Raw genomic sequence first — 57,671 nt, forward strand, 5'->3', positions numbered from 1 at the left:
GTGATGTCCCGGACCGCCTGGCCCTGGCCGGACATCAACACCACGATCGCCCGCCGCAGCCGCACCGGGTCCTTCGCGGTCCTGGTGACCCGCTGAAGCTTCCGGCCTTCCTCCATCGACAACGGCCTGACGAACACGCTCGGACGACGAGCCACAACCACCTCCCGCACTCGACATGCGGGACCAGCCTCGCCGATCAACCCAACCGATCGATTACCGGGTCAACCCTCCGAGACGCACCACTAGCTGGGGTAAGAGGTTGGTGCTCCGTCGCCCGGCCTGGGCATGTCACCCGTCCAGTGAAAGCCTTCAAGGAATTCGGTCGGCACGTGTCCCCTCGCGGCCCTTATTTCGGAGTTCTGGAGTGTCCACCGCACTCGTCCGCCTCCGGAGGGCTCCGTGTCCCGTCCAGATCTCGATAACCCACGCCTGCTGCACACTCCCGCTGAAGCGGCGGCGCTGCTGGCCGTCCGCGAGTCGTGGCTTCGCCGCAAGGCCGGACGCCGGGAGATCCCGTGCACCTTCCTTGGCAAGCACCTGCGCTTCTCCCCTGACGACCTGACCTCGATCGCCCAGGCCGGTGCCCGCCCGGCACGCTCCACGCGACCGCCAGCCAGGCGCCACAGATCCTTTCGGGACTGACGAAAGTTCTTGTGTCACAACGCTTGCATTACTCGGCTACTGGAGCGTTCATCCTCCTGTCACGCCGTGACCATCACACCACCGTCGACGAAAGGGCAGCCCACATGGCTTGGGTGGAGCAGTCGGGAAGCAACCACTGGCGCGTCCGGTTCCGCCGCGACGACGGCACCATCGGGTCCATCCCCGGTTTCAGGAGCGAGAAAGCCGCCCAGGACCACGCCAACGACCTCGAATCCGACCAACGTCGCGGCACCTGGCTCGACCCCACCGGCGGACGCACGACCCTGGAGGAGTGGCTCACCGACTGGTGGGACGCCCTCGACGTCGACACCCGCACCGAGGACAACTACCGCAGCATCGTGCGCAACCACATCCTGCCGCGCTGGGGCGACACCGCCCTGGCCGACATCACCAACCTCAAGGTCCGAGCCTGGGCCAAGCAGCTACGCGCCGGACACCTGTCACCGGTCACCGTCGCCGGGTTCGTCAAGCTGCTCTCCCAGATCCTTACCGACGCCGCCGAGGACAAGCTCATCATCGCCAACCCCATCCGCCCCCGACGACGCGGACGCCGCAACCACACCGCCCGCACCCCCGAGAAGATCTGGGCCCAACCCGCCGAAGTGCTGCGCATCGCCGACCAGGTCGCCGCCTTCTACGGACCGGTCGGAGCCATGCTCGTGATCACCGCGGGCTGGACCGGTGCCCGCTGGGGCGAACTCACCGGGCTCCAACGCCACAACCTCCACCTCTTCGATGACGACACCGGCTTCCTCATCATCGATCCCCAGAACGGCGCCCTGCACGAGTCGGCCGGCGGCAGGCTCTGGCTCGGCCCGCCCAAGACCGACGCCTCCGCCCGCACCATCACCCTCACCCCCTCACTCGTCCGACTCCTGCGGGCACACCTCGACCACCACATCCACCCGCACGTCTTCACCACCCCCGAAGGGGCACTCCAGCGCCGCAGCAACTTCAGCAAACGCGCCCTGCGCCCCGCCGCTGACGGCAACCTCAACCAACCCCGCGCGGTGCTACGCCTCCAGCCGGTCAAGCCCGGCCTCACCTTCCACGGCCTGCGACACAGCCACAAGACCTGGATGATCGCCGACACCATCCCCGAGATCGCCCAATCACTCCGACTCGGCCACATCCTCAAGGATCCGGTCCAGCGCACCTATTCCCACGTCGCTCCCGAAGTCACCAGCCGCCTGCTCCAATGCCTTCAGGACCGCTGGGACAAGGCCTTCGTCGATGTCGGGGACAGCACTTGGCGCAGGATGGCGTAGCCAAGCACGGTCTCCTATTTGCTACGGCGGCGACAACCGCGCCGACGAGCCTGTCACCGTCGACTCCCAAAGCAGCCGTCGACAACGTCCTGATCAACCTTCTGCCCAACCCAGCCACACCACGTGGCCGACGGCCAGAATCGACCAACGGTCCGCGCTGCTTGTCGACGCAATCAGTGGATCATCGACTCGGCCGACCTGCTTCAGAGCTTTACCGGTTGCCGCGACCAGCCCCGAGTGCTGAAGGTGGCCGCCGCGCGATAGGCATGAATACCCGCCGCTGGGTAGTCGATGAGCCGGTCGGGCAGGGCATCAAGAGGGAACCAGCGGACCGCGGAGCACTTGTCTGGTTCGCGGTTGGTCGGTGTCCCGGTCCAGCGGCGGGCTTCGAAGAAGAGGCCGAGGCGGGGTTCGGGGCCTGAGCCGTTGACGTGGAGGGTGTGGACCAGACGCAGGTCGGCAGGGTCGAGGTGGACGCCCACTTCTTCCTCGGCTTCACGGACGGCGGCGTCGAGTACCGACTCCCCCGCGTCGAGCTTGCCGGAGGGTAGGTGCCACAGGCCGTCGAAGATCGGGCTGGTGTCGCGGCGGCGGGTGAGCAGGACCTCGTCGTCGCGGACGAGGAGGACGTGGACATCGATCAGGTGACGGTCGGCCATGGGTCCTCATAAGCTGCTCACGCGGTTTGAGACCCGGCGCAGCTTACGCGGTGTGTGATTCGTCGGGTGGACTGGCTGCCAGTTGCGCAATTCGTTGGGCGATCATGTCGACGACCTGCTCTATTGCGCTTTTCGTCGTGTCGATCGCGAGTATCGGGTAGTCGCGTTGGGTCAGGCGGTGGGTGGTGTCCGCGTACAGCTCGGCTTCCGTCCGGCTGGTGGTGATGCCGGCTTCGAAGCGGCTGTGCGGGCCGCGCTCGTGAATGCGTCGGGCGGTGACTTCCGGGTCGACGGTGAGGATGACGGCGAGGTCGGGGATGTCGGCGGCGGCGTTGAGGTCTTCGATGAAGTCGATCGGGACGCCGTCCATGCGTTGCAGCACGTAGGACGAAGCGACGTAGCGGTCGCACAGCACGATCCTGCCCGCGGCCAGTTTTGGGCGGATCTCGGTGGCGAGGTGGTGGTAACGGTCGGCTGCCACCAGGCAGGCGAGGGCGTATCCGGAGTAGGTGTCGGTGCCGTGGCGGGCGATCTCGCCGAGTTGGTCGTGGGAGGGCTCGGTGGTGGTGTGGACGGTGTAGCCCTGGCTGGTGAGACGGTGGTGCAGGAGCCTGGTGGTGCTGCTCTTGCCTGCGCCACCCAGGCCGTCGATGGTCACGAAGAGACCACGGTGGCCGATCACGCCGCTGCGGCCTTTCGGGCGTGCTGTTCGCGGGTCAGGGCGACGAGCTGGGCGCGGACATGGTCGATAGGTGCCTCAGAGAGTTGAACGTTGACCGAGAAGTTGAACTCGTCGCGTTCCCGCATGGACTCGTCGACTCCGGCGTCGGTGAGGTCGACGGGGCTGTAGTCGAGCAGTTGGTCGGCGGTGTAGCGGCCGGTGGCCAAGAGGCGGTGCCAGTCGGGTGTGCCGGGGTAGGGGCGGTACTCGAAGGCCGAGGCGCGGAACCGCCCCGGCAGTGGGTCGGTGATGTCCCATAGGTCGTGTACCAGGCGGACGGTGGCGGCGATCTCGGTCGGGGTTTCGGTCGGGAAGCCGAGGATGAAGTAGCCCTTGACGTTGATGCCGCGTTCGGTCAGGCGGCGGACGACGGTCTTGGTCATGGCGGGGTCGATGCGCTTGTCGATCAGGGTGAGCATGCGTTCGCTGCCGGATTCGATGCCCAGGGCGACTTCACGCAGGCCGTTGCGCGCGAGAGTGTCCAGGGTCTCGTCGCTCGCGCGGTGCAGGACGTTGATCCGGCCGGTGGCATCCCAAACCGCCCAGTCCCCGACGCCCTCGGTGGTGAACGCACCCATCATGTGGTCGATGACCCGTCGTGCGCCGAGGAACAGGTCGTCGACGAAGCGGAACGCGGTCACACCGACGTCCCGCAGCTGCTGCATCTCGGCGATGATGTTGTGCGGGTCGCGGGTGCGGATGGTGATGTCGGGGTTGGCGGAGACAGCCGCGCCGCAGAACGAGCAGTCGTAGGGGCAGCCACGGGCGCCGACCATGTTGGCCTCCCATCGACCTGCCTCGTGGTGGGGGTCCTGGGTGAGGTAGCGGCGGTCGACGAAGGGCAGCGCGTTGACGTCCGGCGCGAGGTGGTGAGAGCTGCCGGGAACGCCGCCGGTGACCGGGGTCTTCAGGATCGGGTCCAGCCACATGACGCCGGGCAGGTCGGTGCGCGACCGGTGGTCGGCCAGCAGGGCCGCCACCCGGGTCTCGCCTTCACCGAGCACGAGGGCCTCACAGCGGGACATGCGCGGGTCGGTGAGGATGTCGACGGGCATCGCCTTGGCCTGGTGGCCACCCAGCATGAGCTTGATGGCCGGGTCCAGGGCGGCGGCGATGCGGGCGCTGACCTGGTAGGTCGGGGCGAGCAGGTTGAAGCCGACCCACCGCGGAGCGGCCCGGTTGACGATGTCGATCGTGTGGTCGATGCCCAGGCCGTGCGCCTCGGCGTCCAGGACGCCGACGTTGAAGCCCTGCGAGGCGGCGTAGGTGGCCAGGTAGCCCATGCCGAGCACGGGCAGGGTGAAGTCGTTCACGCGAGGCCGCTCGGCGTAGTCACGCAGCGGCGCGTTGACGAACACGGCGTCGAGCGGGTGCTTGAGGTCTGCGCCGGTGACGAGCGCTGTGGGTGGGTCAGATGGCGACGGCTCCTGTTGTGTTGGCATGACGTACTCCCCATGCGAGTGTGAGCAGCGTCCAGGCGGACAGGTCCTTGCCTGCCAACCGTGCCCAGCGGCGGGCGAACTCCGGTTCGGTTTCGGGCCAGGTTCGCCCGGTCGACATGCGGTTCGCCCAGGTGCGCACCGCCAGGTCGGCGTACGGGTACAGCGAGTAGTCGTTGGTGAGATCGGCGACGGTCGCACCCGCGGTCCACGGCCCGATGCGGGGCACGCCCTGCACCTCATCCCGCAACACGGCCGGGTCTAGTTCGGCCCACTTCGCGCCGAACTCGAGCACTGCCTCGGCGGCGGCTTTCAGGGGACGGCGTTTGAAGGCCATCCCCAGGGTGGTGAACTCGTCGTCCGGGAGTGCGAGGACGGCTTCCGGTGTCGGGAACAACCACGCCGGTCCAGAGGACGTAGTGACCGCCTCGCCGTGTGCCCGGCAGAACGCTCGGTAGAGCTTGCGCGCCTGACCCGCTCGGATCACCTGCCGGATGATCGACGTCGCCAGTGCGTCCCAGAGATCCGGATTGCGCCAACGTCCCACCGTGCCGGCTGCGCGTAGCACAGCCACCACGTCATCCGCCCCGGTCAGCCTGGCGGGGTCGACGACGTCGAGCACGGGGGTGTCCCCCTCGCCGGACACAAGATGAGCCTCTGCCCGGCACTCGCCGGTTCTGGTGGGCGTGCAGGTCACCACCCAGGTGGAGCGTCCAGAACGGACGGCGCGGTAGGTGGCGTCACCTGCCGACAGCCAGGACGGATGGTCGGTCATCACCGAGGACACGATCACGGCGAGGCTCCCTACGGTGGGGTTGAGGGTCACCCATGATGCCGATGTGACCTCCCCGGCACATCCACCCCGCCGGCGTGGCGAAGCGGATGCACCGGAATGAACGCTGACGCGTCCTGCTTTGGCAGAAGTTCTGCTCAGACAGTCGACCAGCCTCGGACCTTGCGCCCGTACTCGGTGTCAAGGTGCAGGAGGGCGTCTGCGACACGCCCACCGGAGTCCTTCGCACCTCCACCGAAGTTGAGCACTCCAAAAAGCAAGATCGCTCGCCATCTGCATTACCACAGGTCAACGAGCGAGTCAGCCAGCTACGGCAGCACGCAACTCCCACCGCCGATGCGGGCGATTTCGAAGGCCCGCAGCTCACGGCAGACCACAACAACGCCCCTGACATCCCTACGCCGATCGTGGCTACGACCCACCCGCATCACAGCCGCCGCGGGAGTCGTGCCAATACGAACAGATGCGCATCGGCTGACAACGCCGAGCTGACATTCATCTCGAACTCATGCAGGTGGCCCGCGCACTCATCTGCTACCGCAAGCCGGTAGCCGAACCTTGCGGGGGGTGTCCCTATGTGGTTGTCAAGCCGCAGCCGGGGCGGGCTTGGTCTCGGGGTGCCGGTAGTAGGTCTTGTTGCGGAGCATGGCGAACAGGACGTCGCACCGGCGCCGGGCCAGGCAGATCAGCGCGGCGTTGTGTTTCTTCCCTTCGTCGCGTTTCCGCTGGTAATAGGCCCTGCTGGTGGGGTCGGACAAGGCCGCGAACGCGGCGAGGAAGAACGCCCGCTTGAGCTTGCGGTTGCCGGTGCGGGCCGGGTGTTCACCCTTGATCGAGGAGCCCGAACTGCGGGTGACCGGGGCGATGCCGGCGTAAGCGGCCAGGTGGCCGGAGGACTTGAACGCGGTGGCGTCGCCGATCTCCAACAGGATGCGGGCTGCGGTCCTGACCCCGACGCCGGGCATGGAGGTCAGGACCCCGACAAAAGGGTGCGCATCGAGTATCCCTTCGACCTCGGTGGCGACCTGTTTGCGTTGCTGGAGAACCGTTTTCAGGCTGTCGGCCAGGCGGGGCAGGACGGTGTCGGCCGCCGTTGTGCCCGGCACGACGACGGTCTGCTCGTCCAGCGCGGCCAGGATCGCGGTGACCAGTTTGTCGCCCATGCGGGGCGCGTGCGCGGTGGCGATCGCGGTGAGCTTGCGGCGGCCGGCGGCGCGGATGCCGGTCGGGCCGCCGCAGCGGGACAGGATCTCCAACACCGCCGGGTGACTGATCCTCGGGCCGATCGCGCGTTCCAGGGCGGGGTGGACGCCGGTGAGCAGGCCGCGGATGCGGTTGCCGATCCGGGTGGCCTCACCGGCCAGGTCGTCGTCGAACCCGACCAGCACGTCCAGCTCGGCCAGGGCGTCGTCGCCGACGTCGACCGGGCGCAGTGTGTGCGGCAGCGAGCGGGCGGCGTCGGCGATGACGAACGCGTCGCGGGCATCGGTTTCGCCCGGCCGGGGTAGAGGTCGGCGATGCGGCGCATGGCCAGGCCGGGAAGGTAGGCCACCCGGTGGCCGGCCGCGCGGGCCACCGCGACCGGCAGCGCGCCGATCGTCGCCGGTTGATCGACCACCACCAGCAACGGTCCGTGCGCGGCGAGCTTGTCGAACAGGGCCCGCAGCTTCGGTTCGCTGTTGGGCAATGGCGCGTCGTGAAGCCGCTTGCCCGTCGGGTCCAGGCCGACGGCATGGTGTTCGCCCTTGCCGACGTCCAGGCCGAGGAACACCTGGTAACCGCTGGTCATCCGTCCTGCCGTTCGTTCATCGCGGGCGGTCGCCGGTCGGGCATCGACGGCCGGCACCCACGTTACGACGAGACCTGCCCGGCGGGCGGCCGTGTCCCTATCAGCGGTCCCTCGATGCCACCAGGTCCGGTGACACCACCCCCCGGATCATGCGCTCGACTGGGGGCGTCAGTCATGCCGGACCTGGCGACCACGACTCCTTGATCAGGAGCTACGAAGAAGGTAACGGGGGACGGGGTCGCGACGATCGTAGGACTCGACGACCGCGTCGTGGCCAGCGGCGGACCGGGAGCCATTCACGACGGTGCGAACAACTCGCGGATGTCGTCGGCGTCGAGGGCGGTGCCGAAGACGTCCCCGTCGTCCATGACGCTGGTGAACAGCTCGGCCTTCCTCGCCTTCAGCGCCATCACCTTCTCCTCGATGGTGTCGGTCGCGACGAGGCGGTACACGATGACGTTGCGGGTCTGGCCGATGCGGTGGGTCCGGTCCACGGCCTGCGCCTCGGTCGCCGGGTTCCACCACGGGTCGAGCAGGAAGCAGTAGTCCGCCTCGGTGAGGTTGAGCCCGAACCCACCCGCCTTGAGGCTGATCAGGAAGACCGGCGCGGCGCCTTCCTTGAACCGCTTGAGCACGGCCGCGCGGGCGCGGGTCTTGCCGTCGAGGTAGCAGTACTCGATCCCGGCGGCGTCGAGCCGGGCGCGGACCTTGTCCAGGAAGCCGGTGAACTGGCTGAAGACGAGGGCCCGGTGCCCGCCGTCGACCACGTCGTGGAGCTGCCCGACCAGCGCGTCGATCTTGCCGCACGGCAGCTCGTCGTGCCGGTCGTCGACCAGCCCGGCGTGCAGGCTGAGCCTGCGCAGCAGGGTGATCGACTGCAGGATCGTGAACCTGTTCCGGTCCACGTCGTCGACCAGGCCGAGCACCTTCTGCCGCTCCCGCTGGAGGTGGGTCTGGTAGACCTTGCGGTGCTGCGGGTGCAGGTCCACTTCGAGCACCTGCTCCAGCTTGGCGGGCAGGTCGGCGACGACCTGTTCCTTGGTGCGGCGCTTGACCAGCGGCTTGATGCGCCGTCGCAGCCGTGCCAGCCGGTCGGCGTCCCCGCGCTTCTCGATGGGCAGGCCGTAGTACTCCCGGAACCGGGCCGGGTTCGGGAACAGCCCAGGCGCGGTGATCGACAGCAGCGACCACAGCTCCATGAGGTTGTTCTCCATCGGCGTGCCGGTGATCGCCAGCTTGAAGGGCGCCGGGAGCGCCCGCGCACACTGGTGGAGCTTCGACTGGCGGTTCTTGGCGAACTGGGCCTCGTCCAGCACGAGTCCGGACCACGGCACGGCCGAGTAGGCGTCGAAGTCGATCCGGAACACCGCGTACGAGGTGACCACCACGTCCGCTCCGGCGATGAGCTCGTCCAGCGGCACGCCGCGCCGCCGAGCGGTGTCGGGCACGGCGACGACGTCCAGGCCGGGTGCGAAGCGCGCCGCTTCAGCGGCCCAGTTGGACACGACGCTCGTGGGCGCGACGATGAGGAACGGCGGTCCGCCGGGCCGGGTCGCCTTCGCGTGGCAGATCAGCGCCAGCGACTGCACCGTCTTGCCGAGCCCCATGTCGTCGGCCAGGATGCCGCCGAGCCCGGCTTCCCAGAGGAAGGCGAGCCAGCGGAAGCCGTCGACCTGGTAAGGGCGCAGTCGGGCGTCGAGGGTGGCGGGCACCTGGTAGGCGCGGACGGCCTCGCCGGACAGCAGGCCCTCGACCTGGCGCCGCCACGCCTCCGCTTGGCGTTCGACGACGCCGAGGCCGGCCAGTTCCTCCCACAGGCCGGCCTGGAAGCGGCTGATCCGCAGTTCGCCACCGGAGGCGTCCTGGAGGGTCCGGGCCTCGTCGATCAGCCCGGTGAGCGCGCGGAGTTCGGGCTTGTCGAGGGAGAAGTAGGCGCCGTCGGGGAGCAGCACGTGCGACTCGCCCCGGCTCAGCGCCGAGAAGACCTCGACGAACGGCACCGGCGCGCCCTCGACGCTGATCGTGACACCGAGGTCGAACCAGTCGGTCTCCCCGGCCAGTGCCGTGGTCGACACGCCGATCGACACGGTGTCGCTCGCCTCGCGGTAGTCGACCGGCTCACCGGTGGCCTCGACCTCGACGCCGGGGTGCCCGGCGAGCAGCGGCAGCGTCCCGGTGACGAACCGCACGGTGTCCAGGCCGCTCAGGGCGACCCGGTCGGGGTGCGGGACGACGTGCTCGACCGAGGCCAGCACGGCGCGTTCCGCGTCGAGGTCGCGGTAGCCGTCATCCGACCCGGCCGCGTCCAGCGGCACGCGCAGCCGGGAGTCCCCGACCTCGTAGGCCCATTCCCAGTCGACGCCCACGGCGTGCCCCGCGCCGAACTCGGTGCGCACGACGAGGGTGGGGCCGGAGATGTCCGGAGGTGTGAAGGTGCCGTCGGAGGAGGTCACGGGGGCCAGGCGCCGCAGGCGCGGGTAGATCTCGGCGCGGAACCGGTCGCGGCCGGCCTGGGGGACGGTGAGGTGCTTGTCGTCGATCACCAGTTCTTGCAGCCCTGGTGGGACCGGTGCGGCGAACCGGGCGAGCCGGAAGTGCCGGTAGCGGCTGTCGACCCCGGCCGGTGCGCACGTCGGGTCCGCGTAGACCAGGCCGTGGCCGTCGGAGCCGATGAAGCCGATCGGTTCGATCCCGGACGTGGCGCCGTCCACCTCGATCACCGGGCGGACCCGGTCGGCTTTGCCGGCCCCGGTGACATCGAGGGCGATCCGCGCCACCGCGGGGGCGTCCACGTCACCCCACGACTTGCGTCCGTGGACCAGCCGCAGGCCGGCTTCCCGCGCCTCGTCGAGCAGCGGCCAGAGCTTGGCGGAGTCGAACGAGGTCAGCTGGATGGTCCGGGCGTCGTAGTAGGAGTGGTAGCCGGGGCGGGTGCCGGCCAGGTACAGCCCGTACAGCTCCCGCAGCAGCCGCACGTGGGCGTCGCGGTAGTCCTTGACCTGGTAGGCGTCGAGCTGGTTCCAGCCCAGTCCGCTCGCGACCCACCCGGTCTTGCCCCGCCGCACGATCCGCGCGTTCAGGACGGGCTCTGCCCGGGTGTGCGGCTTGTGCGACGCGAGCGTCAGCTCGACGGCCAGCGGCGCATCCCCGCTGGCGTGCCGGCCCGTCCCGAGTAGGTCCTGGAACGCCTCGTCCCAGGTCGTCTTCGGCTCCTTGCTGCCGGGTGGCCGCCGGGTGGCGGCGATGACCAGCGCCACCACGTGCTTGCAGTTGAACCCCACGGGGCAGGTGCACTCGCCGTGGGCGAAGTCGACGACGCCGTCGTCGACTTCGTCGAAGTATGCGGACACCTCGTAAACGTCGCCCCGGCCGCGCACCGTGCCGTGCAGCGCGGTGTCGATGTCGTTCCACACCACGCCCAGGACGGCGCCCCGCAGCGCGTAGTCGGTTCCCCGGTCGTAGGTGGTCCGGCCGACGGCGTGCTCGACATCGGCCAGATCCACTTGGAGGTAGGTCACGCGCACGCGGTGAACCTAGCAACCGCTCCGGCGGTGCGTGGTCAGGAGTGCCGCGGCACCGCCACTGCCGAAGGTGACGCGGACTGCCGTCGAGTACGTCGAGCAGCACGACGGTTCCTCGGTGAGCGGCAGGACTACCTGGCGTCAAGGCTCAAGGCCCTTACACGAATCGGGTCCAGCGAGCCATCCGCAGTGCGCTCGACCATGCCGATCACGGCATACCGCGGGAACCGTCGATCGCATCGCCGCAGTGGCAGACGACTACGGCTCAACATTCCCGAACCACCAGTTCCTCTGCCGCCCGCAAATCTGGAAGGCATCAACTGTTCTGCTGAATGGCGATCGTGCCGGCTCCCGAGATCGCGTCCATGCATCAGTAAGGACTAACCGGCTGGGACGCCCGTGGCAAGGAACCCGTCACGGGCGTCAATCAGCGCACCTCCACCAGTTGAACTTCTCGGTGGATCGCCGAAGCAGCCTGTTCGCGCTGTCAACGCCGTTGGGCAGCACGGACACGCCGCGCGGTGATGACGACCGCGACGAGGCTGATCGCCATGCCGATCACAGCGAACACCACGATGGCGACAGCCGGTGCGATCGGCAGCTCCACGGTCACCTCACCGCTTCGACAAACAACGGCCGGTGTTGCGTCGAGACGCAACTCGGCCACCGCCCGGGTCGACGCCAGTTGTCCCGCCGCATCGCTCTCGCACCACTGGTAGGTCGATGCGATCTGGGCGAAGCCGAGTGCCGCGATCCCGAGGAAGGTCGCGAAGACCAGTGCGCATGCCACCGCGAGGCCGCGGCCGTTCAGGAGTGGTCGTGTCATGTCAGCGCTGAAGACTACGGTGTTGAACATTGACTGCGGCCACGGCGACCGAAAAGTTCCCAGGGGATCCACCCAGCCGGGTTACTGAGACCTGGAGCACACCGCTGACAACATTTCGTCCGGGGCGACCGCCTGCTCCAGATTTGCTCCAGCCCGACCACCGCAGTCCACAGTGGACCGAAAAGCAAGATCGCCCGCCACCTGCATTACCGCAGGTCAGCGGGCGAATCAGACGAACCATTTACTTGTGGAGCTGAGGGGACTCGAACCCCTGACCCTCACACTGCCAGCGTGGTGTGCGAAATCCCGTTCACCTGCGACAATCGAGAAACCGCTGGTCAGCACCGTTCCGTTCACCGGCGTTATGTGCAGTACAACGCCGTTCAGCGCGCATGGACTCTCCGGATTTCTCCAGGCTGAATTAGCGTGAGGCCGGATCGACGAGGACACCTTCAGCGCGCACCGCTATTTAAGTACTCAGAGGCGCTCCATTACCTTAGCAACGCAGGCATTGACCTCACGAACGATTTGGCCGCCCCAGAACGACAAGACCGTCCAGCCATCAGCCCGCATCGCATCCCTTTTGATCTTGTCCTCGGCTCGTTGCTCGAGAGTGTGGTGGTGCTTCCAGCCATCGCAGAAGACCGCGACCTTGTGTTCAGGCCAGGCGAAGTCGGCAATGGTGACCGGGCGAGGTGCGCCGTCGGTAGATCCCCGGTCACCCCAGGCAAACTGGGCGTGGCCGCGTGGGGCCGCCGCTTCGATGAGGGCCAAGGCCAGGCGACGTTCGATGGGCGAGCGTGGCAGTCCGTGGAACCCGTCGGCAAAGGAGCCGACACGGTGCAAGGTGGCGTCGGGGGCGTTGATGAACTCCCGGAGGAAGTCCGCGGCGACGTGCCGGTCGAGCAGGTGGCCTTCGAGTTGGTTGTTGTAAGAACGCAGGCAGGCGTAGCAGGCACGTTCACAGGTGCAGTCGTCCAGGACGGGGACGAGGGCGGCGGCGACCTCGCTGAACCGTTCTGCGAGTTGCCGAAGATAGCCGGCGCCGCCGGGAACCTCCTCGTACAGAACTGCCAGTCGGAGCAGTGCTTCGGCGCTGTTCGGGTCGGGACGCGGCCAGTCGAAACCTGCGACCTCGTCCTCGCCTGCTTGCAGCACCACGCGGCAGCCAAGATCAAGCGCGGCCCGGATGCTGGCGAGGAACTCCTCAAGCTGACTTGCCTGGATGTCGAGGGCTTCCAGGTCGGGCAGAATCTGCAGGCAGTCGACCCCACGTGCGGTGGACAGCACGGTGAACTCGTAGTGGTGGTTGGTGCAGATCTTGTCGTGCAACTTTGCACGGCTGCGCTGCGATTCGGTGGGCTTGGGACCAGGGATCGAGTCGAAGCACAGTCCGCAGCTGGTGCAGACGATGAACCGCTCGGGTGTGTCGTCTGGTTGCACGCGGCCCCGGTTGAGCACGGTGAGGGCGGCGTTGCGCTCCCACTGGAGCACCAGGCCAGGGCGTTCGAATAGCCAGGTTTCGGCGGTGTTGGGTGCGCCGAGGTGGTGGGTCACCTCGAAGGGTTGCCGGGACCGGTTCTCCTCGTCGGCACCGATCCGCTGACGGCGCGATGCACGCATCGCCCGCATCGGGACGGTGACCAGAGTTACGAGATCCTCGTTGTCGCAAGACAGACAGCTGGCCGAGGTGGAGTCGTTGACGGTGTCGCAGCGCGGGCAGAGGTTAGCCTGTGGTACCGCGCCATGGCCGTCAGCGTTGACGAGGTTGGAGCGCCGGAAGTCGACTTGGTCAACGAACCACTTCGCGCCACGGGCGTAGACGAGCTGGCCGGGGGCGTAGTCCTTGAGGGCATGGATGCTGTCCTGGGACAGTTCCGCGCTCTCACCCTCCATGGACAGGGTGGCCGTGTCGGTGGGGAAGGCATAGGAAGGCAGGAAGCCGACGGTGCTCAGGTAGGACAGCACATAGGCGCGAGTCCGGTCGGTGCGCCGCATCGCAGCGAGGCTGGCGCCGATGGTGTGCAATGCCCTGGTGGAGTCCGTCTTCCCAGGGGTTGCAGCGGCTTGCCGCCATTCTTCCAACAGGGTCTTCTGCTTCAGGCGATAGGGCTCCACGGCCTTGTCGAGGTCCTCGGTCCACCCTGTGACGATCCCGCGCGACCAATCGGCGTCCAGCCACGGCAGATCGTCCGGGGCGAGGCCGTGGCGGAAGGTGGTGCGAATCCGTTCGGCGATACGGTCAACGTCGGCCGCCAACGCGTCCCGCACCGGTTGCAGGTGTTGGAGTTCGCCGGCGTCGTCTTCGGAGACGAACTCGCCCATCCAGGCGGGCAGGTTCTCCCCGCACAACTCCAGGGCCAACGCACGAGCGTGACGGGTGATGACCCGGGCGTTGTCCATCAGGAACGCGGGCGGCCGGATGGCACCACGGATCATCTCGACCGGCCGCCGATAGTAGTAACTGTCGTGGGGCATTCCACCCGCGTAGGTCACGATGAGCGCGACCCGTTCCTCACGACGGCCCGCGCGGCCAGCACGTTGCGCATAGTTGCTGGGCCGCGGGGGCACGTTGCGTAGCACCACCGCGAGGAGTTGACCGAGGTCGACACCCAACTCCAGGGTCATGGTGCACACAAGCAGGTTCAGCTCGCCGTTCTTGAACCGTTCCTCGATGTCCTCGCGCTGCTCCAAGGGCACTTGGCCGGAGTGTTCTTCGGCGGTGACCGCAAGCGGGTCACGTCCTTCGGCTAGTTTCCGTTCGTAGTCATCAGTATTGTCCTTCCAGGGTTCCATCACGCCTTGACAGTTGAAAGTGGCACAGATGTTGCGCGGCGAGGGTTGTGGTTGCACGGCGCGACAGGCCCGGCATTGGTAGATCGTGGTGGCGGGCGGCCGAATTTCCATTTCTTGCGGGGCGAGCTGCCAAAGAGTGACCTGCGAGCGGCCCGTACCGATCCGAGTGCGGGCAAGCAAATGGCGGTGTTCCAGGAAGGCGACGAGTGCCCGAATAGCGCGTTCCTGATCGTCAGTCTTGACCAAGTGAGGGAAGGCGATCCGGACCAGGCGGGCGACGGTGCCTCTCGCGCCGAGGCTGATCGGGCCGGCGCCCTTGACCTTTGTGGTGGTTTCGCCGAGCCCGACCACGTTCTGGCTGGGACGCAGGGTGGCGCCAGCCTCGATGAGGTCGTACTGGGCGGAGGGTTCCATCTTGGCGCGTAGGAGTTCGTGCCCGACGCCGCCACGGGTGCGCACCAAGTCCAGGATGCGCCCCAGCAGCCAGCGCAAGGAACTCGTGTCGCTGCCGACGCTGTCGGCCAGGGAGGACAGGTCTGCCGCTGAAAGCCTGTCCAGGCCGGGGTAGCCGACGGTGATCATGCCGAGGCGTTCCAGAGTCGGTGGGCGGCGCTCGTCGCTGGCCACCTCCCCGAGGATGTCCCACTCGCACACCCGCCGGACCCGGTTGCTGGCGTCGCGACCGGCCGGGTCCTCATACAGGCCGATATCGCGCCCCGCGCGGAAGACGTCCTCGACCAGCCCGTCGAAACTGGCCGACGGCGCCCCATCGGTGTCGCGTGCTCTGACCGCCTGGGTGATCAATCGCCGGACCTGGACCGCGCGGGACCGGCCTCGTATGTAGCCAGCCTGAAAGGCCGTGTCCTGCCGCGAGTCGGCGAACACCAGCAGCCGCCGCAGCATCATGTCGTCGCTCTGTTCAGCCAGGCCCCGGTGCAGGCTGAACGCGGTCGCGGTGATCGCCGAGGCGGTGCGAGCGGTGAACTCCTGCACCGCGCCGACGTTGCGGCCGTAGCCGCACACCGGGCACCGGGTAAGCGGCTTGCCCCGCTCCGGTTCGCAGACCAGCACACTCCTGGTTCGCCCGCCACAACCCAAGCAGGCGGCGCCCGTCGAGCTGGTGCCACAACGCACACACCGCCGCGACGGGTACCACCGGGTGCGCGGTTGCGGCTGCTCGATCGGCTCAAAGGCGGTGCGTCGGGCCACGTAGTAGCTCGGTCGGCTGCCCCGGTTACCGGTTTCCAAGTCGTAGTCCTGGCCGCAGCCCAAGCACACCCCCAGCGGCGTGGTCGCTTGTGCACCACAGCCGTCCACCGGGCAGGTCTCGGCCCCGTCAAGCAGTAGATGCTCTCCCTCGCCCGCGCACCGCATCAGGTGCGGAAGTCCTCGCAGGAACAGGTGGACCTTGGCCTCCAACACCGGTGGGCCCTCCGGGGTGGATGTGCCAGCGCCCAGCAGTAACCAGCCCGCTACCTCGTCGTGCAGATGAGCGGGGTCAGTACCAGCCCGAGCCGGTACCTCCGCCAACTCGGTTACCAGGTCGGCGATAGTGCGGGGCTCCGTCAGCTTGGCCCGCAGCAGGTCCAGCATCAGGCTGTCGTTGGGGTCACCCAGAACCCGGCGCAACGCGGCCGGGTCGGCCCCCTCAGTCAAGGCTGCGGTCAAGGCGGCGGCGTCTGGCGGTGGCCCGATCCGGTCCACCTCGGGTGCGGCGGAAGGGATCGGCGTTTCCTCAACGATGGCTTCGGTGTCGAACGGGGAGCCGAAGAGATTGGAGGCGAACTGGGCGGTGCGGGCGAGGTCGCCTGCGTGGTCACCTCCGGCGCTGACCGTGGCGGACAGGCCCACGCAGACCAGGCCCTCGACGTCGACATGGCCGCGCAGTCGACGCACCAGGCAGGCGATCTCGGTGCCCAATGCGCCCTGGTAGGTGTGTACCTCATCCAAGATCAAGTGCCGCAGCACACCGTCCCCGAATAGCTTACGATCGTCGCGCCGGGTAAGCAGGTACTCGAGCATGGAGTAGTTGGTCAGCAGGATGTCCGGCGGAGCATCCTGCATCGCGTCCCGCACGTTTTGCGGGGTTGCCCCGGTGTAGACCCCATAGCGCAGGCCGAGTTGCTCACAGGCCGCCTTGACACGATCTTCTTGATCGTTGACCAGGGCGTTCATCGGGTACAGCGCGATCGCTTTCACACCGCGGCGATGCCGGTTGGCGAAGGCGTGCGCGACGACCGGGATCAAGAACGCTTCCGTCTTGCCGGAGCCCGTCCCCGTAGCGACCAGCGTGTTTGATCCGGCGTGGATCCGGGTGATCGCGGCGACCTGATGGGCGAACAGCCGCTCCACCCGAGGGAACGCCTCGCAGACCTGCGTTGGCAACCCGATACGGCCTCCCAGCTCGGCCAGCGTCGCGTCGAGCTGGAACCGGGGCTGGACGGAGAGGAACGGGCCGTGCCAGAGCAGCGAGTCCTGGTCCACCATCCGCTCCAAGCGCTCCCGCAGCAGCGGGTCCGCGATTGGATAGGTGGTCCAGGTAAACCGCCGGTAGTCCTCACGCAGCCGGTCGGCGAGCTCCAACGGATCCACGAGCCAGCGTCCTCCAGACGTGTCGGTTGTCAGTCAACGATGACACTGGCCACGCTGCGTGACCATGTTCATGCCATGGATGACATGAAGGCACTCTAACGACCACCACCGACACTCACCCGGTGTTCGACTGCCAGAGCTACTGGGCCAATCGGGCGAATTCCTCTCTGACCAGCTGCTTGTAGTCCTGACTAGGCCGGACCGGGCCGCCATCCCCGCTGGCGCTTTGCTCGAAGTCCGCCAGGACGAACTCCAGTTGCTGACTCGAGAGTCCGTAGAGGCGAGCTACCTGCGCGTCAAGCCCCGCTCTCAGCATGCGCTCCACCTCGCTATCCAACGGGCCGCATTCGGCTCCGAGAACCTCGGCCAACTCATCGAACTCAGGAGTGCGACACACCAAGCGAGCGGACGCATCTACTACAGCTTTGCCCGCTCCATGGTCAAGCGGAATGTCAACGATCGGCATCGTAGCCATAACCGACTTCGTAACATGGCCGCTAACCTTTCGGCGCACAACAAAGTCTAGAGTTAGACTGTTCAGCAAGGCCACAAGGTATACCATTGCTTCTGCGCGCAATACCGTTCGGTACCCGCCGGCCTCATGATCGAACGCAGACCTATAGAAGAATGGAACAGCGTCAAGCAGGGCACACCCCGGAGGCATAACCGTCGCGATCAGTGTTCGCTCATTTCCCGCGCTCGATACATTCCGAAATACCGGTCGGTACTGATCCACTGGAAGTTCGAGCACTCCCACACGAGGCCCGGATTGCCGAAGATGCCGCTCGCCTCGAACACGCCGAAGGTGGCTCACACGTTTGATCTTCGCTCGTTTTCTAGCGCGTTCCACGAGAGCTCTCTCGCCAATTTCACTCTTAAGCCGGTATGCCGGCGAAGCGAAGTTGTGCACATACTGATGCAGGTGCTTCCCCTCGTGGAGCGGAAGACCTTCCGCGTCGACAGAGAAATACTTCGCGTCGTCCCTGATGTGCAACTCTCGCCCCCATTCGATGCGCCAGTCGCCAGCCTTCATCCCTTGCAGCAGCAGCGGACGCTTATCATAAATAGTGGAGAGCAAATCGAGAAGCGAGGAGTTTCGGGTATCCGGAATGGCCAACGTCTCAGGCGCAAGCGCGTCGATCGTATGCCTCGGAATACCAATCGTACGTTCGTCGAGGCGAAGCAGGTGCTCAAGACTGGTAACCCCGCTGGTGAACGGCAAGGTGTCTGTGGGGCCCCCACGGCCAGCGACTAGCAAAAGAAACTGTTCGCGGCTATCAATAGGGAATATCTTCTCTGCGTTGTCACAGAGTACGAACCGGTCGACCGTGCACCGATCCAGCAGTTCCCTGCGATGCTCGACCGTTGCGGCGTCGGCAACTACTCCGGAGTCAATGACCAATCCGAGGCGGCCCCTAGAGGCCAGCAAGGACAACTCACGTTCAAGGAACGTGCGGTAGTAGTTGAATGTAGTTCCATGTGAGTACAACATCCGATAACTGCCGGACCCTCTAATAAACCATTTTACGCCAGCGAGATTGGCATCCACACCTGCTTTGACTTCCAGGACATCAGATCGCGCACTTAGCTCATCTTGTCGCTTCTGCTTCTCGACCTTGCCTCGAAGCAGTGTGTAGCCGGGGTCGAAGCGTCCATAGAACTCGGCAGCCTTGAACGTAATGGCCTCCCAGGGAGGGTTGCCGATCATGGCGTCGAACCCGGCGTCGGAGCGACGACCACCGGAGGAGTTGAAGAAAACTTCGGGAAATTCGATCTCCCAGTGGAAGGGACGCACCTCGTCTCGGATTCGACCGAGTAGCCGTTGGCCGTCTCCATACATGATTTGTCCGGCGATAATGTCTCGACGCCCTTGCCTCCAGCCGGAACTGCTCTGTCGAAGCTCGTCATGGAAGAAGGGCGCGACCCACCAATCACCGAGGGTGCGCAGCCGGAGCCAATCGTCACCTTTGAGTAGCCGAGCGAAGCGTTCCTCTTTATTGCGTACTTGAAGCCGATCATCGGACGGTGTCTCGGCGAGCATCTGGCGTTGCCGCAGGACGTGAATCAGGTCGGGCACTTCGGTGTCGAACAGCATCGGCTGTTCCTCGTCGATCTTCTCGACTCGACGGCCCTTGTCGATAGCTGGTTCGGGGACACCTTCCCAGGTAGCGAGGTCTGCGCCGATGATGGAGTTGCCACAGCGCAGGTGTGCATCGAGGAAGGACAGTGGTTTGCCCGCTGCTGCGGTGGTCAGCCAGAGTGAGACCTTAGCGAGTTCGACGGCCATGGGGTTGAAGTCCACGCCGTAGATGCAGCGTTCCACGATCAGTCGCCGGTAGCGGGCACGTTCGGTGTCATCGAGCTTGTGGTCGATGTCCTCTCCGGTACGGGCCAGGGCTTCGCCGTATGCCTCGGTGAGGAAGTGCACGGCTGGCACGAGGAAAGCCCCGGAGCCCATGGCGGGGTCGCAGACCCGCAGGCTGAGGATCTGCTCCGGAGTCGCGTCCTGAACGAGGGGGCGCAGTGCTTCGCCGACGACGAAGTGGGCGAGTTGGCGTGGGGTGTAGTACGAACCGGAGCCTTTGCGTTGTCCGCTCGCTTCGAACAGGTAGAACGACCCGGTCGGGTACTCCTCGATGACTACCGCTGCAGGAGGGATGGCGTCGGTGGGAACGATCTGCTGGCGGCTCTGCTGGCCGGTGCCGACTCGGACAAGGGCCTTGGGAGTATCGGCGATCTGTGGTTCGAAGGCGAGCAGGCCCTCGTAGATGCTTCCGAGCTGTTCGACGCCGAGTTCGCGGTAGTTGATGCGCCGCCGGCCAACTTGCTGTTTGTTCCTGCCGGTAGTGGGTTGGGTCCAGGACAGAGCACTGATCAACTCGCGAACGTACAGGTCTCCGACGGTCAGCTCGGGGTCGTCGAGGAGAGGGCATTTGTGAGGGTCGAACAGGCCGCCGTTGAAGCCGGCGATCTGGAGTTCTCCTGCGTTGATGCCGTCTCGCAGCAACCCCCACTGCGCCCGCAGCGCCGACCACAGGTAACCGCCGTCAGGTGCCCAGACAGTGGCGGGGTCGGCGACATGATCGCGCAACATGCGCAGTGAGTAGCCGCTGTCGTAGGCGGGGGTGCCGACGGGCAGTAGGCCCCGATCTTCGGAGTAGGCCACGAACAGCAGCCGGTAGGCAATCTTGAGAGCGTCGGCGAACAGTGCCCGTGGAACGGGCGTCGCGACGCCGCGGTGGCGGAGATCCGCTAGTGCCCCGTCGGCGACGGCGCGGATGGCGGTGCGGACGCCGTCGGAGAGGTTTTCGCTGACCGTGTCCGCGGCTTCGGTGCTGGCCTGCTCGGCGCGATCCCACAGGCTTTTGCCCGTGGTGTCCGGGGTGAATGCTTCCGGCCGTAGCAGCGCCCACAACACACGCCACTCGTGGTCGTCCCCCAGCTCCGCGAGCCCAGCGAGGTCGACGGCGAGATAGCTGGCTTCTCCGCCGAGCCCAGGGTCGCGGCGAATGACGCGCAACTCCGCACCGTTGGACAGCAGCACGGCGGGCAAGTCGCCGGTGCGGACCACGGTTTCGGCTTGGCGTTGCGGTCGCAGTTTGCCCGACCGTCGGCCGCTCGGCGAGGTGTCGAGGTGCTGACCTGTCGGAGTGATCAAGACCCAGGCGCGGGGTTCAGCGACGCTCTCGTCGCTTGGGTCGTCGTAGGCGGTGAGGGGTTCATCAAGCGTCTGCGGCAAGGTTGGGAAGCGCCAACCGAAGTAGGCGAGCCAACTCAGCATCTGCCGACGAGTTACGCCCAAAGTGGTGGTTTCGTCGATATCGGCGATCAGTCGCCGCAGCTCGCGCCGGGCAGCCCGGATGCCCTCACCGGCTCCTTCAGTGTCCGTGTATTCGCGTTGCTCCCGCAGGAACAGACCGGGGTCGGCCAAGTAGTAGGTCGACAAGGTGGTGCCGGCTACGGTGATGTTGAGCATCAGCGGACCTCCACCAAGAGGATGCAGCCCACGGGCTCGACGGCGCCGACATCGGCTACTCGATATCCCTCGGCCAGAGACTGTCGTCGCCGGTCGAACTCAGTGTTGATCGCGGTGTGGGCCTCGTCGAGCGTGCGGAAGGTGCTGTGCCCGAGGTCGGTGAACAAGCCGAGTTGGAAGAAGCCGTCACCGATATGGTCGCTGAGCCGGCGTTCTGCTTCGATCAGTTCGGCGGCGTGCCAGCGGTCCAGTTCGTCGGCCAGGCGCTGGGCATCCTGGGCGAGTTGGGCGCGCAGTTGCTCGGTGCGCTCGGCGAGGCGGCGGTTGGCTTCCTGAGCAGCGGTCGCCGCGGCCTCGGTGAACCCTGTCCTGAGCAGTTGATGGGCTACGGCTACCGGGTCGTGTCCGTTAGCCGCAGCGGGCCGCGTCCGGAGTCGCTTTAGGTCTGTGGTGGCGTCCAGGCTGGCAGGGCCGGGGGTACCGTCGGCACCCACGGGCACGAACACCGGGATCAGGGGTTCCTCCAGCAAGCGTCCGTCGGTGGCCGTAATGCGGCCGATATGGGTGAACAGCCACCCCGGTTGGCCGTCGGCGATCGCCCGGACCGCGACGCGATCCTGGGGGTTGTCCTCGTACAGGCGGGCACGGACGCGTTGCAGAACGGCACGGACCAGCGGATGTACCGGTGTGAGGAAGGCCAGCCCTTTGTTCTCCGGGGCCAGAGCGACGGCACGGCTGAACGTCGCCTCGAACGCACCGGAGGGCACCTGTGGATACTGGGACAACAACGGGCCTGGCGTGATCGTGACGCTGTCGCCGTTGCCGTCGACGCGGCCACCATTCTGTTGTACGACCGAGGTGACCAGCGTGCGGAACTCATCGAAGTCGGGCAGCATCCACCTGCCGCGGTCGGTGGCCTCGGTCGCACCGCGCTCGGCGGTGGCCTCGTCCGACAGCCCTCGCAGCAGGGCGAGTGCCCCGCTGCGGGTGAGATAGTCGCGGACCTCGTTGGCGGCCTTCTCCAGCCGGGCTTCCAACTCGTCGGCGGGGATGTCTTCCAAAAGTCCGTCGATCACCTCGCTGCGACCGGCGACCCCGAGGATGTCGCTGGTGGAGCCCAATTGCCTGGCGATCTCAGCGAGCTTTTCGCGCAGCCGCTGCAAGATCTCCTCATCCCGAGTGTCAGCCAGGTACAGGTAGCTGATTTCGACGATCTGCTTCTGACCGAATCGGTCTACACGGCCGTTGCGTTGTTCGAGGCGGTTAGGATTCCATGGCAGCTCGTAGTGGACCACCACATGGCAGGACTCCTGCAGGTTCAGGCCCTCTCCGGCGGCATCGGTGGCCAGCAGAATTGCGCCAGGTGTGGCCGCGAACTCCGCCAGCAGATCTTTGCGTTTGGCTAGCGGCACGGTGCCGTCGATTCGCAGGATCGGCCCAAGACCAAGGCGTTTCTGCAAGTAGTCCAAGGTGTCGCGGTACTCGGTGAACACGATGATCCGCTCGCCTCGCCGGGCCGCACGGAAGCCTTCCATCCAGCCTCGAAGCCGGGTCAGCTTACTGTCATCCCCCGCTGTCAGCGCTTCGACCTGCGCAATCAGCGTCGCCACCAGTCGACGTTCTTCCTGCAGGTCGTCGGCGGGCAGGTGCGCGGCGACCCCCTGGAGCGCGAGTTCTTCGGTCTCGATCAGCTCTTCCTCGGGAAGCGCCAGGTCGCCTCGATAGACCTGCAGCGCGTCCAGCCGTCGATGCCCAACGTGCTCCGCTGGTGTCACACCGAGGCTCTCGGCTCGCCGACGCAGGCTTTGCAGCAGCGCGTGCGGGCTGGACAACGCCCGCTTGCGGAGCACTTCCAACGCGAACGCCTGCACGTAGTAGGAGTTGGTGTCCCGCAGCGCGCGAAGCACGCGCTTGCTGTGGCCGCGCAGCCGCTGGTGGATCTCCTTCTCCCGGGCAGTCGGGTTCACCTCGATCGGCTGCGGTGGGTGTCGCCGACTGATCGGTTGCGGCGGGTTACCACGGGCGACGTCGTCTTTCAGTCGGCGCACCACGTAGGGCTTGACCAACTCCGGCTGCAACTGGCCGTCGTCGCTGGCCAGATGCGGTGAGAGGAGTTGCAACAAGCTGGCGAAGGATTCCTTATAGCCGTTATGCGGGGTCGCCGACAACAAAATCAGCTCCTGGCTGTGATCGGCCAGGACACGGGCCAGGCGGCTGCGGTCAGTCCCACTGGAACGGCCCTCGCCGGCATAAGCACGGGCCACGTGGTGTGCCTCGTCCACAATGACGACGTCGAACGGAGGCGCGGCCTGGATAGCGGCCACGTTGTTCTTCAGGTAGTCGATAGAGGACACGGCCAGCGGCACGGCCGTCCACGGGCTCACCGTCGTGGGGTAGGAACGACGCAGCTCCAGCCACTGCTTGCTGTCGACCTTGGTGAAGTCGAGGTTGAACCGAAACCGCATCTCCTCGACCCACTGCTCTTGCAGACCCGCTGGGCAGGCGATCAGCACCCGGTCCGCACGACCGCGCCGGGCGAGCTCCAGCAACACCAGACCTGCCTCGATGGTCTTGCCCAAACCTACGTCGTCCGCGATCAGCAGCCGAGTCTTGGGCTGGCGCATCGCCGCCAGGACCGGTACCAGCTGATAGGGCTCGACCTCGATCCGGCCGTGCTCCACCGCCACCAGGTCACCACGGCCGTGCGCCATTGTCAGCGCCAACGCGTCATGCAGCTGATTGAGCCGCACCGGGTTGCCCGGCTCGAATCGCAGCGCACGTGAAGGCTCCAGTCGCAGGCTCGGTTCCAGGCTCGGCAGCACCGTCAGGCGGCGTGGCCCCGGCCTGTCGTCGGCCAAACGCAGCTGCAGGAACGTCTGGGCACCCGCGCCGCGAACGGACTCGACCTCCCACCGACGGTCACGCACCAGCACCCGCATCCCGCGCTCGAACACTCACGCACCTCTTATCCAACTTGTGTGGAACCCGGAAGGCTCGAGACAGGCTATCGAGGCACCGGGCCGGGCTCGATGGCAACGGTCAGACCGGGCCGTTGCTTCGCACCGAGGTCGGAGACCGGAGGACAGAATCATCCGACCTCGTCGGAGGTGAGGACAACCTCCTGCCCCTGGGGATCCCGAGGCACCAACCGATCACGCTATGCAGCAGGCCATGCCGCCAGAGTGATGACTTCACCTGACGGCGAGCTCCCGCTCTGCCATCATCGTCTACCGGGCATGAGCGAGGGGAGCGCGGGAGGCATGGCCGAAGACGGCGGCATGTTGGCCGAGACGGGCAGGCGGATCAGCTTCGTGGCCGAGACGGTCGGCAAGGTGGCGGCAGGCGTTGCGGGCGATGTCTGGGCCAACATCACCCAGACACAGTTCAGCATTGACATCGACCAAGCACCGAAGCTGATCACAGCGCTCGAATCGGCAATCGAAGAGCTAATCTCCGCCTACGAGGACTCGGCGGAACTACGCAACATGCAATCACCCGGGAAAGATCCGTACAGCGGTTTCGCGATATTGGCAGCACGTGGATCAGCTGGAGATCAAGAGGGCGGCTACGGCTGGGCCAACAAGGAAGCACAGAAAGCCCTGGCGAACACGATCGAAAACGTCCAAAGGGCGATCGACGAGTACAACCAGACCGAACAGGCCGCTCGCGACGGGCTCAAGTCGTAAAGGATCGAACCGTTGAAGTGCACAACACTGATTTTGCTAGCGACGGTGGCCGTGGCCGGTCTCGCTGCAGGGTGCTCCGACAAGGACCCCGGCCAGGCCACAGCAGAGTCCCCGACGAGCACCGCGACCACGACCACTTCGTCGAGCGAGTCGACATCTGGATCATCCCGCCCTGAACTCGATCTCAGCAAATTCGCCAACAGTCCTTGCGATCTGCTCAAGGCTGATCAGCTCTCACAACTGGGCACCTTCAAGGCTCCCGAGGTAGACGACGGTCCGCTTGGGCCGGGCTGTCGCTGGAAGGCCCAAAAAGTCACCGAAGGGCCCACTTATGCCGTCACACTCTCGACCCAGGGAGACACCCTGGAGTCGATGATGGAAAATGCCAAGGGTGAGCCGGTGTTCAAGGAGACGACAGTTCTTGGTTATCGGGCTTTCAGCTCGGACCAGACCAACGGGAAAGGAACGTGCAGTACGACCGTCGGCACGTCGAGCGAAGATGCCGTGGTCGTGCACGCGACTACTTTGAACGAAAGCTCCCCGGAATACAGCGACACGTGCGCAGCTAGCGAAAAGTTTGCGACCTTGGTGGTCACGACCCTGAAGGGGTAGTCATGACCGCATCGGGCGGCAACAACATCGACATGGACCTAACACTTTTCCTCTACGGCCCACTGGGTACTGCGATGTGCGCGAAACGGGTCTATGGATGGTTTCACGACGGTAAGGGGCCCGCACAAACCACCGATACCGGCCAAGGAGTGTGGAGCAACGTCGCTGCCAGGCAGGCGACGGCAAGCGAGCTGATCAACAAGGCGGTGCGGGACTCGGGGGCATCGTGGGGTGGCGCCGCCGGTGATCGGATGCGTGGGTCGACATCTCCGCTCGCCTCGTGGGCGGATGCGGCGGGTGCGAGCGCGACGGCCGGGTCCACCACGATGGCGGACCTGAGTGACGCCTTCCGCACTACGCAGAATTCGGTTCAGCAGCCGGTGGATGTGCCGGATAAGCCTTGGTACAACGGCTGGGTTCCGTGGGACACGGACTACGACGAGGCGGTAAAGCGCAGCAGCGCCGTGGACGAGGCGAACATGCAGGCGCTCAACGCCTACGCGGAGCGCGCCACCAGCAGCATGTCGTCGATGCCGAAGTTCGAGTCGCCCAACTCCTCGACGGCCACCGTCGCGGAAACCCCGCCGCCGCAGGTCGAGCAGGTGGACCGGTACGAGGGGCACACGGACCGGACCGGCACCAGCGGTGTGGGCACCACGTCGTATCCCCTGGGCTCGACGCCGGGGACCACGTCGCCGTCGTGGAATGCGCCCAGTCCTGCTGGGCAGAACCCGACGCTGCCCGGTGGCAGTCCGCCGACCGGCGGCAACCCGCCCGGTACGCCGCTTCCCGGTGTGCCGTTGCCGGGTGGGCCGTGGTCCGGTGGTGGCCCGAACACCAGGCCCGGTGTCCCTGGGCGCGGTGACAGGCCCGGTGTGCCCGTTCCCCGGCCCGGTGGTGCGCCGGGTGTCCGTCCTCCTGGTGCTCCCGGTGGTCCGGCGGCGGCCGGGTTGGGTCGTGGTGGCGCGGGTGGTCTGGGCGGGCCGCACGGGGCCGCTGGTCTGGGTGGTGCGCCGCGGTCGCCGGGCGGATTCGGGCCGATGGGTCCGGGTGCCGGCAGCGGTGTGTTGGGCGATCAGGGGCGCGGTTTCGGCCCGACCAGTGGTGCCGCTGCCGGTGGGGCGGGTGGTCGTGGTCCTGGTGCCGGTGCGATGGGCGGTATGGCCGGCGGCGCGGGCGCGGGTCGCGGTGAGGGCGCCGACGACCTGGAGCACAAGACGAAGTACGTCGAGCCCAACGACGAGGCGTTCGGGGACGGCCGGATGGTCGCGCCGCCGGTGATCGGTGAGTAGCGGCGAAGGGTCGGGGTTGTGCTGAGCGGCAGGGTTGTGTTGCCTGTGGCGTCGGTGTACGTGGCCTGGCAGGCGGAGGGTCTGCCGGGTCTGCACCGCGCGCTGATGGTGGAGTTGGATGTCGATGGCGAGGCGATCGCCGAGGGGGACCTCGACGGTGGGTTGGCGATGTTCCGCGGCGGTTGGGCGGCGCTAGAGCAGCACGGCCTGGCCCGTGGGCGCCGCGTCCGTGACGACTTCGCCCGCGCGCTGCGGCTGATCGCGGAGGCGAGCACCGAGTTCTACGCGTTCTTCAACCACGGTGACGAACCGACCCGCTCGGCGTTGGTCGTCGTGTCGGGTGAGGATGCCCTGCGGGTGGTGGTCACGCCCGACCGGCGATTCGTCCTTGAGCCCGTCCGGGCGGACGACGCCGCGCAGGCGCTGATCGCTGCACTGCCCGAGGCGCCGCCCGGTCGAGGGCGGATGATCTCGCTGCCGGCCGACGCGCTGAGCGAGAAGCCGACGAGTTCGGATGAGGGCGGCGGGTCGTTTCTCCAGGCCAACCGGCCGGTCACCACGCCACACCAGCAGCAGGTGCAGGAGCTGCGCCGTTTGCTGGCCGCGCCGCGGCTGGGCGGCGGGCAGTTGTACGCCTGCCGTCGCGACCGGCACGGCAACCGGGTGCGGTCCGCCGCGCCGGTGACGTACTTCGACACGCCCGCCGGCCGGTACCTGCACTACAGCGTCGAGGGCAACGGCGGGACGTGGATGACGGTGCAGCCGGCGGACTTCACCACGATGGCGGGCAGGCTCGGTGCACTGGCGACGGCGTGAGGACGGGGTGGTGACCGGGCGGCTGGTCGATCACCGGCTGGCGTTCCTGCGCGGCGAGATGGGCTCGCTGCAACGCCTGGCACGCCGCCGGCTGCACGCCATGCCGATGCTGATGCCGTTCGGCACGGGCGTGACCTTCGCCGTCTCCGGGGCGCTGCCCGACGACGAGCGTTGTCGGGTGCTGCTGGCCGGGTTCATGCCCGACGAACCGGACTGGGTGCGCCAGTGGTGGGAGCTGGACCTGTGGAGTCGCCTCGAAGCCTGCGCCCGCCGTGTGCTGTCACACGTTCTCGTCCATGACGACGGCCGGGTGGAGATCGCCGATCCCGACTCGGCCGACTCGTTCGTCATGGCCGTGCGGGCGGTCGCGCTGATCGCCGACCACAGGTTCGGCGCCGATGGCGACCACGGCTGGGTCACGGGCTGGCTGCGCCGCATCGCCGACATGGTGATTTCCTCGTAAGGAGGGCTTGATGACCGACCCCCACCGGATGATCGAAGATTACGAGAGCCGCACGTCGGCCCTCCTGGAGCGGGCTGAGGAAGCCAGGGCCAGGATCGCCGAGCTGACCGGCTCCGCCACCAGCTCCGACGGCGCGGTGAGCGTGAGCGTCAGCGCGGGCGGCGCCTTGGTGAGCCTGTCGTTCGGTTCCAAGGCCGACGACATGCCGAAGGAACGCCTGGCCGCGCTGGTCATGTCCACGGCGAAACGTGCCCAGGCGCAAGCCGTCGGCCAGATCGCCATGATCATGGCGCCGGTGGTCGGCGACAACAGCGACGCCATGCGTTTCGTCCAGGAGCAGATCCCGCCGATCGACGTCTCCGACCAGCACACCGACGAGCCACAGCCGCAGCCACAGTTCGTGGTGAATGAGGAACAGCAGGACGCGGCGGCGACCAGGCAGACGCCACCTGCCCGGCCGGTACGTCGTCCGGTCGAGGACGACGACACCGATTACGACCAGCGCGGCCTGTTCAAGAAGGATGGTGGTTGGTGATGTCCGGCGGATACCAAGTCGACCTCGCGGTGCTCGAAGCGCACGAGCGCGAGCTCAAGGCGCTCATCGCGGGACTCCCGGACGCGGCGGACGCGGCGTCCGACTACGTCGGCAACGAGCAGGCATGGGGCGTCGTCGGCCAGTTCCTCGCCCTGGCCATGATGATTTGGACGAACGACGCGAGCGAGTACGTCGACAAGGTAAAGCAAGCGGGCGACGCGGTGGTGGAGCGTTTCGGCAGCATGCGCCAGACCTACGCGGACCAGGAAGAAGCCATCGCGCAGGCGTTCGGAAAGCTGCGCGAGGGCTTGGACGGAGCGAAGCCGTGAGCGACGGGGAACCGAAGAACATCACGGAGCTCAACCCGCTCAAGGCGACCGAGGAGTTCAAACTCGAAGACGCTACAGGGTTCTCCAACTTCGACAGCCCCACCCAGGCCTGGGATGCCTCCGGCATCTTCGGCAGCGCCGCCAACACGATCTACGACGGGCTCAAGGGCGACTGGGGCGCCGTCGCCGGTGACCTCGTCGGGGTTGGCATGGACCTGCTCGGATTCGTGACCAACCCCCTGGGCAGCCTGTTGTCCGCGGGCATCGGCTGGCTCATCGAGCACATCGGGTTTCTCAAGGAAGGTCTCGACGTGCTCGCGGGCGACCCTGATGCGGTGACCGCGATGGCGACGACGTGGAGCAACATCGCCAAGCGCATGCGGGAGACCTCCGAAAAGTACTCCGGCACCCTCGACGCGCTGAGCGGTTCCCAGGGCGCGGCAATCGACGGCTACCGCAAGGCCGTGCAGGACTTCTCCACCGTGGTCGCGGGTGGCGCGGACCACGCCACCTCCGCCGCCCAGGCCATGACCGTGGCCGCGTCGGCCGTCGGGGTCGTGCGCGGCGCGGTGCGGGACGCCATCGCGTCGTTCGTGTCCAACGCGATCATCAAGTTCGCGGCGGCGACCGCACTGGCACCGGTCACGTTCGGCGCGTCCCAGGCGGCGTTCATCGCGGACACCGTCGTGCAGGGCGCGATCACGGCCAGCAAGAACGCCAAGAAAATCAGCAAGGTGGTCAAGCAGCTGGAGAAGGTCGCCGACGACGCCAAGAACTCGCGGAACATGATCAAGGGCACGACCAAGAACCTCGATAAGGTCGTCACCAACTACAACCGTGATGCCGCGAAACACGCCAACCAGGCCCTGCACATGGTGAAGAAGGCCCAGGCCGGCAAGCTCGACGCTGACGACGCCAAGCGGTTGGAGGCGCTCGGCGAACAGGGCGACAAGCTGAAAGGCGACAAGAAGAAAGCGATCGACTCGCTGGCCGACACACGCAACGAAAACCTTCGCGAGCGCACGGGCACCGGCGACCGCAGGCTGGACGACGCCAACAACCGGCTCGAACGAGAGATCTCCCTCGGACCCGGCCGGCCGGAGGTAGTCCTCCCGAGGTACCCCAAGGTCCTCGGCAACGCGGTGGTCCAGGGGGCGAGCGACCAGACCCACCGCGAGGCCGATGCCCAGGTCAAACAGGACGTGAAGGACGAAGCCTGGAGGAAGTACTGGGAGGAACAGCGCGAGAACGCGGGTAAGACGGACCGGTTCCAGCGCATGGAAGGCGACCTGTGATCGAGGCGCTCGCGCGCAGGACGGCCGGACTGATCCTGGTCACCCTCGGCGCGGCCCTACCGGTCGTCGCCTACACGCGCCTACACGCGTGGGACGCCGAACTCGCAGGCCGAACCGATCGGTACCCGACCGGGCTGGTCGAGATGCTATTGGGCGGCATCGGCATCTGGTTGATCATCGGCACCGGACTGTGGTGGCATCGGCGCCGTACGACGATGTGGCCGATCTGGGCCCGGTGGGCGGCATTCCCGGGTCTGTTCCTCGCGGTCGCCATCTGTCTTGCCGTCGCGGGGAAAAGGAACGAGCCGATCGCGCTCGCGGTCGGCGCGGGGCTGATCGCGGTCTGCTGGGCGTTGAGCGAGGCGGTAGGGCTCGTGCTGACCCGCCCCGTCACGGACGGGTTGATCGCGTCGAGGCTGGAAATCCCGTTTCGCGTCAGGGGTCTCAAGGCGCGGTTGTGCGTTCGGCACGACAGGCTCGTGCTGGACAGCCTGGTCTCACGGCGGAAGCGGTCACGTGACGTGATAGCGGTGCCGTGGCAGGCGCTTCGGTCCATCGAGCTGGTCGACGTCGAACAGGAGACGGTCTGCCGGGTACTGGTGTTCTCCGGTCTGCCGCAGGCGAGTGCACGTGAGTTCGACGTGACTCGCGGTCCCGCGCTGCACATCGTCGGCACCGCACGCGAACTGCTCGTGCCGGTCACGAACGAGGTCGGGCGTGCCGTTCTGCGCGCGGTCGAGGTGCGATCAGCCGACGTGGAAGTCGACGAGGACGAACTCGCCGAGGACGAGTGGCGACGCAAAAGCGGTGTCCGCAGGACCAACGCGCTCACTCATGCCCAGCGCAGCGCAGGCGTCCACTACCGCACCGACTACCGGCCGTACCGCCTCATCCCCGTGGCGGGCTTCCTCCTGATGCCGCTCTACGCCTTGTCGAACATGACGCTGGCGCTGGTCACTGGATCGAAGAAGCGGCAGGAGCAATTCTACGTCGTGGACGGAGTGGTGAACCCCTGGACCGTCGCGGTTCTCGCTGCCGCCTCCATCGGGTTCCTGTACGGCCTGTATCGCTGGGTGGTGAAAAGCTTCCTGAGCTTCATGGAGGGGCAGAACTACATCGAGGCCTACCCCGAACCGCCTGCCCGAGCGAAAACTGGAACGGTACCGGGATCCGGCAAGCGCAAGAAGAAGCGATGACCCGGATCGAGCCCCAAGAGTCTGTCACCCCCCAGCTCCCAGCATTGTGCTTGCCAGGGATGCCGTTCGTGCAGGCCGGGCCGCCTAGATGATTGATTCCAAGAGGTGGCCGGGCTGACGGCATGAGGCGAGGGTGTCCATGATCATTGTGTGACGAACGACCTGGACACCCTCGCGACCGCACTCTATGTCAGAACCGACGACCTGTTGAAGCAGGCCCCACACCTGGCCCCATGGCGGCCGAGGGTGGGCTTCACGCCGGTGCTCACCGATGCTGAGCTGGTGACCCTGGCGGTGATGCAGGCGCTGCTCGGGTTCACCTCCGAGGCCAGGTGGCTGCGCCACGCCCGTGCACACCTGGGCCACCTGTTCCGCCACCTGCCCGGACAGCCCGGCTACAACAAGCGGCTGCGCCGCGCCACCGGCCTGATCACCCAGGTGATCCGATTATTGGCCGTGGACACCACGCTGTGGACCGACGACGTGTGGGTGGCCGACTCCACCCCGGTGGAATGCGGCCGCTCCCGCGAGACCACGAAACGCTCGGACCTGGCCGGATGGGCACAGTACGGCTACTGCGCCTCGCACTCCCGCTGGTTCTGGGGCCTGCGGCTCCACCTGGTCTGCACCCTTGGCGGGCTCCCCGTCGCCTTCGCGTTGACCGGCGCCAAGGCCGACGAACGCACCACCCTGCTCGACATCCTCGACGCCGACCCCACCCTCACGGCGCAGCGGCCCGGTCAGACCCTGATCGCCGACCGCCACTACTACGGCCGCGACTTCGAACGGACACTGGCCGACGCCGGGATGGAACTGCTGCGCCCGGCCCGCAAGGGCGAGGCCGAACGACCCGGCGCGGCACTGTTCAAGCCGCTGCGCCAGACCATCGAGTCGATCAACCAGACCTTCAAGGCCCAACTCGACCTCGAACGCCACGGCGGACGCACCCCGACAGGCGTGATCGTCCGCGTCCTGCAGCGCATCCTCGCCCTGACCACCGCCATCTGGCACAACGACAAGACCGGACAACCGGTCAAGCGCTCGCTGGTCGCCTATGACCACTGACCCCTTGGAATCAATCATCTAGTGGTGGACACCGAGGAGGCCGCCCAGTCGCTGGTGCCGACGCATGTCGGAGGCGGTAGTCCGGACTCGTGTGCTCCGCATGCCCCAACCTGCGCGGATGGGCTCATCGGCAAGCGCAGGGCAGAAGTGCTAATACCTGGCACCCACCGTGCGGCGGGCACGCACAACCCAGCCGGGCCGCGGTTCGCGCGGGTTCGCACCGCACGGCTACTCTCTGTGGTCAAGCGACGCAGCCGGTCCGAACGAGAGAGCAGTGCTCACCGCCTCTTCACTCGGTAGGCGCGGACGGCGGAGCGCTGGTTCCGCTGTCACGAGAACCTGTCACTCGTCGCATCGCGTGCTTCATCTGGTAATCGGCTGCGGACTGCAGGTTTTCCATGAGCATCGCCAGCTCGGTGGGGGTCATGCCGAGGACCTCGCCGGTTGCGGTGGTCACCAGGAGTTGGCTGCCCTCGACAGTGATGTCGAGGGTGACGCGGTTCCCGGTTGCGTCGGTGTAGTAGGACCACCAGGTGCTGGGAGGAAGGGGCAAGTCTGCACTCATGGGCGTTCCTCAGGTCGGTGTCGTTGGTCGGGTTGGATATCGGGTGGTCGGAGGTGGTGTCGTCGCCCCACAAGCCACACGTGGAGATCGGAGTCGTCGCCGTCCTGGTCCGGCTGTTCCGGAACTGCCTCCGGCTCCGGCTGGGCTGACTCCAGCTGTGCCACCAGGTCCCGCACCCGCTGCGCCGCCACGTCGTCGGTCCCGATGAGCAGCGCGAGCGCGCGGTTGAACCGCCGGTGGGCGATGGCCCGATCGCCGGACAGCCACAGCGCCCGGCCCAGCAGGGTCGGGCACTCCGCGTGTGCACCGGTGTCATGTAGCTGCCCGTATGCCTGGTCGGCGCGGTTGAGGTACTTGACAGCCGCGCCGGGTCGATGAGCTTCGATCATCAGGGCGCCGAGGTGGGTCAGTGTGCTTGCGATGCCCGCCTCGTGGTGGGCCAGGAGGTAGGTCTCCAGCATCTCGTCGGCGCAGCCGACGACCTTGTGCAGCACGCCTTGGGCTCGATAGGTCTCGGCCAGGTCGTGCAGCGCGGCGGCGGTGGCGTCGGGGTCGTCATCACGGCGTCGGTGGATCGCGAGTTCTCGCATGCCGTGGATGGCGGCGAGGCGCAGCTGGTTGTTCGTGCGCAGGGATTGGGCGGCCCGACAGAATGCCTTCGCCAGCAGCAGGGACGCTGGCAGCACGGCTGCCAGATGGGTTCCGATGTCGCTCAACCGGCGGACGAAGTCCTGGTCCGCATCAGATGGGACAGCAGGCCAGACCTCGGTCAGCAGGGCGACCGCTGTCTCCGGCTCGTCCAGTACTGCGAGCAGCGTCGTGAGGATGCGGTGGGTGTCGAGCGAGCCTTCGTGCTGTGGGTCGACCAGTTCACGGCGCAACTGTGTTGCCGCGTGACGTGAGACGCTCATTTGAAGGGCTCGTCGGGCTTGGGGACTACTTCGAACAGGTCGGCGAAGGTCATCGGTTCGAGCACGACCAGCGCGCCGGCGATGAACGCCGCTCCGGGCTGGAGTTCGCCCGACAACACCCGGCTCACGGTGGAGCGGTTCAGACCCATGGCCTTCGCCGTGCTGTAGTCGGAGCGGTAGCCGGCCAGCCTGACGGCCTTGGTGAACATGTCGCCGCGCACTTTCACGGTGTAGGCGGTACTCATCCGTTCTCCAGCGCTTGCCTTCTGCGGGTCGTGTTCGTCAGCGGGTTTCGCGGTCGTAGCGGTCGGCCCAACGGGCGAACACGTCGTGGGACTGGGTGGCGGTCAGCGCGAGTGCGGCCAGGCGGCGCATCTTGGCCTGGTACCGGGTGACGGCGTCGGGGTCCTCGTGGAACACGGCCGCAGTATCGGTCTCGGTGTAGGCCAAGGGCGTGTACGGGTGCCTGAAGGTCAGCAGCGTGGCCGGATTCCTGACGGCGGGGTGGAACGGCGCGGCCATCGGGATGACGCGCGGGGTGGACCGTGCCCAGCCGCACATCAGGGTGAGGCGCAAGAGCTGATCCCGCATGACCCCTGGGCCGCCGACCACGATGCGCAACGCGGCTTCGTGGACGTACAGAGTCGTCTCCTTCCCAGCGCCCAGCGCGTTCTGCCGGGCAGTCCTGGCCTGGGCGAGTGCTCGGTCGCCAGTCAGGACGCGGGCGTAGTCCTCGGTCTGGGCGAGACCGGGAACGGTGAGCGGTTCGTAGGCGGTGATGGTCAGCGCGAGCTGTTCGTGCAGGGACAGGGCAGCCAGAGTGTCGGGGACCTGGTCGTAGGGGCGCAGGAAGCGGCCGTTGTCGGGCTCGTCGGCGATGGCCAGGATCCGGTCACGGGTGAGCTTGTCGGCGCCCAAGCGACCGATCAAGGTAGCTATGTCCCATGGGCTGGTGTTGCGGCTGCCGGTTTCCAGTTTGCTCAACTTGCCCAGCGACCAGTCCAAAGCAGCGGCGGTGTCCGCGGATGACCTACGGGCCCGGTGCCGGATCCGCCGCAGCTCCTCGCCGAGTTCCCGGCTGCGAGCCGTGCTCAACCGCGGAGCGGCCTTCTTGTCATCGGCCTCCGTCAACTGCACTTGCGAGTCGGGTGCGGCGCGCGTGCTCACGTGTCCTCCCGTTCTGCAAAGCGACCAAAGAAGCAGCCCGACTCGTCCGGAGCCGTGCCGAAGGCCGGCACGAAGGGCTTTCGGTAGGACGGCTCCCGGTGGCGATCATCGGGCTCCCACCGCCGTACGACTTCGTCGGTCAAGCCAGGCGTAGCCGGACCGGCCGTCTGCATGCTGCGCGCGATCTGTTCGACGAGTTCTCTACGGCTTCGGCCCCGCTGAAGTCGCCGCCAGGACAGGAAGTGTTCGGCGGGCGCGCGGGCGGCGAACTGCGACTTCGGCTCACGGCGTTGCTCCTGCCCCCGCTAGGCGGAACCACTGGTGTCGGTGAACTCGGCGAGTTCGTCGAAGAGCGTGTAGGCCGCCAGCAGGTGTTGTTCCTCCTCGGTGAACTGTGCCGAGTGCAGGTAGGCGTAGAGGACGACGGCCGGGCCGTTGGGCAGGGTGAAGCGGGTGAGCGGGTGGTGGTCGATGCCTGGGTGCAGACGTCCTCCGTGCCGGATCACCCGCACGGTCACGTCGCGCCGGTCGACGGCGAAGTCCTCCAGTACGTAGGCGGTGCACCGGTCGACATCGAGCGGCCCGAGGGCGGGGTGGATGCCCATGGGGGCGAAGATGTCGACTCGCTCGGCGTCGCGGCACAGCGCGTTGATCATGCTCATGGTGAGGGTGCCCCATGGACACCACACCGTCGATTCGGACGTTGGGACGTCCGGGCCGATGCCGCTTTCGAGTTGCCGGATCGTGTCGGGTTCGAGGTCGGTGAGTGCGGCCAGTTCGCCCACGGTCAGGCTTGCCGCCTCGCGGACGCGGCGCAGTTCGGTGCCGAGCAAGCGAGCGCGCAGCGTGGGCCTCCCGTCCAACGGGTCGATGCGGCTCATGTGTGGCGGTTGGTTACCGGTTCCGGTCACGGGGTGTCTCCAGCTGCGAGATCGTCGAGTCGGGGGGCGTTGGCGGAGTCGAATGGGGTGGCAGGGGTACGGGTTTCCCGCCGCCCCGGTGACCGGGTTCTGTTCGGCGCTCTGCGCATCTTGCGCCGGTACGCGTCCACCACCCTCGGATCCACATGGAACACCGTCGCGGCATCGGTCTCGAGGTACACCACGGGCTGGAAGGGATGAGCCGCGACGCCGTGGGCGTCTTCGGCTGTGGGCGAGGTGCGGACCTCCAGCTGTCCGCAACGGGCCTGATCGGCGCGGGCTTGGACAGCTGCGGGTTCTACAGCAGCCCGGATCGTCGTTGCCTGACGTCGGCGGATCACCTCGCGGTAGACGCGATGGCAGCCGCTCTGGACGAGGGCGAGGACGACGATGCTGAACGTCATGAGCATGACGACCTGTGCCACGAGCCGAGCCCCCTCCGCCTGAGTTCCGGCATCCATCGGTGATGGTTCTCAGAGGTTGTGAACCGGAAAACGCCGCTCGCCTCTCCGCATCCGCATCACCTCCGAGTCCGCTTCGAACGGGGTGGCTGGGATTCCACATCCGTCGTGGTGACCAAGAGTGGCGTCAACCAGCAGTTTTGCGGTTGCGAGTAGCGACAAGTTGATCTGCGGAAAACGCAACTACGGCTACGCTGTGTGCCGGTATCGTGACCGGGTTGACAGGAATGCGACTGATGACGGTAGAAGGCGGTGGTGGCGGCGATGAAGTCGGAGGCGGTGCGCTACTGCGCGTGTGGCACCCGGCTGGCTCGGGACAACCGCACCTCCCGATGCGGACCGTGCGCCCGTGCCGGACGTCGCCACCAGACGGAACCGCCCGAGGTACCCGCCGAGTTCTGGAACCACCCCGGCCTTCGCGCCGCCCTCACAGCCCGCGACATCGGCGCCGTCATCCGCGCCTACCGCAAACACCCCCACCACGGACAACCCGTCCGACAAGCCACCGCCGCAACCTGGATCAACCTCTCCCCCACACGACTGAGCAGGATCGAAAACGGCGAACCCGTCAACGACCTCACCAAGCTCACCCACTGGGCCCAACTCCTCCGCATCCCCCACCACCTCCTCTGGTTCCAGATGCCCACCGAGCTACGTGATGACGTGGCGTGTGGGACACCAGCGGTTGGCCGTCAAGAATCACCAGACGATGCACTCTTGATGGACGACGCTGTTCAACGGGGCCCTCGGTCGATGGGGACACATCCAGCCAGCCCGGAGCAGGTCGACGTGCGGAGGCTGATGTCCACAGCAGCGCGACGCGCCGTCGACTTCGGCTCGGTGCTGGCGACCACAACGGCGGACAACCCAGATCTCGACTGGTTGGGAATTGCGCTAACGGAGTTGGCCACTGCCTACGTCCACACCCCTGCGGTGGACCTACTGGTCCGCATCGTCGATGTCCGCGACACCGCGTTCACCCTGATCCGGCGGGGCGTACGGCCCCGTCAACTCCGCGACGCCTACGTGGTCGCCGGCATCGGATGCCTGCTGCTGGCCTCCGCCTCGCAGAACCTCGGCGACCACGCCTCCGCCCGAACCCAGTTGCACACCGCCGAACGCTGCGCCGAAGCAGCCGACAGCGACGCCCTGCGCGTGTGGGCTCGTGGCAGCGCTGCCTTGGCCCTGGAATGGAGCTCCACGCCCGCTGCGGCGTTGCGATTCCTCGACTCCGCCCCACGGGAAGCGGTAGGGCCCCAGACCATGCGGCGCACCGTCGCCCTGGAAGCGCGGGCGAGCGCCCGAACAGGAAATGCCACGCGCGCCCGCGACGCGCTACGGCGCTTGGACGTGCTGGAGGCGCTACCCGAGCAAGACGACGAGGTCAACGCCTTCGGGGGCATCTTCACCTTCCCCCGAGCCAAGGAAACCTACTACCGGGCCGGGACCCACGACCTGCTCGGCGACGCCGCGTTGGCACGCCGCAACGCCGACACTGCGCTTGCGGCCTACGCTGCCGCACCTGAGCAGGAACGTTCCTACGGGGACGTCGCACTCGCCCGCATCGTGCTCACCCACAGCCACCTGCTCGATCGTGACCTCGACGCCGCCGCGTCGGCCCTGCAACCGCTGCGGCGACTCCGGCCCGCCGAACGCATCGCGCAACTGCCCTCGGCGGTCCACCGCACCCGCGGGTTGCTCACCGCAGTCGCAGGTGCTCGACGTGCTCACGAACTGCTCGACGACCTGCTCGCCGCACCCCCACCATTGAGGTCGCTAGATTCGAGGAGTGAGAGCACCGCACCCTGACGAGGAACCAACCGAACTCCTGGTGGAACGCGCCGCCCATGAACTCGGTCTGGACACCGACGGGCTACGGCTGCTGCATCAACACGCGACTGCGGTGTACCTGCTCCCTGCCACCGACGCCGTCGCCCGCGTTCACACCGGCGACCCGGCCGCCGCCGTGCGCTCGGTAACGATCGCCAACTGGCTGACCGATCAGGGCTTCCCCGCCACCACTCCACTACCGGGCAGCCGACCGATCACCTACGACAGACTCACAGTCAGCTTCTGGACCCACTACCAGCAAACCGACCCGCCTCCGCAGCCTGATCCGGCCGAACTCGGACGTCTTTTGCGGGAGTTGCACCGGCTGCCGCCACCACCGGTCATCCTGCCCGTCTACCGCCCATTGGCCTCCCTGCACGCCGTGATCAACACCTCAGTGTGCCTAACCCCCGATGACCGTGCCTGGCTCACCGATACGGCCGCAACCCTGTTGGCTGGTTACGCCGAACTCGACTTCCCTCTGGGCCACGGTCACCTACACGGCGACGCTTACCCCGGCAACCTGCTCCTCGACGCACGCACTGGCCAATGGCGGCTCGGGGACTGGGACGAAACCGCCGCCGGCCCGCGCGAACTCGACCTCGCCAACACCTACCAGGGCATTCGCATGGGCCGCACCACCGCCGAACTGGACCGCTTCGCCCAGGCGTACGGCTACGACCTGCGTGACTGGACTGGCCTGCCGACCCTGCGCAGCCTCCGAGACCTGCACACACTCGGCTCCTTCATCCGCCGCGCAGACCGCGGCGACAGCGAAGCCGCCGCCGTGCTCCGGCATCGCCTCCACGTACTACGACAGGGCGAGGCCACACTGACCTGGCACGGCGCTTGACGAGCGCCTCCCATTCAGCCGGAGTTGCCCACAGATTGCCCCACCGATCACATCCGTCTCCACCGGCCGGTCGGAGAGAAGCCGGCTTGGGCCCGGCCACGACCGGCGTTGATACGGGACGTTCGCCAAAGTACGGAAATTAGGCGGCTGAGCGCAGTAGCCGAACTTCGTGGTGAAGTTGCCGCACGTCGCTGGTACCACCGTGCCGTCCGGTCACCTCCTCCAGCGGTTTGAGGTGGTCGAGCAGCCTGGTTGACTGGATGACCCGCACGGCGTCGAGGGCTTGGGTGCCGAGCTCGACGCCGGTGGCAAGATCGCCTTCGGCGAGGGTGCAGGTGGCCAGCCAGGCGAGGTTGAACGCGCGTTGGCGCACGCGGTTGGCGGGTGCTTCGTCGAGTGCTCGCTGAAGACGTTCAATGGCGAGTGCACGGTGCGCCGCGTCGGTGAGCCCGAGGCGGCTGTGGATGCGAGCGGCGCTGGTCTGCAAGGCGGCGGGATCGAAGAACCTCAGGAACTCCTGGTGCTGGTCGTCGGTGGCGTGGGCGTACTCGTCCTCGGCGCGGCGCAGGGCGGTCATGGCCTGCCGAGTGTCTCCAAGGTGGGCGTAGGCCAGCGCTTCATGGGTGAGCAGCAGGGAGACCGCGATCGAGGAATGCGAGTCCTGTGCGGCGATCTGGCCCAGCTGGAACAGCTTGAGCGCTTCGGCCGGGTCGTCGTTGTCCAGAGGAACACGTCCCAGGTGGTAGAGCACGATCGCGGTGTGGGCCGCGTTGCCAGCGTCCTGGGTGTCGCGAACGGCCTGGCCAAGCCACCGACGGGCATCGCCTTCCAGGCCGAGATCATGCGCGGTCCACCCGGCCAGCGTCTTGGCCTCCGCAATCGCCGACAGCAGGCCAGCCCGGACACCGTCGGCGGCCGAGGCATTCAGCAACGACTCCGTCCAACGGGCGTGGGCGAGGATGGCGTCGCGGCAGGAACCCCCGCCGTGCGCGGCGTCGTAGGAACGCAGTGCCGCGGTCAAGGCCCGCACCTGAAGTACGTCGGTCGCGCCCACGTGCTCAGGGACCGGCGTGGCGGTCCTTCCCACGGCGAGCAGGTCCAACTCGGGTTGCGTGAGCGCCGCCCCCATGACGATCTTGCTGACCAGGCCGAGGAAGCCGCGACGTTCGAGCATGAAGTCGTCCTTCGTGCGGTGGAGACCGGATGAGGCCGCCGCGCCTTGGACCGCCTCGTCGGTATACGCCAGACCCATGAAACCCCGAGGAACACCCAGGCCGTCGGCGATGCGCTCCAGCACGTCGTATGCCTGGACCTGGCGGCCGTTGGTGATGGCCGAGACCTCGGACTGTCCCTGCCCCGTGCAGGCGGCGATCTGCCGCTGGGACACCCCAAACCGGCGTAAGAGCTGGTAAACCCGGCCGATGTCACGACGGGCGAGCGCCTCGCGCATCTCGCGGCCGTGCCAGACGACCGGGTCGATCGGCCGGTCACCGCCGGTGACGTTCATGGGCCCTCCGCAACTGTCCATCGCCACGGTAGCGGGCAGCCGCAGCCGATGTACCGCTGTGATCAGTCAAGCCGATCAGTCCCGCTGATCAGCGGGCGATCAGCGATGCACGACACCTGTTCGTCTTCCACCGACCCACAGACGTACGGCACCGTCAAGCACGTACCGCTTGGCCTGCTCTGATCCTTCACGCGGAGGTGGACGCCGTGGTCACCGCGACCCTGCACCCGAACGACGCACTGCTGCTGCCCACCGGGCGCGACATAACCCTGCGCAGCGGCCACCGACGACTGCCCACCACGGCGCCGGTCATCGTGGACCTGTAGCCGTCATGGCCGACCCGTGGCGCGCGATCGTCGCACTGCCCGTGGCTGTGAACAGCCCGCTGGGCCGGGCAGGTAGCGCCGTTGACGCCGTCACTGCTCACCTGCCACCGCCCGCGGACCACGCACCCTGCGCGATGTGTCGTGATCAGCCGTGGCCCTGCGGCCCGTTCGACACCGCGTCCCGCGAACTGGCGGCACTGGGCATCCCCGTCGGGTACCTCGTGCCGTTGGACCTGCACCCGGTTCTGTGGCCGCCCGCTCCAGGGACCTTCGACCAGCCGACCGTGGACATGCCAGGAGCCACCGATGGATGAAGTCCTCGCCGCCAGCCTGCACGGCGGCATCACCGATCACCTGGACCACCTCGAACGCCTGCTTGCCCTCGGCGACGAGGACACCCAGGCGTCGATCCTGGCCGGCGAGCTGCCGAAGCTGATGGCGACCGTGCGTGATCTGATCAAGCAACACCGGCCCGATTTCCAGGGTCGCTGCTCCTGCCGTCCCTGGTGGCGACGCGGTCGCACCCCGAGCTGTCGGATCTTGGGCCACCGCCCACCGGCACCTGATCGCCGTCGAGCCGGCCGCGCTCCCGACCGACGCGGCTCGACACGCCACCCCCGCCGACCAGGCCACGGGCGCACTGTCGGCGGGCAGCTAGAGGTGGGGGAACGTTCCTCGGCGTTCCCCCACCTCCCGGACCACCGCAACGCCGGTTGCGGAAGACGCAAGTTCCAGCGGCGAGGACCCGGTAAGACAGCCACGGGCACCACCACACCACTTGATGACAGAGAGTTACCGCACCAGTACGGTTCGACAGCCACAGGCAACTAAGGCACGAACTCGCCGACCACGACCGTTCAACCGCAAGGAGTGCCAGCCCATGAGGGCCCACAGGATCGACCACCCGACGACACCGCAGGCCAGCCCGCAGGTGACGATGCGGTCCCACCACGTGCAGGCGGCGCGCCGATGACCATGCCCGACGACACCGCCGCGAACCCGGACAACCTGCGCCGAGGAATGCTCGACGAACTGTGGGCGCTCAAGGCGTTGCACACCCACGCGGTGGCCGAGGCGTTCGCCGCGGTCCCACGACACCTGTTCGCCCCGGAGGCCGCACCGGAGCAGGCGTATGCGGCCAACAAGTCCGTGGTGACCAAACGCGGCCCCGACGGTGCGGCATTGAGCAGCGTCTCCGCGCCCGCGATCCAGGCGGCGATGCTGGAGCAAGCCGACCTGCGTCCCGGGATGCGGGTGCTGGAGATCGGCTCCGGCGGCTACAACGCCGCGCTGATCGCCGAGATTGTCGGCCCGACCGGGTACGTGGTGTCGGTCGACATCGACGGCGATGTCGTCGAGCGCGCCCGGCGCCTGCTGGCCGAGGCCGGTTACCCGGCGGTGCGGGTAGTGCATGGCGACGCCGAGCACCCCATCGTCGACGAGGAACGGTTCGACCGCATCATCGTCACCGTCGGTGCCTGGGACCTGCCGCCCGCGTGGCGGGAGCAGCTGGTCGAGGGCGGCCGGATCGTGGTGCCGCTGCTGATGCGCGGGACCACCCGCACCGTGGCGCTGGACGAGGTCGAAGGCATCCTGGTGGATCGTGACCACCAGCGGGCCGGGTTCGTGGCGATGCAGGGCCTGGGTGCGCACGAGGAGACGTTCCTGTCCCTCGCCGAGGGCGAGCAGGTCGGCCTACGCATCGACGGCCCGGCCGACACCGATCCGGTGGCACTCGCCGACGCGCTGCGCGGCGCCCGGACTGAGGCGTGGTCGGGGGTCGAGGTCGGCGGTACGGAGCCGTTCGACGACCTGGACCTGTTCCTGGCCACCCGGCCCGGACGGTTCGGACTGCTCCAGGCGCTGAAGCCCGCCGTCGACGCCAAGTTGGTGAGCGGCTGGGCGCGATGGGGTGCGCCCACGCGTTACAGCGACACCGGCTTCGCCTACCGGGTCACCCGCCGCGTTCCCGACACCGACCGCGCCGAGTTCGGCGTCTTCGCGCATGGCCCCGACGCCGCGCAGCTGGCGGACCAGATCGTGGCCGACATCCGCACCTGGGACCGGGAACACCGCCACAGCGGGCACCGCGCCAACATCACCGTTTACCCCGCCGCGACCCCGGACGAGGCGCTGCCCTCGGGGTTCGTCATGGACCGCCGCCACACCCGCGTGGTCGTCACCTGGCCCACCAGCGCTGACCACGCAGACCACACCGCCGCCACACGCGGCTGAAGAAAGGGAAACCGGCATGACAACCATGCTCGAACCAGGTACCGCCCCGGTCACCGGAGATCCGTTCGACCTCGACATCGAGGTCGTGCCCACCCGAACCACGGCACAGCCCGGCCAGGTGTGGAACTCCGGCACCAACTGCCACACCGACGACGGGTGCGGGCAGACCTGCGAGAGCGCCTGTTCGAACAGCTGCACCGACGGCGGATGACCATGTCCGCACCCACCGCTGCCACGCCGAGGTTCCGGGTCGTCGACGCCGCCATGGTGCGGATCGCCTCCCGCCCGGCGGACGGGCATCTCCACACCAGCCCACCGCCGGAGGACGCCGACCCGGCGGCATGGCAGCGGTGGGCGCGGCATGTTGCCGACGACGTCGACTTCATCGCCGCGGTCCAGCTGGCCAGCCCGTCGCTGGCCGAGCAGATCGCCAAGGTCGTCGCCGGAGCACGGCTTCGCCCCGCCCGCTACCTACGGCTGGGCGAGGCCGTGCTGCGCTACCGATCCCGCATGACCCGAGCCACTCCGTTGGGTCTGTTCGCCGGCATCGCTCCCGCCCGCTTCGGCACCGACCACCGATTGCCGGATCTGGACATGACACGGCACACCATCCGCGTCGGCGCCGAGTGGCTGCACGCGGCCGTGACTGTGCTGGAGGGAACCTCGGAGCTGCTGCTGCGGGCCAGCGTGGCGCTGGACAACACGGCATTCGTCCGCGACGACCGCTTGGTCCTGCCACATGCCCGCCGCGCCACCGGCCAATGGGTGCCCGGCGCATCGACCTCGCCGCGCCAGCCCCACCGAGATCGGGACGACCTGGAGGACGAACCCGCCGCTGAGGTCACCATCCGCTACACCGCAGCGGTGCGCCTGGTGCACCAGCTCACGGCGACACCCGTCTCCACGGCACAGCTGCTTAACGCCTTGCATGACAGGTTTCCCGACACCGCTCCGACCCGGATTACGGCTCTGGTCTCCAGCCTGGTCGAGGCGGGCTTTCTGCGCAGTGACCTGCGTGCACCGATGACCGTCACCGACCCGCTCGGCCACCTCGTCGACAGGCTGGCCGCCTACGACGCCCACAACATCGAGCCCATCACCGACCTGGTCGACGAACTGCGTGCCGTCCACCACCTCATCCGAGCCGACTTCAACCACGCCGCTGCCCGGTCCCGCACCACGACGGCGGCGATCACCGACAGGATGCGGAACCTGACACCGGTGACCCGGCCGCTCGGGATCGACCTGAGCTTCGGCGGCACGCTGGTGCTGCCCGAGATCGTGGCACGCGAGGCCGAGACCGCAGCAGGCACGCTCACTCGCCTGGCACCACCCGGATCGCCGAGGCTGCGCGCCTACCACCAAGCCTTCATCGAACGCTACGGCCCCGGCGCGGTGGTGCCGCTGACAGAGGTGATCGACACCGAGCGTGGATTGGGTTGGCCCGACGGCCACCACGACACCGCCGACCACAAGCCCCGTCCTGTGCCCTTTCGGGAGGATCGTGAGGCAGCACTGCTGACGCTGGCCTGGACCGCCGCGCGCGACCACGCCACCGAAGTCGTCCTCGACGAGGACACCCTTGCCCGCCTGGCCACCGACCCGACCGGATCGGCGATGCCGCCGCCGGCCCACCTGGAGTTGGGCTTCCGCCTGCACGCGGCCGACCACCACGCGCTGTCCCAGGGTCGGTTCCGGCTGGTCGTGTTCACCGCCTCGCGCGCCGCCGCGACGATGACCGGCCGCTTCCTGGACTTGCTCGACCCAGTCGACCATGACCGCATGACCGACGCCTACCGCGGTCTACCCACCACCGTCGCTGACGCCCTACCGGTCCAACTGTCCTGCCCGCCGCTGTACGCGACCACCCACGACATCGCCCGCAGCCCAGCCGTACTGCCCGACGTCCTGCACCTCGGTGAACACCCACCGGCCGCGACCGCGCCGCGCAGCGTGCCCTTGGCCGATCTCGCCCTGCATGGCGGCAGCCGCCGCCTGCACCTGATCTCGTTGTCACAGCGCCGCGCCGTGCACCCTCACCTGCTCAACGCGGTCGAGCTCACCCGCCGCGCCCACCCGCTCGTGCGGCTGCTGTGTGACCTGGAAGCAGGACAGACCGCGCTGCCCGGCCCGTTCCCGTGGGGCGCGGCGCGTCACCTGCCGTTCCTGCCCCGCGTCCGCGACGGCCGCACCATCCTGTCCCCGGCCCGATGGAAACTCACCACCGCAGACCTCCCCGGACCCGAGGAGCCGTTCATCCGATGGGCCGCCGCAGTCGAGGTCTGGCGCGACCGCAATCACGTGCCAGACCTCGTGCTGATCGGCACCGGGGACCGGCAACTACGCCTGACGCTGACCGACGAGAACCATCTGCGGCTGCTGCGCGCCGACCTGCACCGCCGCACCACCCTGACCCTGGCCGAAGCGCCCACCACCACGGAGTTGGCCTGGATGGCGGGACGCATGCACGAGATCATCGTGCCCCTGGCTCGCGACACCCCACCTGTGCCCGCACCACGACTGCGTGGCGTGGCGGTCACCCGACGCGACCACGCCCACGTACCCGGTCACGGCGACTGGCTCTACCTCAAGCTCTACACCCGCCCCGACCGGCACCACGGCATCCTGCGCGACCACCTGCCCAACCTGCTCGCATCCTGGTCCGCTCCACCGCACTGGTGGTTCCTGCCCTACCGCGATCCCGACGACCACCTTCGGCTGCGCTTGGCACCCGCCATCGACACCACCTCGTCCACCACGAGCGCATCCGAAGCAGGCTGGCAGGCACAGGCGATGGCTTGGGTCGGGCGCTGGAGCGCCGATCTACGCCGCCGCGGCCTGATCAGCCGGATCCAGCTCGACACCTACCTGCCCGAGGTCGGGCGCTTCGGCGACGGCGCACTTCTGGCTGCCGCCGAAGCAGTGTTCGTCGCCGACTCCGCTTACGTCCTGCACCAGGGCAACACCGCCGGTGTGGAGCGGGACGCGGCCGTCGCCGCCGGCCTGGTGGACCTGGTCGTAGCCTTCCTTGGTGATCCGGCCGCCGCCACCCGCTGGTTGGTCGACCGCCTCGACCACACCACCACCCCACCCCCGCCACGCACCACCCTGCGTCGCGCACGCGAGCTGGCCACCTCCAGCCTCGACCACCTCACCACACCGGTCCGCCAGGACGACGATCTCGTGATCCGCCGACGCCGACACGCCTTGGCCTTCTACGCTGACCTGCGCCGCAGCGCCGATGTCGACACGGACGCCGTCCTGCCTGCCTTGTTGCACCTGCACTGCGTCCGCAGCCTCGGTCTGGACCGCGACGCCGAACGACTCGCCCACCGTCTGGCCCGCGCCGTCGCCCTGGGCCACCGCGCCCGCATCAGGAGCAGCTCGTGAGCACCGCGTCCACCCAACCACCGCACACCCCGACCCACGATCACCGCCTCGCTGTCCCCGAGGCGTTGGCGGCGCTGGCCGCCGATGTGGCCGACCAATTCGCCGACCCCGCTGGGTGGCTTGCTGACACGATGGATACGGCCAGCGCCTCGTCGCTGGCCGACGGCGCCGCCGGCATCGCGCTGCTGCACTTGGCCCGCGCCCGCAGCGGCCACGGCGACCCAGCCCTGGCTCACGCCTGGCTGGCCTGCGCCGCGGCCAGCGGGGTCGCGGCTGATGAGCACAGCGGCCTGTTCCACGGCGCACCCGCACTGGCCTTCGCCCTCCACACCGCCGCAGACACCCCGGGCGCGTACGCCCGCGCCCTGAACACCCTCGACACCGCCGTACTAGATCTCACCCGGCGACGCCTCGACGCCGCCCACCATCGCATCAACCAACGTCAACGCCCAGGCTTCGCCGAGTACGACGTGCTGCGCGGCCTCACCGGACTGGGCGCCCACCACCTACGCCGCCACCCGGACCACCCCGTCACTGCCGACGTACTGGCCTACCTCGTGCGCCTGACCCTCCCGCTGGTACGCGACGACGACCTGCCAGGCTGGTGGACCCACCACGGCCCCGACCGCCGACACCCCGAACAACACCCCGACGGCCACGCCAATCTCGGCATGGCCCACGGCATCACCGGCCCCCTCGCTCTGCTCGCGATGGCCACCCGCCAGGACATCGTCGTCGACGGCCAACTCGATGCCATCAACCGAATCTGCACCTGGCTCGACGCCTGGCGCCAAGGCGGCGCCACCGGCTCCTACTGGCCTGAAATCCTCACCCTGGACGAGCACCGCACCGGCCGCTCCCGCCATTCGACCCCACGCCGCCCGTCCTGGTGCTATGGCACACCCGGCATCGCCCGCGCCCAACAACTCGCCGCGGTCGCCACCCACGACACTCGACGCCGCCAAGTCGCTGAAACTGCACTCCTCGCCTGTCTGCGTGACTCTGCCCAGACATCACGCATCACAGAACCCGGCCTGTGCCACGGCCTCGGAGGGTTCCTCGCGGTCCTTATCCGCGCAGCCGATGACGCCACGGATCCTCGCCTGACCAATGCACTCGCCGACTACGTGGCAAAAATCGGCCCTGAGGACTGGGCAGCCGAGACCCCACGAGGACTTCTCGACGGCATTAGCGGCCTCGCGCTGGCCTTGCACGCTCTCGTCGATCCCCGAAGCGACACCATCTGGGACCGCTGTCTGTTGATCGCGTAACCAGTTCCGCAATAGTCATCGAGATCGCGACGATCACACACTCGCACCCTACGACGAAACCTTTGAAGCAGATCGAACAAACGAGTCGTCACCGGCTCGCATCGGTCTGGCGCTCCTTGTTGACGTCGTCGACTACCGGACCCGACGGAACCGCACTCCGTTCGGTCTCGGGCAAATATGGTTTTGCCGAGGTGTGATGTGAAGCGCCAGGTCGCTTCACGGATGTGGCGACACAAGGGAATGCGGGAATGCCTTCATGTTCACGCCATGACGCGTCGCAGGTTGCGCATGTCGGCCAGCACCAGTTCGGGTAAGCGGGCTGTGGAGTGCGTGGGATGACGACCGATTCACCACAAAGGGTGGAGCCGGTGTCACCTGGCACGAGCGTGTCGTCGAGGGCGTGACGGTATCCATCGTGTGGAAACCATCGGAATGCGCGCGTACCCACAGTGGACCTCCAAGTACCGACGACGAAGCATCGAGAAATCATCGCGTCGTTGGAATTCGATGTCTGCTGCAATGCCGTGGGTCCATGAACGCTCTGTTCGGTGCGGCAGTCAACGGTCCTTGGCCGATAATGACGTAAGCGGACCGGGACGTGTGACCTCGATAGCGCTGTGTGTCTGCAGGTGCGGGCCGCCGGACAGTTCAGCCTGCGGTGACTGTCGTTGGATTCCCCGCGATGAACCGCGGCGCGCCACAAGCGGAAGCTGCCTGCACGACCGGCTCACGATCGCAGACGGATCGACGCCGTCGACCCATCCGGTTGTCCGTGATCGAGCGCGGGCTGTCTCGTGGCGATAGGCTCCCTGGCGGGGTGCCTGGCTTGGCCCGACCTTCGATCGGGGGTGACGGAGCGTTGGCAACAGACTGGCTGTTGATCGAGACCTTCGGTGGCCACCGCCGCGAACCGACGGTGATAGCTGTCGGAAGCAGCCCGAGGAACATGGTTCCGCTACGCGCGATCCTCGGTCGCGGCCCCTTCCTCGCGGATGTTCTCCCCCTGATTGCGCGAGTGGTTGAAACCGGATCACCGGCAGAGGCCGCCACCACAACGGGAAAGCGCCGGGTAGTCGGCCATCCCGTGAAAACGTACGGTGGCCGTGTCCACGGCGTGCACGCGTGGGTGGGCAAAGTTAACGAGGAGCCACCGGCCCGGAATCCCACAGGCGCATGGCACATTAATATCACGAGGCACATCAGCAGCAGGTCGGATGACCTACTCCGCCTCTACGGAACAAAAGCCGAGAACTGGAGAAACGAACACGACCTGGCGGAGCTTTTCGCCTACGGACGACTGCAAACAAATTCAGACGAGTCGAAGGCACTCGCCCTGCTCGTCAACGCGACGGTCGGATCGGAGCACCATGCGACGTGGACGGTGAAACGAGACGACGGAGTGCGCCGTGCCGCGCATTTTGCCTGCCGGTGTGTCGAGGCACCTACTGCCAGAGGCGAGATCGAGCTGATAGTCCGGGGAATTACACACGACATCGGCCCGGCGGAGAGTGTACCGACGGCGCCGCCCTCGACGCCGGTACTGCTGGCTCAGCAGGTTGTGGCAGCGGAGGCGACGCCTGGTCGGTGGCGTGCGATTGTGGATCTGCGCACGATGCGGCTGCTGCGATGGCTCGATGACCCGTTGCCAGGGATCGCCTGGAAGCTCGACACGCCCCACAGGCCAGGCATCCACCGACAGGATCTCGTTACTGCGGTCGGAATGTCCAACGCACTTGCCGCCAGCGGTCGCGCACGCGGTTCACTGCGCCTCCGTGCGGAGGATGGCGAGTGGATTCGGGTGACCGCCACTGCGGCACTCATGCTGCTTGACCAACACACCACCGCAGCTATGGTGACTCTCACCATGCCCGACGGCGACAAGGTCGAATAAGACCGCCGCGAACCTAGGGACGACTTTCTCCGGGCAGTGTTTCGACGGAAGGTTAGGGTGACGATGAGCTTCGACGGCAAGGTCGCCGTGATCACTGGCGCGGGCTCGGGGATCGGGAGGGCACTGGCTGTCGAACTGTCGCGACGAGGCGCGCATGTGGCGTTGTCCGACCAGGACGGTGCAGCCGTGGCGGATACCGCACGTCATTGCGAACGGGCCGGGGTGCGCGTGCGGGCCGAGACGGTCGACGTGACCGACTGGGCTGCCATGCAGCACTTCGCGACGGCGGTCGACGGCGAGTTCGGCGGGGTCGACGCCGTGTTCGCGGTCGCCGGGATCATCCACCGCGGCAGCCTCCTTGACTCCGACATTTCGGACTTCGAGCGGGTCATGGCCGTGAACTGGCGAGGTACGGTGCATACCGTCAAGGCGTTCCTCCCCTACGTTGTCACCTCGACGAGCGGCCACATCGTGACCTTCTCCAGCGCCTTCGGCTTGATAGCCACCCCGAAATACAGTGCCTACAATTCGTCAAAGTTCGCCGTTCGCGGGTTCACCGAATCACTGCGGCAGGAGATGGCCCTTGCCCGGCACCCTGTTTCGGTGACATGCGTGTACCCAGGTGGTGTTCGAACCTCGATCGTCCGCAACGGCCTCTTCGCAGCCAGCGAGAACCGGGACGCCGCAACGACGAACTTCGAAACGCGAGTCGCGCGCACCGAGCCGGAGCAGGCGGCAGTGATCATTCTGCGCGGGGTCGAGCGCCGACGGGCGCGCGTCCTGGTCGGGTCCGACGCACGTCTGGTAGCGGCGCTCGCGCATGTTGCGGGCGCCTTCTACCAGAACTTGATGCCGGCGGCGGACCGCTTGCTGAGGCTGCGCAAGGGCGCACGCCGCAGGTGACGAGAACTGCCGGTAACGGGCCGCAGCGGTTGACGTGACCGGCGTCACTGCCTAGCCTGGGCTAATCGGCGTGTGCCGGTTGGGTTGGCTCTGTCGCCATCGAGCTGATCCCTGAACTGCAGTGGTGAGGCCAGCTGTGCGGGCGGCCTCCGGCATGATCGGGGATCAGCGTGTCTTGGCGAACGTCACTTTCCAGTAGTCATCGTGATAGGCCCTGTGGCGCGTTGCTGCGCTGGTCGCGGCACGTGTTCGCTTCAGTGGTGAAGGAGGACGGCAAGCACTCCTCGGCGCGGTGCTGGATGTGCGGCACCTCGGTCGACGGCAGGTGGGCGCTCGACGACCGCACCGGGCTGTTGACCTGGCGCAGTTGGCAGGATGCCGCCACCCAAGCACTCGCACGAATGAGCGGTCCGAGGCAGGGTGCCTTGCTGTTCATCGATCTCAACCGGTTCAAAGTGATCAACGACCGGTACGGGCACCTCGCCGGTGACATGGTGCTCGCGGCCGTGGCCGACGTGCTGCGCTCGGCGACGCGCCATGGTGACTTGATCGGCAGGTACGGGGGCGATGAGTTCGTCGTGCTGCTCACCCGCTGCGGTGTCACGGACGCACGAGAGGTTGCGCAGCGCATCGCGAGAGGGATCCGGGAGCTGGTCGTGGCAGTGACCACCGTGAACGGAGTGGCGGCGGCACACGTGGCTGGGCTGTCGGCATCAATCGGTGTTGCCCTCACCGACGCCGCACCGGTACTTGGAGAGCTGGTGCTGGCTGCCGATGCCGCGCTGCTGGCATCCAAAGAGGACGGAGGTCAGGCAGAGGCATGTGCGGTGGGATCACGGCGGGGTGACGATCGATGACTGATACCGGTGGGCGTGGAACTCTGATGAGGGACGAAGCGAGCTCGTTCGCGGCCTTGCACGAGGTGTTCAGGCTGCTTGGGGGGAAGTGGGACGCTGCGATTTTTTCAGCGTTGGCAGAAGGCCCGCTTCACTGGAGCGAAATACGGACGAAGATTCAAAGCTACCGCAAGATGAGCCAGAATGATGCCGGCTCGACGTTGCACGACAGTATTCTCTCACGCGCACTGCAGCGCATGCAGCGCGATGGACTTGTCATCCGTGTCGAGCAAGCGGCTGTCTTTCCGCGCTCGGTTACCTACGCTCTCACGCCGACTGCAAAGTGCTTGATCGAAAAGCTCACCCCTGTTGCCGACTGGGCAATGAGCCAGATCCAACCGGGCGGTTACAAATGCGGACTACCGCATCCGCCCCGAGCCCGGGCCACGCAAGGCCCGCCTTCTGGCGGCCAGCTATTCCGGAAAGCTGACAACTAGGAGTGCGCCCAGTAGCAGGAAAGGGCCTAACGGCAGGACCGAGTCACGTGTCAGGCGACCCATCGCTCGCAGCACGAACCAACCGAGAGCCGCAGCGAGCCATCCCAGCATGGTGCCCGCGGCGAGCTCCGCCCAGCCGAGCCAGCCGAGCGCGAGTCCGAGCAGGCCACCGAGCTTGACGTCTCCCGCTCCGAGCCCTCCGCTGGTGAGCAGCGCGATGCCGAGGTAAAGCACGGCGACGATTGTCATGCCTGCCAGCGCTTGAAGCAGGCTGGACATCTGCGTGTTCACGATGGCTGATGCCGGCAATAGCGATCCGACGGCGGCGATGGTCGGCAACAGCAGTCGGCTCGGCAGACGTCGTTCCAGAGTGTCTACTGCCCCGAGCGGGACCCCGCCGGCAGCGAGCGCGCTGAAGGGGAGCAGATCGAATCGCTCACCGAGCCGCCATGCGAGGATGGCGAATGCGGCTGCCGTGAGTGCGGCAAGAGTCCATGCCAGGAAAAGCGTTGCAGTGGGTCGTAGACCGAGTAGCTGTCGAGTCGGAATAGCGAGGAGCGCGCCTACCAACAGTCCGACACCGGCCCACAGCGGCAGGAGGACACCGTTCACTGCGAACTCCTCGTTCAGCTGCGTCGTGTAGCACGCACAACACTGTTCCTCCTTGGGGCTTCGATACTTCCACTCGCACCGCCCGACAGGATCTCAATCGGACCGACGTTAACGCGAAAGAGTGAACGCCGCGCCTGACGCCTCATACTGACTTCAAAGTCAGTTCCTTACTCACGTTGACGTGAGTACCGGGTCGCGGGGTAGACCTAGCAGTGGTGCTTCACGTGGTTCATACGGTCCAGATGCGAAGCGGGGTGTGCTGTGGCACTCATTCAGATCATCGCCACACCAAGTGGCCGGGTCCGACTGGCTTTCGTTGCCGGTGCGGCGGTGCTCGGGCTCGTCTCCTGTAGCCAGCAGGACACGAACCGCCCCATGACCAGCGCCGGGCCGACTTTGCCGTCAGCCGGCTTCACCGCACCGCAAAGCCCTGCGGACACCGCAAAGCTCCACGCACTCGCGGCCTACCGAGGCATGTGGGAGGGCTTCGTCGCGGCCGCGGCGACCTCGGACTGGCAGTCACCCGAGTTGGGCCGGTACGCGACAGGACTCGCGCTGTCGACTTTGTCCCGCGGCCTGTACGCGGATCACTACAACGGGCTCGTCAGCAAGGGCTCGCCGACCCACGACGCACAGGTGTCCTCGGTGGAGCCGCCTGCAGACCCTGTCAAGGTGATCGTCAGTGATTGCAGTGACTCCACCAACGCACTGAAGTATCGCGCCGACAACGGGCAGCCAGCCGACGACGGTGTCGGCGGTCGCCGACTCATCAAAGCGACCGTGGAGAAGCAGTCTGACGGATCGTGGAAGGTATCGGACTTCGGTGTGCAAGGAGTCGGGACATGTTGACTTTCGAACGCGCATGCGTTGCCGCCAGCCTCGCCCTGGCGATGGTGTTGGCGAGTTCGGTACCTGCCTTCGCCGATATCTACGGCAACGTGGACTGCTTCCAGAGTCCGACACCGGACTGCCAGCTCGACGCGGGCACGTCCGGCCAGGACGGCAACCAGGCAGGCGATGCCCACAAGCCCGGTCACACTGGCTCGGGAGACGACTCGACCGCCGGCGAACCCGAGTGTCGGCATGTGCAGGTCGACTATCAACCATCAGACGGTCAGCCTCAGGAACCTGGTGGCTGGTTCATGGTGTTGTGCTCGCCGGATGGCAAGGATCCGCTGTCCCACGGTCCTGTGTGGGTGCCTGGTGATGGTGCGCAACCGGCGCTGTCGCCGGAGCAGGTGGCCTCCATCGCGCGCAACCGTTTGCGGTTGCCTTCGGTCGTGATCGCGGCCAACCCCGTCGAAATGCAGTTGGTCAACCTGCCGACGTGGTTGTGGTTGAGCGGTGGTTGGCAGGAGGTGTCGGCGATCGCGTCGGTTCCGGGTGTGTCGGTGACGGTAGTCGCGGCTCCGACGTCGGTGACGTGGTCGATGGGTGACGGCTCGACCGTGACCTGCACGGGTGCGGGAACGTCGTACAAGGCAGGCGCAGATCCCAAGGCGCCGTCGCCGGACTGCGGACACGTCTACCGCCGTTCGTCGGCGAGTCAGCCGGGGCAGGCGTACCCGGTGACGGCGACCGTGCACTGGACGGTGACCTGGTCGGGTGCGGGTCAGGGCGGGACGTTCCCGGACATGACCACGACGGGCAACGTGACCTTCCGCGTGGCGGAGTCGCAGGCGCTCAACAACGGCGGCGGCTGACCAACACCACTGTCTCGTGGCGCGGCATCCCCACATAGCCCACAAAGCGATGGCCACCTGTTCCGCTCGCTGACGATCCTCTGGCGACGCGGCGCACTACCCCCATGCCTTTTGGAGGTACCGGCGTGAGTACCGACACCACGATCCAGCCCGATGCCAACCGAGCCGCGAGTGCGGCCACCGGGCCCTGGGCCAACGACGGCAAGAAGTCTTTCGCCTCGCGGTTGCGCACCACAGGACGTCGCCGCAGCATGCCGTACCTGCTGCTCGGCATGCTGCTCGTCCTGGCCTGTGTGGGCGGCTTCGTGCTGATCTCGCTGAACTCCGGAGATCGGCAAGCCGTGCTCGCGCTGGCCCGCGGCGTGCAGGTCGGGCACGTGCTGACCACGCAGGACCTGCGGCAGGTCAACGTCGCGGTCGATCCCGGCGTCGCGGTCGTCGGCGCGGACCAGGCGGTCACCGTGGTCGGCAGGCTGATGGCCACCAGCTTGTCGGCCGGGGCGCTGCTCACCCCGGACGCCCTCGGCGGCGCCGCGCTGCCCACGAACGGGCAGGCCATCGCCGCCCTCGCCCTGAAGCCGGGCCAGGTCCCTGCGGAAGTCGGTCCGGGAGCGCGGGTGTCGGTGGTGTTCGTGCCCGGCCAGGCCGGAACCGCGACCAGTCCGCCCGCCGATGGAGGCATGGTCTGGCCTGCGGTGGTGACCAGTGTGACCACCCCGGCGAACGACCAGAACACCGTGGTCTCGGTGCAGCTGTCCGAGGCAGCTGCACGCCAGGTCGCCGCGGTGCCGGCCGGTCAGTTGTCGATCGTGATGCTCTCCGCTGGAGGTCGCTGATGTTGGTCTCGGTCCTGTCCCTGAAGGGCTCACCGGGCGCCACCACGCTGGCCGTGGCCTTGGCCGCCCGCTGGCCCGCTCCGGCACGCGCTCTGGTGGTCGAGGCCGATCCTTCCGGTGGCGATCTCGGCTTGCGGTTCTCGCTGTCCTCGACACCGGGCCTGGTGAGCCTGGCCGCCGCCGCGCGCCGAGGCGGCGACGCCGACCTGGTGTGGCGGCACACCCAGCAGCTTCCCGGCGGCCTGCCGGTGATCTCCGCCCCACCCGATGCCGACCAGGCCCGCGCGGCGCTGTCGGCCTTGGCTCCCGACCCAACCAGCGGCCTGGGTGTGCTGCGGGCGGCGGCCAACCAGCCGGGCACGGTGGTCATCGTCGACTGCGGGCGCGTGGACCCCGGCTCGCCCGCTCTGCCGATCGTGCGTGCTTCCGACGCGGTTGTGCTGCTGTCGCGGGCTCACGCCGACGACCTCGCGCATCTGCCGCGCCGGCTGCCCACGGTCGGCCGGTGGAGCCCGAACCCGGTGCTGCTGCTGGTGGGCGAGGGCTATTCCACCGCCGAGGTCACCCGCGAACTCGGCGTGCCGCCGCTGGGGCGCGTGCCCGACGACCCGAACGGCGCGGCCGTGCTGTGCGGACGGCCCAACATGCTGCGCCGGGGGCGCAGCGGCCCCGCGCATTCGGCGCTCGGCCGCTTCGCTCACCGCGTCGCCACCGAACTGGCCACCCGCGAGCGCACACCGGCCGCCCGAACTCAGCCCCGGCCCCCTGAGCCGCTGACGCAGATCCCGGTCCTGCGCTCGGTTCCGGGTGTGCCACCCGGCGCGGTCTCGTCCAACGGTGTCCGCGTCGCACCCAGCCCCGCCACCGACCACCGCGAGCAGCAGGGAGGGCAGGCGTCGTGACGTACCCGACCAACCAGTACCCGGCACCGGTGCCGCTGCGCCCCCACCAGCCGTCCGGCGCGGCCCCGTTCGGCAGCGCCGCACCTGGCCCCGACGCTGGTGTGCCGCCGCTGGGTTGGAGCACCGACGAGGACACGGCTGACCTGTCGGCCGCTACGACGCGGCTGCGGCAGCACCTGCGGGAGCGGTTGAACGCCGAGCTTCCGCAGCGGGTGGCCGATCAGCAGGACCGCACCGGGACGACCGCCACCCGCGAGGCCCGGCGCGAGCTGGCGCGCGGCATCCTCGACGAGGCGCTGCGCGTGCACACCGAGAACGAGCTGGCCGCGGGCCGGCAGCTGCTGCCCCGCGAGGTCGAGCAGCGTGTCGTCGGGGAGGTCGTCAACGAGCTGTTCGGCATGGCCGGACTGCAGCCGCTGCTGGACGACCCGACCGTGGAGACGATCAACGCCAACCGCTTCGACCGGGTGTTCGTCCAGTACAACGACGGCCGCCGCGCCCAGGTCGCCCCGATCGCGGGCTCGAACGAGGAACTCACCGACCTGGTCCGGCTGCTCGCCGCCCGCGCCAGCAGCCAGGAGCGGCGGTTCGACCAGGGCTCCCCGGCGGTCAACCTCCAGCTCCCCGGCGGAGAGCGGTTGTTCGCCGTGATGGGCCTGACCGCAGGCGGGGTCACGGCGCTGTCGATCCGCCGCCACGGCTACCTCACCGTCACCCTGCCCGAACTCCGACGCCGAGGCACCCTGGACCCCGGCCTGGAGGCGTTCCTGCGAGCCCTGGTCAAGGCCCGCAAGAACGTCCTGATCACCGGCGGCACCGGCGCGGGCAAGACCACCCTGCTGCGCGCACTCGCCAGCGAAATGGACCCGCTGGAGCGCATCGTCACCATCGAGGACGCCTTCGAACTCGGCCTGGACCACGACCCGGACATCCACGCCGACGTGACCGCCTTCCAAGCCCGCGAACCCAACGTCGAAGGCGAAGGTGCCATCAGCCAGGCCGAGCTGGTGCGGTGGGGCCTGCGGATGAGCCCGGACCGGGTGATCGTCGGCGAGATCCGCGGCCCCGAGGTCATCCCGATGTGCAACGCGATGTCTCAGGGCAACGACGGCTCGATGGCCACCCTGCACGCCTCGTCCTCGCGGATCGCGTTCACCCGGCTGGCCTCCTATGCCGCCCAGGGCGTCGAGCGGCTACCGCTGGAGGCCACCAACCTGCTGGTCGCCTCCGCGGTGCACTTCGTGGTGCACCTGGCCCGCGCCACCGACCGCCGCACCCGCGTGGTGTCCTCGATCCGCGAGGTCGTCGGCGCCGACGGCCCGCAGGTCATCTCCAACGAGGTCTACCGCCCCGGCCCCGACCGCCGCGCCCGCCCCGCCGCCGGAGCACTGCGCAGCGACACCCTCGACGACCTGGCCGACGTCGGCTTCGACCCCGGTGTAATGGAGAACCCCGAGGGCTGGTGGGGACCGTGAACATCACCTTGAGCCCCACCACGGCCACCGCGGCGCTGCTCGGCGTCGGCACCGGGCTCGGCCTGCTGCTGATGGTCCTCGGCTGGCGCGGACCCGACCGACGGCGCCACCGCCGCACCCGGACCCGCGCGGCCGGAACCGTCGACCAGCACCGCAGCCTGCGGATCGCGCTCGCCGTGACCGCCGGGGTGGTAACCGGGCTGCTCACCGGCTGGGTCGTCGGCGCCGTCCTAGCCGGGCTCGCCGCC

At 67.5% G+C, this 57,671-nt stretch carries 46 protein-coding genes, 1 tRNA gene and 1 pseudogene (1 of these 48 running past the window's edge); 28 read left to right on the plus strand and 20 right to left on the minus strand.

The annotated features are described in order from the left end of the window. Window positions 1-399: 399 nt before the first annotated feature. Window positions 400-642 carry a helix-turn-helix domain-containing protein gene (locus tag A6A25_RS46680; protein WP_073894331.1) on the plus strand — a complete coding sequence of 81 codons (243 nt, stop codon included), beginning with the start codon at window positions 400-402 and terminating at the stop codon, window positions 640-642. Window positions 643-746: 104 nt separating this feature from the next. After that, the gene (locus A6A25_RS26095; protein ID WP_073894333.1) at window positions 747-1,931 is read left to right on the plus strand and encodes a tyrosine-type recombinase/integrase; all 1,185 of its coding nucleotides are present in this window, start codon (window positions 747-749) and stop codon (window positions 1,929-1,931) included. Between the two features lie 203 nt (window positions 1,932-2,134). Here the strand turns inward: A6A25_RS26095 and A6A25_RS26100 are convergent, their stop codons facing one another. The 11 genes and pseudogenes from A6A25_RS26100 to A6A25_RS26145 all read right to left on the minus strand — a co-directional run bounded on the left by A6A25_RS26100 (window position 2,135) and on the right by A6A25_RS26145 (window position 23,997). Further along, window positions 2,135-2,590, minus strand: coding sequence for an NUDIX hydrolase (locus A6A25_RS26100; protein ID WP_073894335.1), 456 nt, complete (start codon window positions 2,588-2,590; stop codon window positions 2,135-2,137). Window positions 2,591-2,633: 43 nt separating this feature from the next. Then, a complete protein-coding gene (tmk, locus tag A6A25_RS26105; protein WP_241828921.1) occupies window positions 2,634-3,248 on the minus strand; it encodes a dTMP kinase in 615 nt (204 codons plus the stop codon). Window positions 3,249-3,268: 20 nt separating this feature from the next. Then, a complete protein-coding gene (locus A6A25_RS26110) occupies window positions 3,269-4,753 on the minus strand; it encodes a B12-binding domain-containing radical SAM protein (RefSeq protein ID WP_073894340.1) in 1,485 nt (494 codons plus the stop codon). After that, a complete protein-coding gene (locus tag A6A25_RS26115; RefSeq protein WP_241828922.1) occupies window positions 4,722-5,396 on the minus strand; it encodes a hypothetical protein in 675 nt (224 codons plus the stop codon). The genes A6A25_RS26110 and A6A25_RS26115 overlap by 32 nt, the downstream gene beginning before the upstream one ends. A gap of 731 nt (window positions 5,397-6,127) precedes the next feature. Further along, window positions 6,128-7,332, minus strand: a pseudogene (locus A6A25_RS26120) (IS110 family transposase). A gap of 296 nt (window positions 7,333-7,628) precedes the next feature. Then, window positions 7,629-10,856 carry a DEAD/DEAH box helicase gene (locus A6A25_RS26125; RefSeq protein WP_073894341.1) on the minus strand — a complete coding sequence of 1,076 codons (3,228 nt, stop codon included), beginning with the start codon at window positions 10,854-10,856 and terminating at the stop codon, window positions 7,629-7,631. A 484-nt stretch (window positions 10,857-11,340) separates the two neighbouring features. Beyond that, window positions 11,341-11,709, minus strand: coding sequence for a hypothetical protein (locus tag A6A25_RS26130; RefSeq protein ID WP_073894344.1), 369 nt, complete (start codon window positions 11,707-11,709; stop codon window positions 11,341-11,343). A 218-nt stretch (window positions 11,710-11,927) separates the two neighbouring features. Continuing rightward, window positions 11,928-11,994: transfer RNA gene (locus A6A25_RS44260), tRNA-Ala, on the minus strand. Window positions 11,995-12,156: 162 nt separating this feature from the next. Beyond that, window positions 12,157-17,067: a DEAD/DEAH box helicase gene (locus tag A6A25_RS26135; protein ID WP_073894347.1), complete on the minus strand. Its 4,911-nt coding sequence runs from the start codon at window positions 17,065-17,067 to the stop codon at window positions 12,157-12,159. Between the two features lie 139 nt (window positions 17,068-17,206). Then, complete coding sequence (locus A6A25_RS26140) at window positions 17,207-21,043, minus strand: Eco57I restriction-modification methylase domain-containing protein (RefSeq protein ID WP_073894350.1); 3,837 nt, start codon at window positions 21,041-21,043, stop codon at window positions 17,207-17,209. Continuing rightward, complete coding sequence (locus tag A6A25_RS26145) at window positions 21,043-23,997, minus strand: helicase-related protein (RefSeq protein WP_073894353.1); 2,955 nt, start codon at window positions 23,995-23,997, stop codon at window positions 21,043-21,045. Before A6A25_RS26145 ends, A6A25_RS26140 begins: the two co-directional genes overlap by 1 nt. A gap of 306 nt (window positions 23,998-24,303) precedes the next feature. On the opposite strand from A6A25_RS26145, the gene A6A25_RS26150 reads away from it, so the two are divergent. From A6A25_RS26150 to A6A25_RS26195, 10 genes are all read left to right on the plus strand, one after another. Further along, window positions 24,304-24,729: a hypothetical protein gene (locus tag A6A25_RS26150; RefSeq protein WP_143193417.1), complete on the plus strand. Its 426-nt coding sequence runs from the start codon at window positions 24,304-24,306 to the stop codon at window positions 24,727-24,729. Window positions 24,730-24,741: 12 nt separating this feature from the next. Continuing rightward, window positions 24,742-25,341, plus strand: coding sequence for a DUF3558 domain-containing protein (locus A6A25_RS26155; RefSeq protein ID WP_073894358.1), 600 nt, complete (start codon window positions 24,742-24,744; stop codon window positions 25,339-25,341). 380 nt (window positions 25,342-25,721) lie between these two features. Continuing rightward, window positions 25,722-26,633, plus strand: a complete 912-nt coding sequence (locus tag A6A25_RS43355) for a hypothetical protein (protein ID WP_143193418.1) — start codon at window positions 25,722-25,724, stop codon at window positions 26,631-26,633. Window positions 26,634-26,678: 45 nt separating this feature from the next. After that, window positions 26,679-27,449, plus strand: coding sequence for an ESX secretion-associated protein EspG (locus A6A25_RS26165; protein WP_073894363.1), 771 nt, complete (start codon window positions 26,679-26,681; stop codon window positions 27,447-27,449). Between the two features lie 10 nt (window positions 27,450-27,459). Further along, window positions 27,460-27,912, plus strand: a complete 453-nt coding sequence (locus A6A25_RS26170) for a hypothetical protein (RefSeq protein WP_143193419.1) — start codon at window positions 27,460-27,462, stop codon at window positions 27,910-27,912. Between the two features lie 10 nt (window positions 27,913-27,922). Further along, a complete protein-coding gene (locus A6A25_RS26175) occupies window positions 27,923-28,447 on the plus strand; it encodes a YbaB/EbfC family nucleoid-associated protein (protein WP_241828923.1) in 525 nt (174 codons plus the stop codon). Further along, window positions 28,447-28,776, plus strand: coding sequence for a hypothetical protein (locus A6A25_RS26180; RefSeq protein WP_143193420.1), 330 nt, complete (start codon window positions 28,447-28,449; stop codon window positions 28,774-28,776). Before A6A25_RS26175 ends, A6A25_RS26180 begins: the two co-directional genes overlap by 1 nt. Beyond that, the gene (locus A6A25_RS26185; RefSeq protein ID WP_073894371.1) at window positions 28,773-30,071 is read left to right on the plus strand and encodes a hypothetical protein; all 1,299 of its coding nucleotides are present in this window, start codon (window positions 28,773-28,775) and stop codon (window positions 30,069-30,071) included. The genes A6A25_RS26180 and A6A25_RS26185 overlap by 4 nt, the downstream gene beginning before the upstream one ends. After that, window positions 30,068-31,267: a hypothetical protein gene (locus tag A6A25_RS26190; RefSeq protein WP_073894374.1), complete on the plus strand. Its 1,200-nt coding sequence runs from the start codon at window positions 30,068-30,070 to the stop codon at window positions 31,265-31,267. Before A6A25_RS26185 ends, A6A25_RS26190 begins: the two co-directional genes overlap by 4 nt. A 150-nt stretch (window positions 31,268-31,417) precedes the next feature. Then, on the plus strand, window positions 31,418-32,332 hold the full coding sequence (locus A6A25_RS26195) for an IS982 family transposase (RefSeq protein WP_073894376.1): 915 nt from the start codon (window positions 31,418-31,420) through the stop codon (window positions 32,330-32,332). A 289-nt stretch (window positions 32,333-32,621) separates the two neighbouring features. Here the strand turns inward: A6A25_RS26195 and A6A25_RS26200 are convergent, their stop codons facing one another. From A6A25_RS26200 to A6A25_RS44275, 6 genes are all read right to left on the minus strand, one after another. After that, window positions 32,622-32,897 (minus strand): hypothetical protein, encoded by a 276-nt coding sequence (locus tag A6A25_RS26200; protein WP_073894379.1) that lies wholly within the window; start codon window positions 32,895-32,897, stop codon window positions 32,622-32,624. After that, complete coding sequence (locus A6A25_RS44265) at window positions 32,894-33,808, minus strand: tetratricopeptide repeat protein (protein WP_158073824.1); 915 nt, start codon at window positions 33,806-33,808, stop codon at window positions 32,894-32,896. Before A6A25_RS44265 ends, A6A25_RS26200 begins: the two co-directional genes overlap by 4 nt. Continuing rightward, the gene (locus A6A25_RS26215; protein ID WP_073894388.1) at window positions 33,805-34,053 is read right to left on the minus strand and encodes a transcriptional regulator; all 249 of its coding nucleotides are present in this window, start codon (window positions 34,051-34,053) and stop codon (window positions 33,805-33,807) included. Before A6A25_RS26215 ends, A6A25_RS44265 begins: the two co-directional genes overlap by 4 nt. 37 nt (window positions 34,054-34,090) lie before the next feature. Then, window positions 34,091-34,975: a DUF5753 domain-containing protein gene (locus tag A6A25_RS26220; protein WP_143193423.1), complete on the minus strand. Its 885-nt coding sequence runs from the start codon at window positions 34,973-34,975 to the stop codon at window positions 34,091-34,093. Between the two features lie 305 nt (window positions 34,976-35,280). Continuing rightward, complete coding sequence (locus tag A6A25_RS44270; protein WP_073894394.1) at window positions 35,281-35,856, minus strand: helix-turn-helix domain-containing protein; 576 nt, start codon at window positions 35,854-35,856, stop codon at window positions 35,281-35,283. 26 nt (window positions 35,857-35,882) lie between these two features. Beyond that, on the minus strand, window positions 35,883-36,320 hold the full coding sequence (locus A6A25_RS44275) for a hypothetical protein (RefSeq protein WP_158073825.1): 438 nt from the start codon (window positions 36,318-36,320) through the stop codon (window positions 35,883-35,885). Window positions 36,321-36,620: 300 nt separating this feature from the next. Between A6A25_RS44275 and A6A25_RS26235 the strand changes: the two genes are divergently transcribed. Together A6A25_RS26235 and A6A25_RS26240 are read left to right on the plus strand one after the other, a co-directional pair. Next, the gene (locus A6A25_RS26235) at window positions 36,621-38,165 is read left to right on the plus strand and encodes a hypothetical protein (protein WP_143193424.1); all 1,545 of its coding nucleotides are present in this window, start codon (window positions 36,621-36,623) and stop codon (window positions 38,163-38,165) included. A 22-nt stretch (window positions 38,166-38,187) separates the two neighbouring features. Further along, a complete protein-coding gene (locus A6A25_RS26240) occupies window positions 38,188-39,039 on the plus strand; it encodes a phosphotransferase family protein (protein ID WP_158073826.1) in 852 nt (283 codons plus the stop codon). A gap of 139 nt (window positions 39,040-39,178) precedes the next feature. Here A6A25_RS26240 and A6A25_RS26245 read toward each other — a convergent pair whose 3' ends face one another. After that, complete coding sequence (locus A6A25_RS26245; protein ID WP_073894403.1) at window positions 39,179-40,546, minus strand: helix-turn-helix domain-containing protein; 1,368 nt, start codon at window positions 40,544-40,546, stop codon at window positions 39,179-39,181. 1,295 nt (window positions 40,547-41,841) lie between these two features. Here A6A25_RS26245 and fxlM point away from each other — a divergent pair. The 4 genes from fxlM to A6A25_RS26265 are packed head-to-tail and all read left to right on the plus strand — an operon-like array spanning window position 41,842 to window position 47,768. Continuing rightward, entirely contained in the window at window positions 41,842-43,107 is a 1,266-nt protein-coding gene (gene fxlM / locus A6A25_RS26250; protein WP_073894406.1) for a methyltransferase, FxLD system, read from the plus strand. Between the two features lie 16 nt (window positions 43,108-43,123). After that, window positions 43,124-43,318: an FxLD family lanthipeptide gene (locus tag A6A25_RS26255; RefSeq protein WP_143193426.1), complete on the plus strand. Its 195-nt coding sequence runs from the start codon at window positions 43,124-43,126 to the stop codon at window positions 43,316-43,318. After that, window positions 43,315-46,497: a lantibiotic dehydratase gene (locus A6A25_RS26260; protein ID WP_083668688.1), complete on the plus strand. Its 3,183-nt coding sequence runs from the start codon at window positions 43,315-43,317 to the stop codon at window positions 46,495-46,497. Before A6A25_RS26255 ends, A6A25_RS26260 begins: the two co-directional genes overlap by 4 nt. Further along, entirely contained in the window at window positions 46,494-47,768 is a 1,275-nt protein-coding gene (locus A6A25_RS26265; protein ID WP_073894414.1) for a lanthionine synthetase C family protein, read from the plus strand. The genes A6A25_RS26260 and A6A25_RS26265 overlap by 4 nt, the downstream gene beginning before the upstream one ends. 88 nt (window positions 47,769-47,856) lie before the next feature. On the opposite strand, the gene A6A25_RS26270 is transcribed toward A6A25_RS26265, so the two are convergent. Then, on the minus strand, window positions 47,857-48,258 hold the full coding sequence (locus tag A6A25_RS26270; RefSeq protein WP_083668689.1) for a zinc finger protein: 402 nt from the start codon (window positions 48,256-48,258) through the stop codon (window positions 47,857-47,859). Between the two features lie 369 nt (window positions 48,259-48,627). Here A6A25_RS26270 and A6A25_RS43365 point away from each other — a divergent pair, with 369 nt between their 5' ends. The 4 genes from A6A25_RS43365 to A6A25_RS26290 all read left to right on the plus strand — a co-directional run bounded on the left by A6A25_RS43365 (window position 48,628) and on the right by A6A25_RS26290 (window position 51,895). After that, window positions 48,628-49,659 (plus strand): GAF domain-containing protein, encoded by a 1,032-nt coding sequence (locus A6A25_RS43365; protein ID WP_073894420.1) that lies wholly within the window; start codon window positions 48,628-48,630, stop codon window positions 49,657-49,659. Between the two features lie 63 nt (window positions 49,660-49,722). After that, window positions 49,723-50,562, plus strand: a complete 840-nt coding sequence (locus A6A25_RS26280) for an SDR family NAD(P)-dependent oxidoreductase (protein ID WP_073894538.1) — start codon at window positions 49,723-49,725, stop codon at window positions 50,560-50,562. A gap of 260 nt (window positions 50,563-50,822) precedes the next feature. Further along, window positions 50,823-51,419 (plus strand): GGDEF domain-containing protein, encoded by a 597-nt coding sequence (locus tag A6A25_RS26285; protein WP_143193427.1) that lies wholly within the window; start codon window positions 50,823-50,825, stop codon window positions 51,417-51,419. Window positions 51,420-51,445: 26 nt separating this feature from the next. Further along, on the plus strand, window positions 51,446-51,895 hold the full coding sequence (locus A6A25_RS26290; protein ID WP_073894426.1) for a winged helix-turn-helix transcriptional regulator: 450 nt from the start codon (window positions 51,446-51,448) through the stop codon (window positions 51,893-51,895). On the opposite strand, the gene A6A25_RS26295 is transcribed toward A6A25_RS26290, so the two are convergent. Further along, a complete protein-coding gene (locus A6A25_RS26295; protein ID WP_083668691.1) occupies window positions 51,872-52,507 on the minus strand; it encodes a prepilin peptidase in 636 nt (211 codons plus the stop codon). The two genes, A6A25_RS26290 and A6A25_RS26295, sit on opposite strands and share 24 nt — an antisense overlap. A gap of 261 nt (window positions 52,508-52,768) precedes the next feature. On the opposite strand from A6A25_RS26295, the gene A6A25_RS45785 reads away from it, so the two are divergent. The 6 genes from A6A25_RS45785 to A6A25_RS26325 form a co-directional block, all read left to right on the plus strand. Continuing rightward, the gene (locus A6A25_RS45785; RefSeq protein WP_241828924.1) at window positions 52,769-53,356 is read left to right on the plus strand and encodes a hypothetical protein; all 588 of its coding nucleotides are present in this window, start codon (window positions 52,769-52,771) and stop codon (window positions 53,354-53,356) included. Then, window positions 53,350-54,210 carry a hypothetical protein gene (locus A6A25_RS26305; protein WP_073894428.1) on the plus strand — a complete coding sequence of 287 codons (861 nt, stop codon included), beginning with the start codon at window positions 53,350-53,352 and terminating at the stop codon, window positions 54,208-54,210. The genes A6A25_RS45785 and A6A25_RS26305 overlap by 7 nt, the downstream gene beginning before the upstream one ends. Before the next feature lie 125 nt (window positions 54,211-54,335). Beyond that, entirely contained in the window at window positions 54,336-55,046 is a 711-nt protein-coding gene (locus A6A25_RS26310) for a hypothetical protein (RefSeq protein WP_073894431.1), read from the plus strand. Next, window positions 55,046-55,948 carry a MinD/ParA family ATP-binding protein gene (locus A6A25_RS26315; RefSeq protein WP_073894434.1) on the plus strand — a complete coding sequence of 301 codons (903 nt, stop codon included), beginning with the start codon at window positions 55,046-55,048 and terminating at the stop codon, window positions 55,946-55,948. The genes A6A25_RS26310 and A6A25_RS26315 overlap by 1 nt, the downstream gene beginning before the upstream one ends. 101 nt (window positions 55,949-56,049) lie before the next feature. Then, the gene (locus A6A25_RS26320; RefSeq protein ID WP_380733843.1) at window positions 56,050-57,423 is read left to right on the plus strand and encodes a CpaF family protein; all 1,374 of its coding nucleotides are present in this window, start codon (window positions 56,050-56,052) and stop codon (window positions 57,421-57,423) included. After that, window positions 57,411-57,671, plus strand: the 5' portion of a protein-coding gene (locus tag A6A25_RS26325; RefSeq protein WP_073894439.1) for a type II secretion system F family protein. Its footprint extends 663 nt past the window's final position; the window shows 261 of its 924 coding nt (coding positions 1-261); its start codon is at window positions 57,411-57,413; its stop codon lies beyond the right edge, outside the window. Before A6A25_RS26320 ends, A6A25_RS26325 begins: the two co-directional genes overlap by 13 nt.

This window comes from Saccharothrix sp. CB00851, from assembly GCF_001905065.1.
In the GTDB taxonomy this organism is placed as follows: domain Bacteria; phylum Actinomycetota; class Actinomycetes; order Mycobacteriales; family Pseudonocardiaceae; genus Actinosynnema.

Coding starts and splice junctions, on each gene's coding strand:
- A6A25_RS26095 (WP_073894333.1), top strand. CDS start 747: ATGGCTTGGGTGGAGCAGTCGGGAAGCAACCACTGGCGCGTCCGGTTC.
- A6A25_RS26100 (WP_073894335.1), bottom strand. CDS start 2,590: ATGGCCGACCGTCACCTGATCGATGTCCACGTCCTCCTCGTCCGCGAC.
- A6A25_RS26110 (WP_073894340.1), bottom strand. CDS start 4,753: ATGCCAACACAACAGGAGCCGTCGCCATCTGACCCACCCACAGCGCTC.
- A6A25_RS26130 (WP_073894344.1), bottom strand. CDS start 11,709: ATGTTCAACACCGTAGTCTTCAGCGCTGACATGACACGACCACTCCTG.
- A6A25_RS26140 (WP_073894350.1), bottom strand. CDS start 21,043: ATGCTCAACATCACCGTAGCCGGCACCACCTTGTCGACCTACTACTTG.
- A6A25_RS26150 (WP_143193417.1), top strand. CDS start 24,304: ATGGCCGAAGACGGCGGCATGTTGGCCGAGACGGGCAGGCGGATCAGC.
- A6A25_RS26175 (WP_241828923.1), top strand. CDS start 27,923: ATGACCGACCCCCACCGGATGATCGAAGATTACGAGAGCCGCACGTCG.
- A6A25_RS26180 (WP_143193420.1), top strand. CDS start 28,447: ATGTCCGGCGGATACCAAGTCGACCTCGCGGTGCTCGAAGCGCACGAG.
- A6A25_RS26200 (WP_073894379.1), bottom strand. CDS start 32,897: ATGAGTGCAGACTTGCCCCTTCCTCCCAGCACCTGGTGGTCCTACTAC.
- A6A25_RS44265 (WP_158073824.1), bottom strand. CDS start 33,808: ATGAGCGTCTCACGTCACGCGGCAACACAGTTGCGCCGTGAACTGGTC.
- A6A25_RS26215 (WP_073894388.1), bottom strand. CDS start 34,053: ATGAGTACCGCCTACACCGTGAAAGTGCGCGGCGACATGTTCACCAAG.
- A6A25_RS44270 (WP_073894394.1), bottom strand. CDS start 35,856: ATGAGCCGCATCGACCCGTTGGACGGGAGGCCCACGCTGCGCGCTCGC.
- A6A25_RS26235 (WP_143193424.1), top strand. CDS start 36,621: ATGAAGTCGGAGGCGGTGCGCTACTGCGCGTGTGGCACCCGGCTGGCT.
- A6A25_RS26245 (WP_073894403.1), bottom strand. CDS start 40,546: ATGAACGTCACCGGCGGTGACCGGCCGATCGACCCGGTCGTCTGGCAC.
- fxlM (WP_073894406.1), top strand. CDS start 41,842: ATGACCATGCCCGACGACACCGCCGCGAACCCGGACAACCTGCGCCGA.
- A6A25_RS26255 (WP_143193426.1), top strand. CDS start 43,124: ATGACAACCATGCTCGAACCAGGTACCGCCCCGGTCACCGGAGATCCG.
- A6A25_RS26260 (WP_083668688.1), top strand. CDS start 43,315: ATGACCATGTCCGCACCCACCGCTGCCACGCCGAGGTTCCGGGTCGTC.
- A6A25_RS26270 (WP_083668689.1), bottom strand. CDS start 48,258: ATGATTTCTCGATGCTTCGTCGTCGGTACTTGGAGGTCCACTGTGGGT.
- A6A25_RS26280 (WP_073894538.1), top strand. CDS start 49,723: ATGAGCTTCGACGGCAAGGTCGCCGTGATCACTGGCGCGGGCTCGGGG.
- A6A25_RS26290 (WP_073894426.1), top strand. CDS start 51,446: ATGAGGGACGAAGCGAGCTCGTTCGCGGCCTTGCACGAGGTGTTCAGG.
- A6A25_RS26305 (WP_073894428.1), top strand. CDS start 53,350: ATGTTGACTTTCGAACGCGCATGCGTTGCCGCCAGCCTCGCCCTGGCG.
- A6A25_RS26315 (WP_073894434.1), top strand. CDS start 55,046: ATGTTGGTCTCGGTCCTGTCCCTGAAGGGCTCACCGGGCGCCACCACG.